This window comes from Pseudomonas yangonensis (assembly GCF_009932725.1).
Classification (GTDB): domain Bacteria; phylum Pseudomonadota; class Gammaproteobacteria; order Pseudomonadales; family Pseudomonadaceae; genus Aquipseudomonas; species Aquipseudomonas yangonensis.
Window position 1 is genome coordinate 282,550 of record NZ_BLJU01000001.1, and the last position, 56,460, is coordinate 339,009.

Annotated in this window: 52 protein-coding genes and 1 other RNA gene; 41 read left to right on the forward strand and 12 right to left on the reverse strand. The window is 63.1% G+C overall.

What is annotated here, in order from left to right:
• Positions 1–3 precede the first annotated feature (3 nt).
• The 5 genes from GYB81_RS01270 to hisC all read left to right on the forward strand — a co-directional run bounded on the left by GYB81_RS01270 (position 4) and on the right by hisC (position 4,834).
• On the forward strand, positions 4–243 hold the full coding sequence (locus GYB81_RS01270; protein WP_161864953.1) for a BolA family protein: 240 nt from the start codon (positions 4–6) through the stop codon (positions 241–243).
• Positions 244–265: 22 nt separating this feature from the next.
• Positions 266–1,531, forward strand: coding sequence for a UDP-N-acetylglucosamine 1-carboxyvinyltransferase (gene murA / locus GYB81_RS01275; RefSeq protein ID WP_161864954.1), 1,266 nt, complete (start codon positions 266–268; stop codon positions 1,529–1,531).
• A 69-nt stretch (positions 1,532–1,600) separates the two neighbouring features.
• Positions 1,601–2,236: an ATP phosphoribosyltransferase gene (hisG, locus tag GYB81_RS01280; RefSeq protein WP_161864955.1), complete on the forward strand. Its 636-nt coding sequence runs from the start codon at positions 1,601–1,603 to the stop codon at positions 2,234–2,236.
• Between the two features lie 123 nt (positions 2,237–2,359).
• Complete coding sequence (gene hisD / locus GYB81_RS01285; RefSeq protein ID WP_161864956.1) at positions 2,360–3,670, forward strand: histidinol dehydrogenase; 1,311 nt, start codon at positions 2,360–2,362, stop codon at positions 3,668–3,670.
• 111 nt (positions 3,671–3,781) lie between these two features.
• Positions 3,782–4,834, forward strand: a complete 1,053-nt coding sequence (gene hisC, locus GYB81_RS01290; RefSeq protein ID WP_161864957.1) for a histidinol-phosphate transaminase — start codon at positions 3,782–3,784, stop codon at positions 4,832–4,834.
• 71 nt (positions 4,835–4,905) lie between these two features.
• Here the strand turns inward: hisC and GYB81_RS01295 are convergent, their stop codons facing one another.
• From GYB81_RS01295 to algW, 3 genes are all read right to left on the reverse strand, one after another.
• On the reverse strand, positions 4,906–5,625 hold the full coding sequence (locus tag GYB81_RS01295; RefSeq protein ID WP_161864958.1) for a DUF4198 domain-containing protein: 720 nt from the start codon (positions 5,623–5,625) through the stop codon (positions 4,906–4,908).
• 13 nt (positions 5,626–5,638) lie between these two features.
• The gene (locus tag GYB81_RS01300; RefSeq protein ID WP_178101790.1) at positions 5,639–7,684 is read right to left on the reverse strand and encodes a TonB-dependent siderophore receptor; all 2,046 of its coding nucleotides are present in this window, start codon (positions 7,682–7,684) and stop codon (positions 5,639–5,641) included.
• 122 nt (positions 7,685–7,806) lie between these two features.
• Positions 7,807–8,949, reverse strand: coding sequence for a Do family serine endopeptidase AlgW (gene algW, locus GYB81_RS01305; protein WP_161864960.1), 1,143 nt, complete (start codon positions 8,947–8,949; stop codon positions 7,807–7,809).
• Positions 8,950–9,059: 110 nt separating this feature from the next.
• Between algW and GYB81_RS01310 the strand changes: the two genes are divergently transcribed.
• The 3 genes from GYB81_RS01310 (at position 9,060) to cysN (ending at position 12,776) form a co-directional block, all read left to right on the forward strand.
• A complete protein-coding gene (locus tag GYB81_RS01310; RefSeq protein ID WP_161864961.1) occupies positions 9,060–9,818 on the forward strand; it encodes a Nif3-like dinuclear metal center hexameric protein in 759 nt (252 codons plus the stop codon).
• A gap of 132 nt (positions 9,819–9,950) precedes the next feature.
• Entirely contained in the window at positions 9,951–10,868 is a 918-nt protein-coding gene (gene cysD / locus GYB81_RS01315; RefSeq protein WP_003242927.1) for a sulfate adenylyltransferase subunit CysD, read from the forward strand.
• Positions 10,869–10,880: 12 nt separating this feature from the next.
• Positions 10,881–12,776, forward strand: coding sequence for a sulfate adenylyltransferase subunit CysN (gene cysN / locus GYB81_RS01320; protein WP_161864962.1), 1,896 nt, complete (start codon positions 10,881–10,883; stop codon positions 12,774–12,776).
• Between the two features lie 400 nt (positions 12,777–13,176).
• On the opposite strand, the gene GYB81_RS01325 is transcribed toward cysN, so the two are convergent.
• Positions 13,177–13,608, reverse strand: a complete 432-nt coding sequence (locus GYB81_RS01325; RefSeq protein ID WP_024307001.1) for a Z-ring associated ZapG family protein — start codon at positions 13,606–13,608, stop codon at positions 13,177–13,179.
• Positions 13,609–13,873: 265 nt separating this feature from the next.
• Between GYB81_RS01325 and GYB81_RS01330 the strand changes: the two genes are divergently transcribed.
• From GYB81_RS01330 to zapE, 3 genes are all read left to right on the forward strand, one after another.
• The gene (locus GYB81_RS01330; RefSeq protein WP_161864963.1) at positions 13,874–14,503 is read left to right on the forward strand and encodes an alpha/beta hydrolase; all 630 of its coding nucleotides are present in this window, start codon (positions 13,874–13,876) and stop codon (positions 14,501–14,503) included.
• Between the two features lie 171 nt (positions 14,504–14,674).
• Positions 14,675–16,021: a tryptophan--tRNA ligase gene (locus GYB81_RS01335; RefSeq protein WP_161864964.1), complete on the forward strand. Its 1,347-nt coding sequence runs from the start codon at positions 14,675–14,677 to the stop codon at positions 16,019–16,021.
• Positions 16,022–16,119: 98 nt separating this feature from the next.
• Entirely contained in the window at positions 16,120–17,214 is a 1,095-nt protein-coding gene (zapE, locus tag GYB81_RS01340; RefSeq protein WP_161864965.1) for a cell division protein ZapE, read from the forward strand.
• A gap of 76 nt (positions 17,215–17,290) precedes the next feature.
• Here zapE and GYB81_RS01345 read toward each other — a convergent pair whose 3' ends face one another.
• Both GYB81_RS01345 and GYB81_RS01350 read right to left on the reverse strand, forming a co-directional pair.
• Positions 17,291–18,253, reverse strand: a complete 963-nt coding sequence (locus tag GYB81_RS01345) for a hypothetical protein (protein WP_161864966.1) — start codon at positions 18,251–18,253, stop codon at positions 17,291–17,293.
• A 110-nt stretch (positions 18,254–18,363) separates the two neighbouring features.
• Positions 18,364–19,293, reverse strand: coding sequence for a GlxA family transcriptional regulator (locus tag GYB81_RS01350; protein ID WP_438810693.1), 930 nt, complete (start codon positions 19,291–19,293; stop codon positions 18,364–18,366).
• Between the two features lie 209 nt (positions 19,294–19,502).
• Between GYB81_RS01350 and GYB81_RS01355 the strand changes: the two genes are divergently transcribed.
• A complete protein-coding gene (locus GYB81_RS01355; RefSeq protein ID WP_161864967.1) occupies positions 19,503–20,642 on the forward strand; it encodes an acyl-CoA dehydrogenase family protein in 1,140 nt (379 codons plus the stop codon).
• Positions 20,643–20,712: 70 nt separating this feature from the next.
• Positions 20,713–21,426 carry a deoxyribonuclease V gene (gene nfi / locus GYB81_RS01360; RefSeq protein WP_161864968.1) on the forward strand — a complete coding sequence of 238 codons (714 nt, stop codon included), beginning with the start codon at positions 20,713–20,715 and terminating at the stop codon, positions 21,424–21,426.
• Here nfi and GYB81_RS01365 read toward each other — a convergent pair.
• Positions 21,423–22,460, reverse strand: coding sequence for an NADP(H)-dependent aldo-keto reductase (locus tag GYB81_RS01365; protein ID WP_161864969.1), 1,038 nt, complete (start codon positions 22,458–22,460; stop codon positions 21,423–21,425). The genes nfi and GYB81_RS01365 overlap by 4 nt on opposite strands.
• 248 nt (positions 22,461–22,708) lie before the next feature.
• On the opposite strand from GYB81_RS01365, the gene rplM reads away from it, so the two are divergent.
• The 7 genes from rplM (at position 22,709) to GYB81_RS01400 (ending at position 27,588) form a co-directional block, all read left to right on the forward strand.
• A complete protein-coding gene (rplM, locus tag GYB81_RS01370; protein ID WP_003242947.1) occupies positions 22,709–23,137 on the forward strand; it encodes a 50S ribosomal protein L13 in 429 nt (142 codons plus the stop codon).
• A 14-nt stretch (positions 23,138–23,151) separates the two neighbouring features.
• Entirely contained in the window at positions 23,152–23,544 is a 393-nt protein-coding gene (gene rpsI / locus GYB81_RS01375) for a 30S ribosomal protein S9 (protein WP_161864970.1), read from the forward strand.
• 255 nt (positions 23,545–23,799) lie between these two features.
• Positions 23,800–24,393, forward strand: coding sequence for a ubiquinol-cytochrome c reductase iron-sulfur subunit (gene petA / locus GYB81_RS01380; protein ID WP_161864971.1), 594 nt, complete (start codon positions 23,800–23,802; stop codon positions 24,391–24,393).
• The gene (locus GYB81_RS01385; RefSeq protein ID WP_013714132.1) at positions 24,393–25,604 is read left to right on the forward strand and encodes a cytochrome b; all 1,212 of its coding nucleotides are present in this window, start codon (positions 24,393–24,395) and stop codon (positions 25,602–25,604) included. The genes petA and GYB81_RS01385 overlap by 1 nt, the downstream gene beginning before the upstream one ends.
• Positions 25,604–26,386, forward strand: coding sequence for a cytochrome c1 (locus GYB81_RS01390; RefSeq protein WP_161864972.1), 783 nt, complete (start codon positions 25,604–25,606; stop codon positions 26,384–26,386). The genes GYB81_RS01385 and GYB81_RS01390 overlap by 1 nt, the downstream gene beginning before the upstream one ends.
• A gap of 157 nt (positions 26,387–26,543) precedes the next feature.
• On the forward strand, positions 26,544–27,161 hold the full coding sequence (locus GYB81_RS01395) for a glutathione S-transferase N-terminal domain-containing protein (protein WP_161864973.1): 618 nt from the start codon (positions 26,544–26,546) through the stop codon (positions 27,159–27,161).
• A 13-nt stretch (positions 27,162–27,174) separates the two neighbouring features.
• Positions 27,175–27,588: a ClpXP protease specificity-enhancing factor gene (locus GYB81_RS01400; RefSeq protein ID WP_161864974.1), complete on the forward strand. Its 414-nt coding sequence runs from the start codon at positions 27,175–27,177 to the stop codon at positions 27,586–27,588.
• 50 nt (positions 27,589–27,638) lie between these two features.
• Here GYB81_RS01400 and GYB81_RS01405 read toward each other — a convergent pair whose 3' ends face one another.
• The 4 genes from GYB81_RS01405 to GYB81_RS01420 are packed head-to-tail and all read right to left on the reverse strand — an operon-like array spanning position 27,639 to position 30,952.
• Positions 27,639–28,172 (reverse strand): BON domain-containing protein, encoded by a 534-nt coding sequence (locus GYB81_RS01405; protein WP_161864975.1) that lies wholly within the window; start codon positions 28,170–28,172, stop codon positions 27,639–27,641.
• Positions 28,169–28,762 (reverse strand): phosphoheptose isomerase, encoded by a 594-nt coding sequence (locus GYB81_RS01410; RefSeq protein ID WP_024307016.1) that lies wholly within the window; start codon positions 28,760–28,762, stop codon positions 28,169–28,171. The genes GYB81_RS01405 and GYB81_RS01410 overlap by 4 nt, the downstream gene beginning before the upstream one ends.
• Positions 28,763–28,787: 25 nt before the next feature.
• Positions 28,788–29,147 carry a YraN family protein gene (locus GYB81_RS01415; protein WP_161864976.1) on the reverse strand — a complete coding sequence of 120 codons (360 nt, stop codon included), beginning with the start codon at positions 29,145–29,147 and terminating at the stop codon, positions 28,788–28,790.
• Entirely contained in the window at positions 29,144–30,952 is a 1,809-nt protein-coding gene (locus GYB81_RS01420) for a penicillin-binding protein activator (RefSeq protein ID WP_161864977.1), read from the reverse strand. Before GYB81_RS01420 ends, GYB81_RS01415 begins: the two co-directional genes overlap by 4 nt.
• Positions 30,953–31,041: 89 nt before the next feature.
• Between GYB81_RS01420 and rsmI the strand changes: the two genes are divergently transcribed.
• The 18 genes from rsmI to lpxC all read left to right on the forward strand — a co-directional run bounded on the left by rsmI (position 31,042) and on the right by lpxC (position 50,459).
• Positions 31,042–31,941: a 16S rRNA (cytidine(1402)-2'-O)-methyltransferase gene (gene rsmI, locus GYB81_RS01425; protein WP_161864978.1), complete on the forward strand. Its 900-nt coding sequence runs from the start codon at positions 31,042–31,044 to the stop codon at positions 31,939–31,941.
• A 138-nt stretch (positions 31,942–32,079) separates the two neighbouring features.
• Positions 32,080–32,427, forward strand: an RNA gene (gene rnpB, locus GYB81_RS01430) — RNase P RNA component class A.
• Positions 32,428–32,736: 309 nt separating this feature from the next.
• Entirely contained in the window at positions 32,737–33,192 is a 456-nt protein-coding gene (gene mraZ, locus GYB81_RS01435) for a division/cell wall cluster transcriptional repressor MraZ (protein WP_024307020.1), read from the forward strand.
• Positions 33,193–33,194: 2 nt separating this feature from the next.
• A complete protein-coding gene (rsmH, locus tag GYB81_RS01440; protein WP_161864979.1) occupies positions 33,195–34,136 on the forward strand; it encodes a 16S rRNA (cytosine(1402)-N(4))-methyltransferase RsmH in 942 nt (313 codons plus the stop codon).
• Positions 34,133–34,426: a cell division protein FtsL gene (gene ftsL / locus GYB81_RS01445; protein WP_161864980.1), complete on the forward strand. Its 294-nt coding sequence runs from the start codon at positions 34,133–34,135 to the stop codon at positions 34,424–34,426. The genes rsmH and ftsL overlap by 4 nt, the downstream gene beginning before the upstream one ends.
• Complete coding sequence (locus GYB81_RS01450; protein ID WP_161864981.1) at positions 34,423–36,150, forward strand: peptidoglycan D,D-transpeptidase FtsI family protein; 1,728 nt, start codon at positions 34,423–34,425, stop codon at positions 36,148–36,150. Before ftsL ends, GYB81_RS01450 begins: the two co-directional genes overlap by 4 nt.
• Entirely contained in the window at positions 36,150–37,613 is a 1,464-nt protein-coding gene (locus GYB81_RS01455) for a UDP-N-acetylmuramoyl-L-alanyl-D-glutamate--2,6-diaminopimelate ligase (protein ID WP_161864982.1), read from the forward strand. The genes GYB81_RS01450 and GYB81_RS01455 overlap by 1 nt, the downstream gene beginning before the upstream one ends.
• A complete protein-coding gene (locus tag GYB81_RS01460) occupies positions 37,606–38,976 on the forward strand; it encodes a UDP-N-acetylmuramoyl-tripeptide--D-alanyl-D-alanine ligase (protein WP_161864983.1) in 1,371 nt (456 codons plus the stop codon). Before GYB81_RS01455 ends, GYB81_RS01460 begins: the two co-directional genes overlap by 8 nt.
• On the forward strand, positions 38,977–40,059 hold the full coding sequence (mraY, locus tag GYB81_RS01465; RefSeq protein WP_161864984.1) for a phospho-N-acetylmuramoyl-pentapeptide-transferase: 1,083 nt from the start codon (positions 38,977–38,979) through the stop codon (positions 40,057–40,059).
• A gap of 6 nt (positions 40,060–40,065) precedes the next feature.
• Positions 40,066–41,412, forward strand: a complete 1,347-nt coding sequence (gene murD / locus GYB81_RS01470) for a UDP-N-acetylmuramoyl-L-alanine--D-glutamate ligase (RefSeq protein WP_161864985.1) — start codon at positions 40,066–40,068, stop codon at positions 41,410–41,412.
• Complete coding sequence (gene ftsW / locus GYB81_RS01475; RefSeq protein ID WP_161864986.1) at positions 41,412–42,629, forward strand: putative lipid II flippase FtsW; 1,218 nt, start codon at positions 41,412–41,414, stop codon at positions 42,627–42,629. Before murD ends, ftsW begins: the two co-directional genes overlap by 1 nt.
• Complete coding sequence (gene murG / locus GYB81_RS01480; RefSeq protein ID WP_161864987.1) at positions 42,619–43,689, forward strand: undecaprenyldiphospho-muramoylpentapeptide beta-N-acetylglucosaminyltransferase; 1,071 nt, start codon at positions 42,619–42,621, stop codon at positions 43,687–43,689. Before ftsW ends, murG begins: the two co-directional genes overlap by 11 nt.
• Before the next feature lie 34 nt (positions 43,690–43,723).
• The gene (gene murC / locus GYB81_RS01485; protein ID WP_218573850.1) at positions 43,724–45,124 is read left to right on the forward strand and encodes a UDP-N-acetylmuramate--L-alanine ligase; all 1,401 of its coding nucleotides are present in this window, start codon (positions 43,724–43,726) and stop codon (positions 45,122–45,124) included.
• A complete protein-coding gene (locus GYB81_RS01490) occupies positions 45,121–46,062 on the forward strand; it encodes a D-alanine--D-alanine ligase (RefSeq protein ID WP_161864989.1) in 942 nt (313 codons plus the stop codon). The genes murC and GYB81_RS01490 overlap by 4 nt, the downstream gene beginning before the upstream one ends.
• Positions 46,063–46,065: 3 nt before the next feature.
• Entirely contained in the window at positions 46,066–46,932 is an 867-nt protein-coding gene (locus GYB81_RS01495; RefSeq protein ID WP_161864990.1) for a cell division protein FtsQ/DivIB, read from the forward strand.
• A gap of 16 nt (positions 46,933–46,948) precedes the next feature.
• On the forward strand, positions 46,949–48,196 hold the full coding sequence (ftsA, locus tag GYB81_RS01500; RefSeq protein WP_147810556.1) for a cell division protein FtsA: 1,248 nt from the start codon (positions 46,949–46,951) through the stop codon (positions 48,194–48,196).
• A gap of 46 nt (positions 48,197–48,242) precedes the next feature.
• A complete protein-coding gene (ftsZ, locus tag GYB81_RS01505) occupies positions 48,243–49,436 on the forward strand; it encodes a cell division protein FtsZ (protein WP_161864991.1) in 1,194 nt (397 codons plus the stop codon).
• 111 nt (positions 49,437–49,547) lie between these two features.
• On the forward strand, positions 49,548–50,459 hold the full coding sequence (gene lpxC / locus GYB81_RS01510) for a UDP-3-O-acyl-N-acetylglucosamine deacetylase (protein ID WP_024307034.1): 912 nt from the start codon (positions 49,548–49,550) through the stop codon (positions 50,457–50,459).
• Between the two features lie 153 nt (positions 50,460–50,612).
• Here the strand turns inward: lpxC and GYB81_RS01515 are convergent, their stop codons facing one another.
• Positions 50,613–51,068: a DUF721 domain-containing protein gene (locus tag GYB81_RS01515; RefSeq protein ID WP_161864992.1), complete on the reverse strand. Its 456-nt coding sequence runs from the start codon at positions 51,066–51,068 to the stop codon at positions 50,613–50,615.
• A 78-nt stretch (positions 51,069–51,146) separates the two neighbouring features.
• Between GYB81_RS01515 and GYB81_RS01520 the strand changes: the two genes are divergently transcribed.
• From GYB81_RS01520 to argJ, 3 genes are all read left to right on the forward strand, one after another.
• Positions 51,147–52,067, forward strand: coding sequence for a M23 family metallopeptidase (locus tag GYB81_RS01520; protein ID WP_161864993.1), 921 nt, complete (start codon positions 51,147–51,149; stop codon positions 52,065–52,067).
• Between the two features lie 242 nt (positions 52,068–52,309).
• On the forward strand, positions 52,310–55,045 hold the full coding sequence (gene secA / locus GYB81_RS01525) for a preprotein translocase subunit SecA (RefSeq protein WP_161864994.1): 2,736 nt from the start codon (positions 52,310–52,312) through the stop codon (positions 55,043–55,045).
• A 158-nt stretch (positions 55,046–55,203) separates the two neighbouring features.
• On the forward strand, positions 55,204–56,421 hold the full coding sequence (argJ, locus tag GYB81_RS01530; protein WP_161897706.1) for a bifunctional glutamate N-acetyltransferase/amino-acid acetyltransferase ArgJ: 1,218 nt from the start codon (positions 55,204–55,206) through the stop codon (positions 56,419–56,421).
• Positions 56,422–56,460: the final 39 nt, after the last annotated feature.

Genomic DNA, 56,460 nt, shown 5'->3' on the forward strand with positions numbered 1-56,460 from the left:
AGCATGCAGGCTGCAGAAGTAAAAAGCCTCCTAGAGGAAAAACTCCCGAATACCCAGGTGGAAGTCGAAGGTGAAGGCTGCAACTTCCAGCTGAACCTGATCAGCGACGAGCTGGCCGCCCTCAGCCCGGTCAAGCGTCAGCAGCAGATCTATGCCCACCTCAATGCCTGGATCGCCAATGGCAGCATCCACGCCGTGACCATGAAATTCTTCAGCCAGGCCGAATGGGCCGCGCGTTCCTGAGCCTGCGGGCGACGAGATTCCTATGGATAAACTGATCATTACCGGCGGCGCTCGCCTCGATGGCGAAATCCGCATTTCCGGTGCGAAGAACTCTGCGCTGCCGATTCTGGCCGCCACTCTGCTGGGTGACGAGCCCGTCACCATCTGCAACCTGCCGCACCTGCACGACATCACCACCATGATCGAGCTGTTCGGCCGCATGGGCATCGAGCCGGTGATCGACGAGAAGCTGGCGGTGGAAGTCGACGCCCGCGCGATCAAGACCCTGGTCGCCCCTTACGAGCTGGTAAAAACCATGCGCGCTTCGATCCTGGTGCTCGGCCCGATGGTCGCGCGCTTTGGCGAGGCCGAAGTCGCGCTGCCGGGCGGTTGCGCCATCGGCTCGCGTCCGGTCGACCTGCACATCCGTGGCCTCGAGGCCATGGGCGCGATCATCGATGTCGAAGGTGGCTACATCAAGGCGCGGGCGCCTGAAGGTGGCTTGCGCGGCGCGCATTTCTTCTTCGACGTGGTCAGCGTGACCGGTACCGAGAACATCATGATGGCCGCGACCCTGGCCAAGGGCCGTAGCGTGCTGGAAAACGCCGCACGTGAGCCGGAGGTGGTCGACCTGGCCAACTGCCTGATCGCCATGGGGGCGAAGATCCAGGGCGCGGGTACGGACACCATCATCATCGATGGCGTCGAGCGCCTGCATGGCGCGCGCTTCAATGTCATGCCCGACCGTATCGAGACCGGCACCTATCTGGTCGCCGCTGCTGTTACCGGTGGCCGCGTCAAGGTCAAGGATGCCGACCCGTCGACTCTGGAAGCCGTACTGGCCAAGCTGCAGGAAGCCGGCGCCGAGATCACCACCGGTCCGGACTGGATCGAACTGGACATGAAGGGCAAGCGTCCGAAGGCCGTCAACCTGCGCACCGCGCCGTACCCGGCATTCCCCACCGACATGCAGGCGCAGTTCATCGCCCTCAATGCCGTGGCCGAAGGCACTGGCACCATCATCGAAACCGTTTTCGAAAACCGTTTCATGCACGTCTACGAGATGCTGCGCATGGGCGCCAACATCCTGGTCGAAGGCAACACGGCTGTTGTCACCGGCGTCGAGATGCTCAAGGGCGCGCCCGTGATGGCGACCGACCTGCGTGCTTCGGCGAGCCTGGTGCTGGCTGCGCTGGTAGCCGAAGGCGATACGTTGATCGACCGCATCTACCACATCGACCGTGGCTACGAATGCATCGAGGAAAAACTGCAGTTGCTCGGTGCCAAGATCCGCCGCGTGCCGGGCTGATCGCCTGCGTCCGTTGTCGTAAGGCCGTTCCCTGTCGGAGCGGCCGCTTCCGTTCAAGGAAACCGTTTCATGCTGACCATCGCCCTGTCCAAAGGCCGCATTCTCGATGACACCCTGCCGTTGCTGGCTGCGGCCGGTATCGAGCCGACCGAGAACCCGGACAAGAGCCGCAAACTGATCATTCCCACCACGCAGGATGACGTACGCCTGCTGATCGTGCGTGCTACCGACGTGCCGACCTATGTCGAACATGGCGCGGCTGACCTTGGCGTGGCGGGCAAGGATGTGCTGATGGAGTACGGCGGTCAGGGCATTTATGAACCGCTGGATCTGCAGATCGCCAAGTGCAAGCTGATGACCGCCGGCAAGGTCGGCGCGCCGGAGCCCAAGGGCCGCCTGCGCGTGGCCACCAAGTTCGTCAACGTCGCCAAGCGCTACTACGCCGAGCAGGGCCGTCAGGTCGACATCATCAAGCTGTACGGCTCGATGGAGCTGGCGCCACTGGTGGGCCTGGCCGACAAGATCATCGACGTGGTCGACACCGGCAACACCTTGCGTGCCAACGGCCTGGAACCGCAGGAACTGATCGCCACCATCAGCTCGCGTCTGATCGTCAATAAGGCTTCGATGAAGATGCAGCACGGCCGCATCCAGGCGCTGATCGAAACCCTGCGTGGCGCGGTCGAGGCGCGACACCAAGGCTGACTCCTTTCCGCGACTTCTGGTCGCGGCAGCCTATCCGTGTCATAGCCATTTTTCTTGGGTGCCCGCACGGTGGGCTTGCTACTCTAGCGGCGCCTGAGATTTGCTATTACACGAGGCTTTGCCATGACCGCTCCCATTGCCGTTCGCCGACTCAACGCTGCTGACCAGGATTTCGCCCGACACCTGGATCATCTGCTGAGCTGGGAGAGCGTGTCTGACGATGGCGTCAACCAACGCGTGCTGGAAATCATCCAGGCCGTGCGCCAGCGTGGCGATGCGGCCCTGGTCGAGTACACCCAGCGTTTCGATGGCCTGGAGGTCGCCTCCATGGCCGACCTGATCCTGCCGCGCGAGCGTCTGGAGCTGGCCCTGACCCGCATCAGCGCCGAGCAGCGTCAGGCCCTCGAAGTCGCCGCCGAGCGCGTGCGCAGCTACCACGAGAAGCAGAAGCAGGATTCCTGGCGCTACAGCGAAGCCGACGGCACCGTGCTGGGGCAGAAAGTCACCCCGCTGGACCGCGCCGGCCTGTACGTGCCGGGCGGCAAAGCCTCCTATCCGTCTTCGGTGTTGATGAATGCCATCCCGGCCAAGGTCGCCGGCGTGCCCGAGGTGGTCATGGTGGTACCGACCCCGCGCGGCGAGATCAACGAGATCGTCCTGGCAGCTGCCGCCATCGCCGGCGTCGACCGGGTGTTCACCATTGGTGGCGCCCAGGCCGTGGCGGCGCTGGCCTATGGCACCGAGAGCGTGCCGCCGGTGGACAAGATCGTCGGCCCGGGCAACATCTACGTGGCTACCGCCAAGCGCCACGTGTTCGGCAAGGTCGGTATCGACATGATCGCCGGGCCCTCGGAAATTCTGGTGGTATGCGATGGCCAGACCGATCCGGACTGGATCGCCATGGACCTGTTCTCCCAGGCCGAGCACGACGAGGATGCTCAGTCGATCCTGGTCAGCCCGGATGCCGCTTTCCTCGACAAGGTTGCCGAGAGCATCGCCAAGCTGCTGCCGACCATGGAGCGGGCCGAGATCATCCGCACCTCGCTGGAAGGTCGTGGCGCGCTGATCCAGGTGGCGGACATGGCCCAGGCCATCGAGGTGGCCAACCGCATCGCGCCCGAGCACCTGGAGCTGTCGGTGGCCGACCCCGAGGCCTGGCTGCCCGAGATTCGCCACGCCGGCGCCATCTTCATGGGGCGCTACACCGCGGAAGCCTTGGGCGACTACGTGGCCGGCCCGAATCACGTGCTGCCCACTTCCGGCACCGCGCGCTTTTCCTCGCCGCTGGGGGTGTACGACTTCCAGAAGCGTTCGTCGATCATCTTCTGCTCGCCGGACGGCGCGTCGGAGCTGGGCAAGAGCGCTTCGGTGCTGGCCCGCGGCGAGTCGCTGACAGCGCACGCACGCAGCGCCGAGTACCGCATCAAAGAGTGACCCGAACCGCGTAGGAACGAGTTCTGCTCGCGAGCAGCATGCGAGCAGAGCGCCAGGTGCGCTCTCGTTACTACCGAGCAATGTGAACCGAATTCGAGGAGAGAAGGGCAGATGAGCAAATTCTGGAGCCCCTTCGTCAAGGACCTGGTGCCCTATGTGCCGGGCGAGCAGCCCAAGCTGAGCAAGCTGGTCAAGCTCAACACCAACGAGAACCCCTACGGCCCGTCGCCCAAGGCTATCGCGGCGATGCAGGCCGAGGTCAACGACGACCTGCGTCTGTATCCGGACCCCAACGGCGACCGCCTGAAACAGGCAGTGGCCGACTATTACGGCGTGAGCACCGCCCAGGTGTTCGTCGGCAACGGCTCCGACGAGGTGCTCGCGCATGCCTTCCATGGTCTGTTCCAGCACGGGGCGCCACTGCTGTTCCCGGATATCAGCTACAGCTTCTATCCGGTGTACTGCGGTCTGTACGGCATCGACTTTGAACAGATTGCGCTGGATGATGAGTTCCAGATCCGCGTCGAAGACTATGCCCGGCCCAATGGCGGCATCATCTTCCCCAATCCCAATGCGCCGACCGGCTGCCTGCTGCCACTCGAGGCCGTCGAGCGTCTGCTGCAGGGCAGCCCGGATTCGGTGGTGCTGGTCGATGAGGCCTATATCGACTTCGGCGGCCAGAGCGCCATCGCTCTGGTCGACAAGTACCCGAACCTGCTGGTGACCCAGACCTTGTCCAAGTCGCGTTCGCTGGCCGGTCTGCGTGTCGGCATCGCGGTCGGTCACCCGGACCTGATCGAGGCGCTGGAGCGGATCAAGAACAGCTTCAACTCCTATCCCCTCGATCGCATGGCCATTGCCGGCGCGGCGGCGGCGTTCGAGGATCGCGAATACTTCGAGCAGACCTGCAAGCAGGTGATCGAAAGTCGTGAGCAGGTGGTCGTCGGGCTGCAGCAGCTGGGCTTCGAGGTACTGCCTTCGGCTGCCAATTTCGTCTTCGCCCGTCATCCGAACAAGGACGCTGCAACGCTGGCAGCCGGCCTGCGTGAGCAGGGTGTGATCGTGCGCCACTTCAAGCAGCAGCGTATCGCCCAGTTCCTGCGTATCACCATCGGTACGGCGGAGCAGAATCAGGCCTTGCTGGGCGCCCTGCAAAACCTGTAATCCGGGCAGTTCGAAAAAAGCCGGTACCGCTCACGCGCTACCGGCTTTTTCATACGCGCTTTCCGTGGGCGTCACTCGTGGTGCGGTTCACCGAGGAAGGTCAGCGAGGTGAACAGGCCGCGGGTCTCGATATCGGCATCGTTCTCCACCGGCAGGCTCACTTCGGCGCTGATGATATTCAGCCCCTCGTTACGCACCATGACCTGTGCACGGCCCTCGGCATCGGTTACCGCGCTGACCTGATGCGGAGCACTGCGGTAGTCACCGATCAATTCGACTCCCTTCATTGGCTTGCCATCTACCAGCACACGCACCGGCAGGGGCTTGCCAGGGCCGACCTTGAGCGGATCGACCTCTGGAACGATGACCAGTTTCAGCGCCTTGAGATCGGGCAGCTTGGCGCCTTCGGCATGGATCGCCAGGCTGTACTTGAAGGTATGCAAGGACTCGGTGGAATCAGGTACCTGGCTGCGGCCCTGGTTGATCCATTGGCCGTCCGGGGTTTTCGACCAGGCGCCGTTGTCCAGCGCGACACCGAGTACCGCGGGTTTCTTCAAGGGTTGCAGGCGGGCATGGTCGGCCAGGCGCTCGACGGTCACCGGAATCATCTTGCCGGCGGCGTCATAGGCCCAGGCACCGCTGATCTTCTCCGGCTTGAAGGCGTTGTCTTCGGCTCCGTGGCCATAGACCACTTCGATGTTGCCGCGTCGCTCCTCGGTCCACAGGCCGTGGGCGAGAACGCTACTGCTGGCGAACAGGCCGGCGAGCAGCAGGCAGGCGGGAATGCGCATGAATATCTCCAATTCACAGGTTGAGGGTCAGGCTGACGCTGAGGTTACGGGGATCGCCGGGCATTACCCAGACGTTGTTGAACGAGCGCTCGTAGTACTTGCGATCGAACAGGTTGTTGAGGTTCAGGCCCAGGTTCAGATCCTTGGTGGCCTGCCAGCGGGCCAGCAGATCGACCGTGGTGTAGGCCGGCAGCTCGAAGTTGCTGCCGGTCTGCCCGGAGCGGTCGCCGACGTAGTTGACCGCGGCACCGAGCTCCGAGCCCTGCAGCGAGCCGCCCTGGAACTGGTAGACGCCCATCAGGCTGGCGCTGTTGCGGGCGATGCCGAGCAGATCGCTGCCCTCGGGGATGCTGTTGTCCTTGGTCACCTCGGCGTCGATGTAGGCGTAAGCACCTATCACTCGTAAGGCACCGGTGAGCTGACCGCTGACCTGCAGGTCCAGGCCCTGGCTGCGGGCCTTGCCGGCGGCGATGCTGTCGCCGGGGTTGTTCGGGTCGGCGGTCAGCACGTTTTCCTTGTCGATATGGAACAGCGCCACGGTGGCGCCGAGGCGACTGTCGAACAGGTCGAGCTTGAGGCCGGTCTCGTAGCCGAGGCCTTTCTCCGGTTTGAACACCTGGCCCTGGGCACCGATGGCGTTGGGCTTGAACGACATGGAGGCGTTGGCGAACACGCCGACTTCCGGCGTCAGCTGGTAGAGCACGCCAGCGCGCGGGGTAGCGACTTCCTTGGTCTGTTCGTTGCTGACCCGCGTGCTGCGGTTCAGTGCCGTCTGCTCGAAACGCTCCAGGCGCACGCCGAGCAGGCCGCTCCAGCGCTCGCTGAAGGTGATCTGGTCCTGCAAGTTGAGGGCGTAGCTTTCCGTGTGCTCGTGAAAGTCGTTGGGATTGACGATGGGCGGCTTGGGCTGGCCATAGACCGGGTTGTAGATGTTCTGGCCGTAGCCCAGGCCGGTGACGCTCTGCGGGTACTTCTGGCTGTTACGGTAGTTCTCGTACTCCAGGCCCAGCAGCGTCTGGTGCTGCCAGCCGGCCAGGTCGAACTGGCCGTGCAGTTCGGCCTGAGTGATGCTGTCGTTCCATTCGAAACTGCGCTCGCGGTAAAAGCGTGTGACCTGATCGCCGATCAGCCGCGACGGCTCGGAGCTGTTGCCGTCCAGCGTGCCCTGGCTGTAGTGGCTGGCCAGGCGCAGCTTCCAGGCATCGCTCAGATAATGCTCGAGACTGACCTGCAGCAACTGGTTGTCGTTGCGGATCTTGCCGTCGTTGGGTTCGCCGAGGAAGGTCGAGCGCTTGACCGCCCCCATCTTGCCGTCGACGGCGGGAATGCCGCGGTCGAACACCGAATCGGTGCGCGAGAACTCACTGTCGATCATCAGCAGGGTGTCCGGCGACAGCTGCCAGCTCAGGCTCGGGTTGACGATCTGCCGCTGATTGCCGACGTGATCGCGGAAGCTGCCGTTGTCCTCCACCGCCAGGTTGACGCGCGAGAGCAGCGTGCCCTCGTCGTTCAGCGGCGTGTTGACGTCGAGGCTGCTGCGGTAGCGATCCCAGCGTCCGGCACTGGCCTTGAACTGGGTGAAGGCCTCCTGTTGTGGGCGCTTGGTGACGATATTGACCAGGCCGCCTGGATCGCCGCGGCCATACAGAGCGGCGGCCGGGCCCTTGAGCACTTCCAGGCGCTCGACGGCCGAGGCGTCCGGTGAGCTGTAGCTGCCACGGTTGATGGCGAAACCGTTGCGGTACAGCTCGCCGGTGGTGAAGCCGCGCACGCTGTAGTTGAGGAAGGTCTGGCCGCCGAAGTTGTTCTGCCGCGACACGCCGCCGGCGAAGTCCAGGGCGCGGTCGATACGGCTGCTGCCAAGATCTTCCAGCACCTGCGCGGGCACTACGCTGATGGCCTGGGGGATTTCGTCGATCGGCGTGTCGGTGCGGGTGGCGCTGGACGAGCGTTTGGCGCGGTAGCCCTGCACCGGCCCGTCGGCCTGTTCGCCGGGAGCGCTGATGATGCTGTCAGCCAACTGGGCAGGAGATTCGGCGGCAACGACGCAAGGGGTCATGAGGCTGCCGGCAAGCAGGACGGTGGTGGCGCGCAAGTGAATGCTCCAATCGATTGTTGTTTATGTAATAACGTTACAATAACCTCAATCGAGAAAAGTTCCCAGATGAAAATGCTGGATGATCAGTTTCCGTTGACGGGAGGGCGAATGCCGATTTCTGCGGTCAGCGTTAGCGGCTTGCCGTTGCGCATCACCTCGATGCGGATCTTGTCGCCCGGCTTGGTGCGCGCCACCTGGTTCATCGAGCGGCGGCCGTCGCTGGCCGGCTCCCCATCGATGCTGAGGATCAGGTCGCCCGGTTGCAGGCCGGCCTTCTGCGCCGGGCCGTCACGGTAAACGCCCGCGACCACGATGCCGGGGCGGCCATCGAGACCGAAGGACTCGGCCAGTTCCGGCGTCAGCGGCTGCACCTCGACCCCCAGGTAGCCGCGGATGACCTGGCCGTGCTCGATGATGGCGCGCATCACTTCCATGGCCAGCTTTACCGGGATGGCGAAACCGATACCCTGCGAGCCCCCGGACTTGGAAAAGATCGCGGTGTTGATGCCCACCAGGTTGCCGTGCGCATCGACCAGCGCGCCGCCGGAGTTGCCCGGGTTGATGGCCGCGTCGGTCTGGATGAAGTCTTCGTAGGTGTTGAGACCCAGCTGGTTGCGCCCGGTGGCGCTGATGATGCCCATGGTCACGGTTTGGCCGACACCGAAGGGGTTGCCGATGGCCAGGGTAACGTCGCCGATGCGAATGCTGTCGGAGCGACCCAGGGTGATGGCCTGCAGATTGGGCAGGTCGATCTTCAAGACTGCCAGGTCGGTTTCCGGGTCGTTGCCGATCACTCGGGCCAGGGTTTCGCGGCCATCCTTGAGCGCCACAACGATCTGATCGGCGCCGCTGACCACATGATTGTTGGTCAGCAGATAGCCTTCCTTGCTCATCAGTACCGCCGAGCCGAGGCTGGACTCCATGCGCTGCTGACGTGGCAGGTTGTCGCCGAAGAAGCGGCGGAACGTCGGGTCTTCGAACAGCGGATGAGCCGGTTTGCTCACCAGCTTGGTGGTGTACAGGTTGGCCACTGCCGGCGAGGCGGTATCGACAGCCTCGGCGTAGGACACCGGGCCTTCCTGCAGGCGGCTGTAGATGGGCGCCTGCACCAGCTGCACGTCCTGGCTTGGCAGCCCTACCCATTGCGGGTAGCGCTGGATCAGCAGCAGTGCGAGCAACACACCGACCAGCAGGGGCCAACCGAGAAAACGCAGTGCCTGGGGCATCGAGACAATCCTGAGGGTTGCGGGGGCCAAATGCGGCCCTTAAGGTGGCGCATTATAGTGAGGTGCTCGCCGTTTAGGCAGCGGCCCGCAACAGCTTGAGAGGAATCTTCATGGCCATTGCCCTGTCCACGCTAGTGGAAGAAGCTGACGCTTTTCTGAATGCGTCGCGCATCAGCGATTATTGCCCCAATGGCCTGCAGGTCGAGGGGCGCCCGCAGGTCAGTCGCATCGTCAGTGGCGTGACCGCCAGCCAGGCGCTGATCGAGGCCGCCATCGCCGCCGAGGCCGATGTGCTGCTGGTCCATCACGGCTATTTCTGGAAGGGCGAGAACCCCTGTGTCACCGGTATGAAGCAGCGTCGTCTGAAAGCGCTGCTGGCTCATGACATCAGCCTGCTGGCCTATCACCTGCCCTTGGACGTGCACCCCGAAGTGGGCAACAACGTGCAGCTCGCTCGTCAGCTTGGCATCGTCGTAGAGGGCCCGCTGGAGCCGGACAATCCGCGCACCGTGGGCCTCGTGGGCTCACTGGAGGAACCGATGAGCGCTGTCGATTTCGCCCGTCATGTGCAGCAGGTGCTGGGGCGCGAGCCGCTGCTGGTGGAAGGCGAAGGCCTGATCCGCCGGGTCGGCTGGTGCACGGGGGGCGGGCAGGGCTATATCGATCAGGCGATCACCGCCGGTGTCGATCTGTACCTGACCGGTGAAGCCTCGGAGCAGACGTTCCACAGCGCACAGGAGAACGGCGTGAGCTTCATCGCCGCTGGCCATCACGCCACCGAGCGCTATGGCGTGCAGGCGCTGGGTGATTATCTGGCGCGGCGTTTCGCCCTCGAACACCTGTTTATCGACTGTCCGAATCCGGTCTGATCCGGGCTTTCCTGCAGCTATAACGCTAGATCTTTTCGGTCTAACCGGCGCCCTGAGTATAAGCAGACGCTGTGGTAGAGTGCGCGCTCGTCCACGGCCCGCCGGCCCCATAACAGCAAACCGTGAGTAGCCATGCTCGACAAATTGACCCATCTGAAGCAGCTGGAGGCGGAAAGCATCCACATCATTCGTGAAGTGGCCGCCGAATTCGACAACCCGGTGATGCTCTATTCCATCGGCAAGGATTCAGCCGTGATGCTGCATCTGGCCCGCAAAGCGTTCTTCCCTGGCAAGTTGCCGTTCCCGGTCCTGCACGTCGATACGCGCTGGAAATTCCAGGAGATGTACCGCTTCCGCGAGAAGATGGTCAGCGAGATGGGACTGGAGCTGATCACCCACATCAACCCCGATGGTGTGGCGCAGGACATGAACCCCTTCACCTATGGCAGTGCCAAGCACACCGACGTGATGAAGACCGAGGGCCTCAAGCAGGCGCTGGACAAGTACGGCTTCGACGCTGCCTTCGGTGGCGCGCGCCGCGATGAAGAGAAGTCGCGTGCCAAGGAGCGCGTGTACTCTTTCCGCGACAGCAAGCACCGCTGGGACCCGAAGAACCAGCGCCCCGAGCTGTGGAACGTGTACAACGGCAAGGTCAAGAAGGGCGAGTCGATTCGCGTTTTCCCGCTGTCGAACTGGACCGAGCTGGACATCTGGCAATACATCTACCTGGAGCAGATCCCGATCGTGCCGCTGTACTTCGCCGCCGAGCGTGAAGTCGTGGAGCTCAACGGCACGCTGGTGATGATCGATGACGAGCGCATCCTCAACTATCTGACGCCCGAGCAGAAGGCCAGCATCCACAAGAAGATGGTGCGCTTCCGTACCCTGGGTTGCTACCCGCTGACCGGCGCGGTGGAGTCCACCGCGGCGACCCTGCCGGACATCATCCAGGAAATGCTCCTGACCAAGACCAGCGAACGCCAGGGCCGGGTCATCGACCACGACGCAGCCGGTTCGATGGAAGAAAAGAAACGCCAGGGCTACTTCTAAGGATTCCTCATCATGAGTCACCAGTCTGATTTGATCAGCGAGGACATCCTCGCCTACCTGGCCCAGCACGAACGCAAGGAGCTGCTGCGCTTCCTCACCTGCGGCAACGTCGACGACGGCAAGAGCACCCTGATCGGGCGCCTGCTGCACGACTCCAAGATGATTTACGAAGATCACCTGGAAGCCATCACCAAGGATTCCAAGAAGGTCGGCACCACCGGCGATGATATCGATCTGGCACTGCTGGTCGACGGCCTGCAGGCCGAGCGCGAGCAGGGCATCACCATCGACGTGGCCTACCGCTACTTCAGCACCGCCAAGCGCAAGTTCATCATCGCCGACACCCCCGGCCATGAGCAGTACACCCGCAACATGGCCACCGGCGCATCCACCTGCGACCTGGCGATCATCCTGATCGACGCCCGTTACGGTGTGCAGACCCAGACCAAGCGCCACAGCTTCATCGCCTCGCTGCTGGGTATCAAGCATATCGTCGTCGCGGTCAACAAGATGGACCTCAAGGACTTCGATCAGGGTGTGTTCGAGCAGATCAAGGCCGACTACCTGGCCTTCGCCGACAAGATCAGCCTGCGCCCGACCACCCTCGAGTTCGTGCCGATGTCGGCGCTCAAGGGCGACAACGTGGTCAACAAGTCCGAGCGCTCGCCCTGGTACACCGGGCAGTCGCTGATGGAGATTCTCGAGACCGTGGAGGTGGCGGGCGATCGCAACTTCGACGACCTGCGTTTCCCGGTGCAGCACGTCAACCGCCCCAACCTGAACTTCCGTGGTTTCGCCGGTACCCTGGCCAGCGGCATCGTGCGCAAGGGCGACGAGGTGATGGCGCTGCCTTCGGGCAAGACCAGCAAGGTCAAGTCCATCGTCACCTTCGAGGGCGAGTTGGAGCATGCCGGCCCGGGCCAGGCCATCACCCTGACCCTGGAAGACGAGATCGATGTGTCGCGCGGCGACATGCTGGTGCATGCCGATAATCGTCCGCAGGTGACCGACGGCTTCGAGGCCATGCTGGTGTGGATGGGCGAAGAGCCGATGCTGCCGGGCAAGAAATACGACATCAAACGTGCGACCAGCTATGTACCGGGCTCGATCCCGAGCATCGTGCACCGTATCGACGTGAACACCCTGGAGCAGGGTGCGGCCAGCGAGCTGAAACTCAACGAGATCGGCCGGGTCAAGATCGCCTTGGATGCGCCGATTGCGCTGGATGGCTACGAGTACAACCGCACCACCGGTGCCTTTATCGTCATCGACCGCCTGACCAATGGCACCGTCGGCGCTGGCATGATCATCGCCGACCCGGTCGCTCATGGCGGCGGTCAGCATGGTCGTCTGGCCCACGTGTCGACCGAGGAGCGTGCTTCGCGCTTTGGTCAGCAGCCGGCCACCGTGCTGTTCAGCGGCCTGTCCGGCGCCGGCAAGAGCACCCTGGCCTATGCCGTGGAGCGCAAGCTGTTCGATATGGGCCGTGCGGTATACGTGCTCGACGGGCAGAACCTGCGCCATGACCTGAACAAGGGCCTGCCGCAGGACCGCGCCGGCCGCGCCGAGAACTGGCGCCGCGCCGCGCATGTGGCGCGCCAGTTCAACGAAGCCGGGCTGATCGCCCTGGCCGCCTTCGTCGCCCCGGATGCCGAAGGTCGTGAACAGGCCAAGGCGCTGATCGGCAGTGAGCGCCTGGTCACCGTCTACGTCCAGGCTTCGCCGCAGATCTGCGCCGAGCGCGACCCGCAGGGGCTGTATGCTGCCGGTGGCGACAATATTCCCGGCGAAGGCTTCCCCTACGACGTGCCGCTGGATGCCGATCTGGTGATCGACACCCAGACGCAGTCGGTCGAGGAGGGCGTCAAGGCGGTGCTGGATCTGCTGCGTAGCCGCGGCGCGATCTAAATACGCGCATTGCAACGAGCCCCGCCTAGTAGCGGGGCTCGTCGTTTGTGGGGGTTGCCTTTTGTAGGAGCGACTTCATTCGCGATCTGGGCTCACGATGATCGCGAATGAATTCGCTCCTACCGTCCGCGTAGCTCGCATCCGCGCCCAATAAAAAGCCCCGCAATGACGGTAATGCTGGTCACTTAAGGTTGCACACGTTTGGCTCCCCTCTACCATTTATGGGAGAGGGGCTGGGGGAGAGGGCAGGAGACACCGCAAAACTGCCAGTTCCCCCCCTCTCCGAACGCGGCCCGCCCTAACCCTCTCCCCGGAGGGGCGAGGGGACTGATCGAGCTCGACCGCTCCTACCCAATAAAAAGCCCCGCACTGGCGGGGCTCGGTGTTTCTGGCTGATGGGTTACTTCTTCAACCCGTAGCTCTCGTCCAGCATGCCGGGACCGTCGCTCTTCGGCGCATAGTCCTTGGGCATTTCGTAGTTCTTCGGCGGGGTCAGGCGCTCGCGCTTCTCGCCGGCTTCGGTGCTGTTCAGGGTCGCCAGCAGACGCTGACGGGTCAGCTCGTCCAGAGCCAGGCGGTTGGCGCCGTCGGACAGATGCTCCTGCACGTCCTGGTAGCTCTGGGTGAGCTTTTTCACCAGGCTGGCGGTGGTGTTGAAGTGGGTGACCACTTCATTCTGGTAGGCCTCGAAGCGCGCCTGCATTTCATCCATCTGCCGCTGCGTACGGCCCGGTGCAGCATTGGGGGCCAGGCGGGCGAGCACAAAGCCCACGGCGATGCCGACCACCAGGGTCAGAGCGGGTATCAACCAGGCTGTAACGGTCTGTTCCACGAGTCCTTCCTCTCAAAACGGCTTTGCTTTACGTTAGCGGCTTGAGCCTGTGCTGTATACGACCAGAACCTGCTCAGAGTCTACTGTGCGTCGGCACTGCTGCGTTAAAAACAGGTTCGGAATGCTCGTGTACAACAGTACACTCCGCTTCCTCTCCTGTTTTCGCCTTGCATTGCGCGAGCGCTCGAGGCGCTGAACAGGTTCATTTGCCGCACAGGCAGTTTGCTAGACGAGTCGACCCGTTGCGGGGTCACGGAGTTCAGTGTTGCTCAGTCGCGAAACCCCTCTTTTCATCCAGGGCCCGGTGGGCCAACTCGAAGCCCTTCTGCTGGAGGTGGCGGACGCCCGAGGTGTGGCGCTGGTCTGTCATCCCAACCCCGTGCAGGGTGGCACCATGCTCAACAAGGTGGTGTCCACGTTGCAGCGTACCGCGCGTGACTGCGGATATCACACATTGCGTTTCAATTATCGCGGTGTTGGCGCCAGTGCCGGCAGCCACGATATGGGGACCGGCGAAGTGGACGACGCCGAGGCCGTTGCCGCCTGGCTGCAGGAAGAGTATCCGAATCTGCCCGTTACGCTGTTGGGCTTTTCCTTTGGCGGCTTCGTGGCAGCCGCGCTGGGTGCTCGTCTTGAAGCGCAAGGCCGAGTGCCGAGCAAGCTGTTCATGGTCGCTCCCGCCGTACACCGGCTGACGGCCGATACACCGCCCGCCAGCCAGTGCCCGCTGGTGGTGATCCAGCCTGACGCTGACGAGGTGGTCGAGCCGCAGGCGGTCTACGACTGGTCGGCCAACCTCGGGCGTGCCCATGAACTGTTGAAAGTGGCAGAATGCGGTCACTTTTTTCACGGCAAGCTGACGGATCTGAAGGATCTGCTGTTGCCTCGCCTGTAAGAACCTGTTCACGATCTCGCGAGCTAGAGCCAGGCAAGGCGAAACCAGGCGAAAAAGCGCAGTTTACTAGTCGTAAATGAGCATTTTGAGGCTGGTTTCAACGCAGCATGGCCGACGCGCAGCAGATCGTGAACAGGTTCTAAGTCTTTCAGCCATTGATAAGCGAACGTCATGACCACCCGTATCCTCACCGGTATCACCACCACCGGCACGCCGCACCTGGGCAACTATGCCGGCGCCATTCGTCCGGCCATCGCTGCCAGTCGCGATCCGCAGATGGACTCCTTCTACTTTCTCGCCGACTACCACGCACTGATCAAGTGCGACGACCCGGCGCGCATTCAGCGCTCGCGTCTGGAGATCGCCGCGACCTGGCTGGCCCTGGGCCTGGATACCGACAAGGCGACCTTCTACCGCCAGTCCGACATTCCCGAAATTCCCGAGCTGTGCTGGCTGCTGACCTGCGTCGCCGGCAAGGGCCTGCTCAACCGCGCCCACGCCTACAAGGCTTCGGTGGACAAGAACGTCGAAGCCGGTGAAGACCCGGATGCCGGCGTGACCATGGGCCTGTTCAGCTACCCGGTGCTGATGGCGGCGGACATCCTGATGTTCAACGCGCAGAAGGTGCCGGTCGGTCGTGATCAGATCCAGCACGTGGAAATGGCTCGCGACATCGGCCAGCGTTTCAACCACCTGTTCGGCAAGGGCAAGGACCTGTTCGTGCTGCCCGAGGTGGTGATCGAGGAGGAAGTGGCGACGCTGCCAGGCCTCGATGGACGCAAGATGAGCAAGAGCTACGACAACACCATCCCGCTGTTCGGCACCGCCAAGCAGCTCAAGGACGCCGTGGCGCGCATCGTCACCGACTCCAGGCTGCCGGGGGAACCCAAGGACGCCGAAGGTTCGCACCTGTTCACCTTGTACCAGGCCTTCGCCAGCCAGTCGCAACAGGCCGAGTTCCGTGCCGACCTGGAGGGCGGACTGGCCTGGGGCGAGGCGAAGAATCGCCTGTATCAGTTGCTCGAAGACACCCTGGGCGAGGCGCGCGAGCGCTACAACGCGCTGATCGCCAAGCCGGCCGATCTGGAAGACATTCTCCTCGCGGGCGCCGCCAAGGCGCGCAGGATCGCCACCCCGTTCCTCGGTGAACTGCGTGAGGCGGTCGGCCTGCGCTCGTTCCGTGAGCAGGTGCAGGTGACAGCCGGCGAGAAGAAGAAAGCCAGCAAGAGCGCGCGCTTCGTCAGCTTCCGTGATGACGACGGCAGCTTCCGCTTCCGTCTGCTGGATGCCGATGGCGAGCAACTGCTCCTGTCGAGATCCTTCGCCGATGGCAAGTCGGCGGGTATGGTCAACAAACGCCTGCAATCCGGCGAAGCGCTGGACGTGCGTGCCGAAGGTCTGGGGTTCTCGGTGTGGATCGACGGCGAGAACGTGGCCAGCAGCCCCGAATTCGCCGATGGTCAGGCCGTGGAAGCCGCCATCGCCCGCCTGCGTGAGGCATTGGCCCCGCAGGAGTGAAGTAGCCCGAATTGCATCCGGGCTACGGCCATGATTGCCAACAAACGGGGGCGTCGCTAAAGTGACGCCCCCGTTTTTACTTGCCCGGCTAACGAATCATGACCCCCTTAGAGCGTTATCAGGCCGACCTCAAGCGGCCCGACTTCTTCCATGATGCGGCCCAGGAAAATGCCGTCCGCCACCTGCAGCGTCTGTACGACGATCTGATCGCGCGCGACCAGGGCAAGTCCGGGCTGATGGGCAAGCTGTTCGGCAAGAAGCCGCAAGGGCCGGTCAAGGGCCTGTACTTCTGGGGTGGCGTCGGGCGCGGCAAGACCTATCTGGTCGACACCTTCTTCGATGCGCTGCCGTTCGAGCAGAAGATGCGCACCCACTTCCACCGCTTCATGAAGCGTGTGCACGAGGAAATGAAGACCCTCAAGGGCGAGAAGAATCCGCTGACCATCATCGGCAAGCGCTTCGCCGACGAGGCGCGGGTGATCTGCTTCGACGAGTTCTTCGTCAGCGATATCACCGATGCCATGATCCTCGCCACGCTGCTCGAAGAACTGTTCAAGAACGGTGTGTCGCTGGTCGCCACCTCCAACATCGTGCCGGACGGCCTGTACAAGGACGGCCTGCAGCGTGCGCGTTTCCTGCCGGCCATCGCCCTGCTCAAGGAGCACACCGATATCGTCAACGTCGACAGCGGCGTCGACTATCGCCTGCGTGCGCTGGAGCAGGCCGAGCTGTTCCATTTCCCGCTCGGGCCGTCCACGGAAGAGAGCCTGCGCAAGAGCTTCCAGAGTCTGCTGCCGGACTGCACCCATATGGTGGAGAACGAGGCGCTGATGATCGAGAACCGCGCGATCAATGCCGTGCGCGTGTGCGAAGACGTGGCCTGGTTCGAATTCCGCGAACTCTGCGATGGCCCGCGTAGCCAGAACGACTACATCGAGCTTGGCAAGATCTTCCACGCGGTGATCCTGGCCAACGTCGAGCAGATGGGCGTAGCCAAGGACGACATGGCGCGGCGCTTCATCAATCTGGTGGACGAGTTCTACGACCGCAACGTCAAGCTGATCATCTCTGCCGAGGTGGAGCTCAAGGATCTCTATACCGGCGGCCGTCTGAGCTTCGAGTTCCAGCGTACGCTAAGTCGTCTGCTGGAGATGCAATCGCACGAGTTCCTCTCGCGCCCACACCGGCCCTGAGGTTCAGCGATACGAAAAAGGCGACTCACAAGGTCGCCTTTTTCGTTGATGGACGGTTGGTTGCGTCCAGTGGCGTTCAGTTCTTCGCCAGCTTCTGCTGATACTGGGTCAGCAGCTTCTGCGCGTGGGCCACTTCCAGGGCCTCCATGGCGCTGATCGGCTTGATCGCCACGGCGCGCTCGAGGTGCTCGATGACCTTCTGTTCTTCATCGTCGCCATACACGTAGGTCAGTGCGTTGGCGTATTCGTAGTGGCCGATGGGCAGGTCGTCGCGAGCCTGGAAGCTGCGTTGAAAGTAGCTTTCCATCTTGTCGGCGCTAACGCCGTAAGTCATCTTGCCCACCAGCTTGCCGACCTTGCGGATCACGCCGGCTTCGTATCCGCCGTACAGCGCCAGGGCGAACGGCTGCCTGGGCTGCTTGGCGAGCAGGGCGTCCAGCTCCTGGGGAATCTGCGAGGTGTAGCCGCGCTTGAGCACCACCGGCACGGAGAGCTCCTCGCCAAGGCGCGCCTTGGCATAGACGCGGCCGAACTGGGCGACGGCATCGGCTTGCACCAGATCGCCGGCCTCGTCGGTGTAGGCGATCACTTCCTCCAGCAGGCGATGTTTCTCGGCCTGGTCCGGCACCAGGAACATGGCGTAGACGACCTGGGCGAACATCGCCGGTATCTGTCCGCCGATGCCCAGCGCCATGCCCTGTTCCTTGGCCTGGGCGAAATCACCGCGGAACATCAGGCGCCAGACTTCCTGCAGTTTCTGCGCATAGGCCTCGGCTTCTTCCGGTTTGCCGCTAAAGCCGGTGCCGGCGGCCACGGTCTTTTCCAGGGCCTGTGGATGCTGGGTGGCCATGTTCAGCACCCAGTCGGCGTCGGGGAAGGGGTAATCGCCGAAGCCGCGGGTCAGTTGCGGCCAGGCCTGGCGCAGCTTGTCGCCGCTGTAATCGTAGGCGCTCTGGTCGAGCGGGAAGGATTTCCAGTTATCGGCCGCCGCAGCGCTGAGGCTGCAGGTGGCAAGCAGGGCAATCAATAAACGGCGCATGGCGGTGAACCTGTTGTTGTTATGTTCACCGTCGATCATAGGGCGCTGCTGCGGGGCGCCAACCTAACCAAGGGTGGGCTGGCGCTTTGCCGCCCTATGGTTTGAGGTCCTCAGTTCTGCTGGTCCTTCTGCTGAAATTGCCGGCGATACTGGTTCGGCGACAGCTCGGTATGCTGGCGGAACAGGCGGGCAAAGAAGCTGGCGTCGTCGTAGCCGACCTCGTAGCTGATGGTCTTGATGCTCTTGCGCGTGGAGGAGAGCAGGCTCTTGGCGGTTTCGATGCGCAGGCGCTGCAGGTAGTGCAGGGGTTTGTCGCCGGTGGCGCCCTGGAAGCGGCGCATGAAGTTACGAATGCTCATGCCGTGCTCGCGGGCCACGTCTTCGAAGCGGAACTTGTCGGCGTAGTGCTCCTCCAGCCAATGCTGGATCTGCAGCACGGTGACGTCCTGATGCAGTTTCTGCCCGCCGAAACCGATGCGCCCCGGCGTATAGCTGCGCTGCACCTCGTAGAGAATGTCGCGTGCCACACCCTGTGCCACGCCTGCGCCGCAGTAACGCTCGATCAGGTAGATGTACAGATCGCAGGCCGAGGTGACGCCGCCAGCGCAATACAGGTTGTCGGCATCGGACAGGTGCTTGTCCTGATTGAGCAGAACCTTGGGGAAGCGCTCGGCGAACTCGCGGAAGAAGCGCCAGTAGGTGGTTGCTTCCTTGCCGTCGAGCAGGCCGGCTTCGGCCATCCAGAACACCCCGCTGGCCTCCCCGCAGATCGCGGTACCGCCGGCATGCTGGAGCCTGAGCCAGTCCAGCACCTGCGGATAACGACGGCTGAGCGCATCGAAGTCGTCCCAGAAGGCCGGCAGGATGATCACGTCGCAGGTTTCCAGGCCGCCATCGACCGGGACGCGGACGTTGCTGAAGCTTTTCACCGGGTGGCCGTCGGGGCTGACCAGCCGAATCTCGAACGGGGGTTGATCGCCAAGGCCCTGCTGCCTGGCGTAACGGATGCCGGCCATGTGGAAAAAATCCTTGGCCTGCATGAGGGTGGAAGCGAAAACGCCGTCGGTGGCGAGAATGCTGACGCGCCGCAAGGCGCCTGACTGATGATTAACCATATGTTGTTTTTATAAAGGCTAAGTGGTCACTAGGCGGCTGGATCGTCTTATTTTTTGGCGCTTGTGTCCAGTGTAAGCAAGCGTTTGCTTGGCTAAAGTCGAGCGCTGAACCCTCGATGACCACAGGTAGCGCCATGATCCCCAGAACCCTATTCAGCTCCGACCATGAACTGTTTCGTGACAGCGTGCGCAAGTTTCTCGAGCAGGAAGCGGTGCCTCATCACCATCAGTGGGAGAAGGACGGCCATATCGATCGGGCGCTGTGGAACAAGGCGGGCGAGGCCGGCATGCTCTGTTCGCATATCCCCGAAGAATACGGCGGCATGGCTGCCGACTTTCTCTATAGCACCGTGGTGATCGAGGAGATCGGTCGCCTGGGGCTGACCGGCATCGGTTTCTCGCTGCACTCGGATATCGTCGCGCCCTACATCCTGCATTACGGCAGCGAGGCGCAGAAACAGCACTACCTGCCCAAGCTGGTGAGCGGCGAGATGGTCACCGCCATCGCCATGACCGAGCCGGGTGCCGGCTCCGACCTGCAGGGCGTGAAGACCACTGCCGTGCTCGATGGCGACGAATACGTGATCAATGGCTCGAAGACCTTCATCACCAACGGCTGGCTGGCCGATCTGGTGATTGTCGTGGCCAAGACCGACCCCAAGGCCGGCGCCAAGGGCACCAGCCTGTTCCTGGTGGAGGCCAGCACGCCGGGCTTCTCCAAGGGCAAGCGCCTGGAGAAGGTGGGCATGAAAGCGCAGGACACCTCCGAGCTGTTCTTCCAGGATGTGCGCGTACCCAAGGAAAACCTGCTGGGCCAGGCCGGCATGGGCTTCGCCTACCTCATGCAGGAGCTGCCGCAGGAGCGTCTGACCGTCGGCATCGGCGCCCTGGCTTCGGCCGAGGCGGCGCTGAAGTGGACGCTGGACTACACCCGCGAGCGCAAGGCGTTCGGCAAGGCTGTGGCGGATTTCCAGAACACCCGCTTCAAGCTCGCCGAGATGGCCACCGAAATCCAGGTCGGGCGGGTATTCATCGACCGCTGCCTGGAGTTGCACCTGCAGGGCAAGCTCGATGTGCCGACTGCGGCGATGCTCAAGTACTGGACCACCGATCTGCAATGCAAGGTGCTTGATGAGTGCGTGCAGCTGCACGGCGGCTACGGCTTCATGTGGGAGTATCCGATCGCACGAGCCTGGGCCGATGCACGTGTGCAGCGCATCTATGCCGGTACCAACGAGATCATGAAGGAGATCATTTCCCGCTCGTTGGTGTAATGGGTCGTGGTTCATCGGGCGAACTCAGGCGTCGCCCGCGGCTCCAAGGCAGAAATGCCTGGAGAGCCTGATGACCCGATTGAGCGATCTGGCTGCCACCCCGTTCGCGGATTGGGACGGCAGCCCGGCGGCCGCCCGCGAACTGCAGACGCACCTGGCCCGGCAAGTACGACTGGAGGATGATTATCCGCCGCTAAGGCGCTTGGCGGGCGTGGATGTCGGCTTCGAGGAAGGCGGCGCCATCACGCGCGCTGCCGCAGTGCTGCTGGATGCCGAGACGCTGCAGCCGCTAGCCGAATGCGTGGCACGCATTCCCACCAGCATGCCCTATGTGCCGGGGCTGCTGTCCTTTCGCGAATTGCCCGCCTTGCTTCGAGCCTTGGCTGATCTGCCGCAGGAGCCGGATCTGGTCTTCGTCGACGGGCACGGTATCGCCCACCCGCGCGGCTTGGGTATTGCCGCGCACCTGGGCGTGGTCAGCGGCTTGCCGACCATTGGCGTGGCCAAGAAGATTCTTACGGGGCATCACGCCGAGCTGGATGAGGCTCGGGGTGCATGCGTCGAGCTGCTGAGCAGGAAGGGCGAGCGAATCGGCTGGGTGCTGCGCAGCAAGGATCGCGTGCGGCCGCTGATCGTCTCTCCGGGCAATCGGGTCAGTCTCGAGCGAGCGCCGGAGCTGGTCATGGCGTGCGTCAGGCGTCACCGCCTTCCCGAGCCAACCCGGCTGGCCGATCGCCTGGCCTCGCGACGCGATACCAGGAGCGATCAGCCGTCACTCTTTTAAGGGGCCGGGTTGGGTTGGCCCTTGTGAATCGCCTCGATGCCGGCGAGCACTTCCTCGGACAGCTTCAGCTCGGCGCTGGCCAGGTTGCTGTCCAGCTGCTCCAGGCTGGTGGCCCCGATGATGTTGCTGGTCACGAAGGGCTGCGCGGTGACGAAGGCCAGGGCCATTTGCGCCGGATCCAGGCCGTGTTCGCGGGCCAGGGCGACGTAGCGCGAACAGGCTGCTTCGGCCTGCGGGTTGGTGTAGCGGGCGAAGCGGCTGAACAGGCTGATACGTGCACCGGCCGGGCGGGCGCCGCCCTCGTATTTGCCGCTGAGCATGCCGAACGCCAGCGGTGAATAGGCCAGCAGACCGCACTGTTCGCGAATCGCCACCTCCGCCAGACCCACTTCGAAGCTGCGGTTGAGCAGGTTGTAGGGGTTCTGGATCGATACCGCGCGTGGCCAGCCGCGGCTCTCGGCCAGTTGCAGGAATTTCATCGTACCCCAGGGCGTTTCGTTGGACAGGCCGATGTGGCGAATCTTGCCGGCCTTGACCTGCTCGTCGAGCACTTCCAGGGTTTCTTCCAGCGGCGTGAACTCAACGTCCTTGTGCTTGTAGCCGAGCTGGCCGAAGAAGTTGGTCGGGCGCTCCGGCCAGTGCAGCTGGTACAGGTCGATCCAGTCGGTCTGCAGGCGCTTGAGGCTGGCATCCAGCGCGGCGACGATGTGCTGGCGGTTGAACTTGAGCTGGCCGTCGCGGATGTGCGTGATGCCATTGCCGGGACCGGCGATCTTGCTGGCCAGAATCCAGTCGGCGCGGTCGCCCTGCCGCTTGAAATAGCTGCCGATGATCTGCTCGGTCCTGCTGTAGGTTTCGGCGCGTGGAGGCACCGGGTACATCTCGGCGGTGTCGATGAAGTTGATGCCGCTGGCCTTGGCCCGTTTGATCTGGGCATGGCCTTCGCTCTCGCTGTTCTGCTCGCCCCAGGTCATGGTGCCCAGGCACAGTGCGCTGATTTCGAGACCGGTTCGGCCTAGCTTGCGGTATTCCATGAAGTGCTCCTTGGGTAAAAGAGTCATACAAGCAGGTTGAATTTTTTTTCGCAATCAGGATAATCCGGCACCTCTTTCTGCGGTGGAAGTGATGCGCCGCCTGCCGAAGAATCTTGCCGTATTGTGGACGCGCTGACCCGAGCCCCCGATAGCGTCCGTATGCGGCTGCCTTTGACTTGTCAAAGTACGCACTATCCAGTAAGATCCGCCGTCTATTTTTTGCTGGGCGGCCCCTGAGGCTATAAAGAATGAAAACTTTTACTGCTAAACCGGAAACAGTAAAACGCGATTGGTTCGTCGTTGATGCTGCTGGTCAGACCCTGGGTCGTCTGGCCACCGAAATCGCGAGCCGTCTGCGTGGCAAGCACAAGCCTGAGTACACCCCGCACGTTGACACCGGCGACTACATCGTCGTGATCAATGCCGAACAGGTGCGTGTAACTGGTGCCAAGGCCAGCGACAAGAAGTACTACTCCCACTCCGGTTTCCCGGGCGGCATCAAAGAGATCAACTTCGAGAAGCTGATCGCTCGTGCTCCTGAGCGCGTGATCGAGACCGCGGTCAAAGGCATGCTGCCGAAGAACCCGCTGGGTCGCGACATGTACCGTAAGCTGAAGGTGTACAAGGGTGCCGCTCACCCGCACACCGCTCAGCAGCCCCAAGAACTGAAGATTTAACGGAATAGTTCATTATGTCGGCGACTCAAAACTACGGCACTGGCCGTCGCAAGACCGCAACCGCGCGCGTTTTCCTGCGTCCGGGCACTGGTAACATCTCGATCAACAATCGCAACCTGGATACCTTCTTCGGTCGCGAAACCGCTCGCATGGTCGTGCGTCAGCCGCTGGAGCTGACCGAGACCGTCGAGAAGTTCGACATCTTCGTCACCGTTGCCGGTGGTGGTGTCAGCGGTCAGGCCGGTGCCATTCGTCACGGCATCACCCGCGCTCTGATCGAGTACGACGAAACCCTGCGCAGCCCGCTGCGTAAAGCCGGTTACGTCACTCGCGACGCCCGTGAAGTCGAGCGTAAGAAAGTCGGTCTGCGTAAAGCGCGTAAGCGTCCGCAGTACTCGAAGCGTTAATCGCGTCTACGCTTCCAAAAAGCGCCCAGTTTCCTTACGGAGCTGGGCGTTTTTTATGGGCGTGGCAAAGTGCTGCGACAACGTGCCGCATACGTGCAAGCCGCACGCGCCAAGGCTTTCGCCGTTCTCTTGCGGGGTAATTACCTTGTCAGAAAAGGGGCTTTTCTTTACCATTTGGCGAATTTTTTGCGCGGCCCGATTTTTACTTAGTAGAGGCCTGAACAACAGGCCACAAAGCTGATGGGAGACGACTGAATGAGCAATGACGGCGTGAATGCAGGCCGGCGTCGCTTCCTGGTTGCAGCCACCTCCGTGGTGGGTGCTGCAGGAGCGGTAGGTGCTGCGACTCCGTTCGTGGGGTCATGGTTCCCCAGTGCCAAGGCCAAGGCGGCCGGTGCACCGGTGAAGGTGAACGTCAGCAAGATCGAGGCAGGTCAGCAGATGGTTGCTGAGTGGCGCGGTCAGCCGGTGTTCATCGTGCGCCGTACCGAGGAGATCCTGGCCAACCTGACCAAGATCGAAGGCAGCGTCGCCGATCCCGAGTCTGCTGATTCCGTGCAGCCGGAGTACGTGGACAAGAAAAACCGCTCGATCAAACCGGAACTGCTGGTGCTGGTAGGCCTGTGCACCCACCTGGGTTGCGCGCCGTCCTTCCGCCCGGAAGTGGCTCCGGCTGATCTGGGGCCGGACTGGGTTGGCGGCTATTTCTGCCCCTGCCACGGTTCGCGCTACGACCTCGCCGGGCGCGTGTACAAGGCCCAGCCTGCGCCGCTGAATCTGCCAGTGCCGCCGCACACCTACGAGACGGATGATGTGATCATCATCGGTGTGGACCAGGAGAACGCGTAATGAGCAAGTTCATGGAATGGGTGGATGCGCGCTTCCCCGCCACCAAGATGTGGGAAGACCATCTCTCCAAGTACTACGCCCCGAAGAACTTCAACTTCTTCTACTTCTTCGGCTCGCTGGCACTGCTGGTGCTGGTCAACCAGATCGTTACCGGTATCTGGCTGACCATGAGCTTCGAACCTTCGGCTGAAGGCGCTTTCGCCTCCGTCGAATACATCATGCGTGACGTCGAGTACGGCTGGATCCTGCGTTACCTGCACTCCACCGGCGCTTCGGCGTTCTTCGTGGTGGTCTATCTGCACATGTTCCGCGGTCTGCTCTACGGCTCCTATCAGAAGCCGCGCGAGCTGGTGTGGATCTTTGGCATGCTGATCTACCTGGTGCTGATGGCGGAAGCCTTCATGGGCTACCTGCTGCCGTGGGGCCAGATGTCCTACTGGGGCGCCCAGGTGATCATCTCGCTGTTCGGTGCCATCCCGGTCATCGGCGACGACCTGACTCAGTGGATCCGTGGTGACTACCTGATTTCCGGCATCACCCTGAACCGCTTCTTCGCCCTGCACGTGATCGCGCTGCCGATCGTCCTGCTCGGCCTGGTGGTGCTGCACATCCTGGCGCTGCACGAAGTCGGCTCGAACAACCCGGACGGCGTCGACATCAAGAAGCTGAAGGACGAGAACGGCGTACCGCTGGACGGTATCGCGTTCCACCCGTACTACACCGTGAAGGACATCGTCGGCGTAGTGGTGTTCCTGTTCGTGTTCTGCTTCGTGGTGTTCTTCTTCCCGGAAATGGGCGGTTACTTCCTCGAGAAGCCGAACTTCGAAGCGGCCAACCCGTTCAAGACCCCTGAGCACATCGCGCCGGTTTGGTACTTCACCCCGTTCTACGCGATTCTGCGTGCTGTACCGGACAAGCTGCTGGGCGTCATCGCCATGGGTGCTGCCATCGCCGTGCTGTTCGTGCTGCCGTGGCTCGATCGTAGCCCGGTCAAATCGATGCGCTACAAGGGTTGGCTGAGCAAGATCTGGCTGGTGGTGTTCTGCATCTCCTTCGTCATCCTGGGCGTGCTGGGTGTGCTGGCGCCGACCCCGGGTCGTACCCTGCTGTCGCAGGTGTGCACCTTCCTGTACTTCGCGTACTTCATCCTGATGCCGTTCTACACCAGGATGGAGAAGACCAAACCGGTTCCGGAAAGGGTGACTGGCTGATGAAAAAGCTCTTTGCTGCATTTGTTTTCGCTGCGCTGCCGGCCCTCAGCTTTGCCGCCGGTGGTCATGATGTGCAATTGGACAAGGTCGACATCGATCTGACCGACAAGGCTGCCATGCAGGACGGCGCGCGTACCTTCGCCAACTACTGCATGGGCTGCCACTCGGCCCAGTACCAGCGTTACGAGCGTGTCGCCGATGACCTCGGCATCCCGCACGAAATCATGCTGGACAACCTGGTGTTCAACGACGCCAAGATCGGCGACCACATGAAGATCGGTATGAAGCCGGACGATGCCAAGGCCTGGTTCGGCGCAGCGCCGCCCGATCTGACCCTGGTCGCTCGTGTGCGTGGCAACGACTGGCTGTACACCTACCTGCGTACTTTCTATGCCGACCCGACTCGTCCGCTGGGCTCCAACAACAAGGTGTTCCCGAACGTCGGTATGCCCAACGTGCTGGTCGGTCTGCAGGGCAATCAGGTCATCGGTTGCAAGCAGGTTCAGGTCGTTACCGACGGCAAGAAGCAGTTCGACCCGCTGACCGGTGCGCCGATCACTCACGAAGCTTGCGATCAGCTCACTATCGAGCCGAACACCGGCAAGCTGAGCGAGGCCGAGTTCGACGAGAAGATCAAGAACCTGGTGACCTTCCTGGCCTACTCGGCCAACCCGGTCAAGCTGAAGTCCCAGCGCATCGGTACCTACGTGCTGCTGTACCTGGCCTTCTTCTTCGTGTTCGCCTACCTGCTCAAGCGTGAGTACTGGAAAGACGTTCACTAAGTCGTCTGCTGTAGCAAACCTGCGCGCCCTGAGGGGCGCGCAGGTTTTTCTAGCCTGCCATTTCTTACGGCTACCCTAGGGTCAGTCGTCTGCTACGAAAGAATTGCTCCGGCAATTTTTCCTGTTTCTGAATAATCAAAAAGCGAGGAGGATCGCCATGGCGGTGACCAACAGGTTGACCTGCTACTCCGACCCCGCCGACCACTATTCCCATCGCGTGCGTCTGGTGCTCGCCGAGAAAGGTGTCAGCGTCGAGATCATCGATGTCGAGCAGGGCCGCTGTCCGCCCAAGCTTGCCGAAGTCAATCCCTATGGCAGTCTGCCGACGCTGGTCGACCGTGACCTGGCGCTGTACGAGGCGTCCGTGGTGATGGAGTATCTCGACGAGCGCTATCCGCATCCGCCGTTGTTGCCGGTGTATCCGGTGGCCCGCGCCAACAGCCGTCTGCTGATGCACCGCATCCAGCGTGACTGGTGCGTGCTGGTCGACCGTATTCTCGACAAGCGCAGCAAGGAGGCCGAGCGTCAGCAGGCGCGCAAGGAGCTGCGCGAGAGTCTCACCGGTGTATCGCCACTGTTCGCGGACAAGGCATTCTTCCTCAGCGAGGAGCTGAGTCTGGTGGATTGCTGTCTACTGCCCATTCTCTGGCGTTTGCCGGTGCTGGGTATCGAGCTGCCGCGTCCGGCCAAGCCGCTGCTCGACTACATGGAGCGCCAGTTCGCCCGTCAGGCCTTTCAGGCCAGCCTTTCCGCTGCCGAGCGCGCGATGCGCTGAGAAGGAGGAGATCATGAATTCCAGTCGTCCCTATCTGGTTCGCGCACTGTACGAATGGATCGTCGATAACGATTGCACACCGCACCTGCTGGTCAATGCCGAACATCCCGGGGTGCAGGTGCCGTCTGGCTTCGCCAGCGACGGTCAAATCGTCCTCAATGCTTCGCCCAGTGCCGTGCGTCATCTGCACATGGACAATGAGGCCGTGAGCTTCGAGGGGCGTTTCGGCGGCGTGGCGCACAGTCTCTATATCCCGACCGCAGCTATCCTGGCGATCTATGCGCGGGAGAACGGCCAGGGCATGGTCTTCGACATGGAGCCGCCGGTCGCAGGTGGCCCTGAGGGGCCGGGGCCGGATGATGACGGTCCGTCTGGTGGTGAGCCGCCGCGTCCTAGCGGTAGGCCAAGCCTGAAAGTGGTCAAGTAGGAAATGACAAGGGCGCCCATGGGCGCCCTTGTCGTGTCGTCAGGTTCGAATCAGTTGGTGTATTCGAACAGGCGTACGACCCGCTGTACGCCCGATACGCCCTGTACCACGCGGGTGGCAGCATTGGCTTCTTCGCGCGTCACCAGGCCGAGCATGTAGACGATGCCGTTCTCGGTGACGACCTTCACGCGTGCGCTCGGCACGCTGCTGTCGGCCAGCATCTGCGTCTTGATCTTGGTGGTCAGCAGCGAGTCGTTACTGCGCGCCAGCAGGGACGCCGGTTGCTGCACCTGCAGTTCGTTGTAGACCTTCTTCACGCCCTGCACGCCGCGAGCGGTCTGGGCGGCGCGATCCTTGAGCTCGCTGCGCGGGGTTTGTCCGGCCAGCAGGATCACGCCGTTGTAGCTGGTGACCACGATGCGCGAGGTCGGGCTGGACAGGTCGGCATGAGCGTTACTGATGCGCGAGGCGACCTCCGGGCCGAGGAACTGGTCGTCGATCTTGTTGCCAATGCTGCGGCTACCGCAGCCTGCCAGGGTCAGGGTAACGGCCAGGGCGGCCAGAATCAGTGCGGAACGCTTCATTCTTCACTCCCAAACAATTGACTGTCGATCAGGTCGCACAAGCAGTGGATAGTCAGCAGATGGACTTCCTGGATGCGTGCGGTGACTTTGGCTGGAACACGGATCTCGACGTCTTCCGGCAGCAGTAGCGAGGCCATGCCGCCGCCATCGCGGCCGGTGAGGGCGACGACGATCATCTCGCGATCATGCGCAGCTTGAATGGCCTGGATGACATTCGCTGAGTTGCCGCTGGTGGAAATCGCCAGCAGTACGTCGCCCGGCTGTCCAAGCGCGCGGATCTGTTTCGAGAACACCTCGTTGTAGCTGTAATCGTTGGCGATCGAGGTGATGGTCGAGCTGTCGGTGGTCAGAGCGATGGCCGGCAGGCTTGGGCGCTCGCGCTCGAAGCGATTGAGCAGCTCGGAAGAGAAATGCTGGGCATCGCCGGCGGAGCCGCCGTTGCCGCAGGAAAGAATCTTGCCCTCGTTGAGCAGGGCCTGGACCATTACCAGGCTGGCGTGCTCGATATAGGGCGCCAGGACTTCCATGGCCTGTTGCTTGGTGTCGATGCTGGCTTGGAAGAGCTGGCGGATTCGGGATTGCATGTCCATCGGTTAAACCTTGAGTGTACGGCCGTCAGGCATCGAAAGCGTTCTTGATCCAGTCGAGGCGAGTGGCGCCCTCAGTGCTGATGGCGACCACGTCGAAGCGGCAGGGGTGGCGGGCCCAGCGTGAGTGTTGCTGGAGGAAGAGTTCTGCGGCGATCACCAGCTTGCCACGCTTGCGCGCATCGATGCTCTCCAGGGCGCCGCCCCAGGCGCTGTGGCGGCGGGCGCGGACTTCGACGAATACTACTGTATCGCCGTCGAGCATGACCAGATCGAGCTCGCCACGCCGACAGCTCCAGTTCTGTTCGATCAGGCGCAGGCCGTTACGTTCCAGATGCTGCCGGGCCGCCTGCTCGGCGGCTCGGCCCAGATCGTTGTGCGCGCTCAATTGATGCTGTCGGGGAGGCGCTGAACCTGGCCGCCGCGGAACTCTGCCCAGGGCAGCTGGCGTTCGATGCGCTGCGTGGCGTTCAGGCTTAGGCTGCCGGACAGGCCGTCGATGCGCGACTCAGGCAGCGCCTTGAGTTGGCCCAGGCGCGGAGCCAGGCGGTAGGCATCGACGCCCATGGCATACAGGCGGCCGAGGCTGCCGCCGGCCTGCGGCCACTGGCTCATGACTTCCTGGCGTAGCGGGGCGTGGGTATCGAGCAGCCAGGGGGTTTCGCAGAAGCGGATGCCTTCCAGATCCTGATACTGCGCCTGGCTGTGAGCGCCAGTGAACAGGTGCGAGGTGGCGTAGACCGGCACGTCACCGGCGTACTGGAACGCCAGGGTTGGCTTGATCTGCTGCGCCTGTTGCGGTGTGGCAGCCAGGAAAATGAAGTCGATGTCCTGGCGGCGCGCCGGCTGTGCATCCAGGCTGGTGCCCAGGGTGTTCTGCAGGCGGCGCGCACGGGCCTCGCTTTCGCGCAGTTGGAACAGATCAGCGATCTGGCGGGCCAGCTCAACGGGCTGGTCGACGTGCTCGGCGGCGATCAGGGTGCCGCCCTGTGCCTGCCAGCTCTGACGGAAGGCATCCAGTACGCGATCACCCCAGTCGCCGCGCGGCACCAGGGCCACGGCGCGGCGCATGCCATCGCTCCAGGCGCGGCGAGCCACTTCGCGGGCTTCGTCCTCGGCAGCCAGGCCGAACTGGAACAGTTGTGCCGGGCCTTCCCGGCCAGCGTCGCTGTAATTCAGGGCGAGGGTAGTGATGGGCAGCTGCTCGCGGTCGCTGAGCTGCTTGACCAGTGGTTTTTCCAGCGGGCCGACCACCAGCTGCACGCCGTCGGCCTGCGCCTGCTGGTAGAAGGCGTCCAGTGAGCCGATGCGGGAGCTGTCGTACAGCTTGATATCCGGTGGGTTCTGCCCGGCCTGCTGGGCTTCGTAGTGGGCGGCGAGGAAGCCGTCGCGCAGGGCGCGGGCAACGCTGGCCAGCTGGCCTTCCTGCGGCAGCAGCAGGGCGATACGGGTCAGCGGCTGGCTGGCCAGTTCACGCAGCTTGCCCAGCGCTTCGGGCAGTTGCTCGGCGGCCGGGTGTTGCGGGTTCTGCGCGACCCACTGGTCGATGGCGGCCTGCTGCTGTTCGAGCGTGGCGCTGCCTTTGGTCACTTGGGCCAGTTCCAGCCAGCCGGCCAGGTCAGTGTCGGCGCCGGCAGAGGTTTGCGCTGGCAGGGTGGACACCAGCGCCCAAATGTTCTCATGGTTGTCATGAGCAGCCTGGCCGCTCAGCAGTGGTGCGATGAACACGCGCTCGCGGGCAGCAGCCAGGGTCTGGCCATCGGCTTCGAGGGCGCGTGCGCGAACCAGCTGGGTGCGAGTCTGCTGCTCGACCGGCAGTTCGCCCAGGCGCTCGAAGCTGGGGTGTTGCAAGGCTTTCAGTGCGCTCTTGGGCTGCTTGCGGGCCATCGCCAGCTCGGCTTTCAGCGTGTTGGCGAAGATCTGTTGTGCGGGCTGCAGGCTGGCGATGTCGATCTGCTCGAGAATGCGCGTGGCGCGTGCCACGTCATTTTGCTGATAACTCTGGTCGGCTGCCGACAGGCGTAGCAGGGCGGCCTGTTCCGGTTTGCTCTCGGCGGCTTGCTGGAGCATCTGCTCGATGCTGGCTTGTGGCGTGCGTGGCAGCTGGCCCAGGTTGTTGGAGGGCGAGCTGGCACAGGCGGCGAGCAGGCCGGCCAGGAATAAAGCGGAAAGAGGACGCAGGCTAGCGATCATCGGGTCATCCTGATACTTGAGCAAATCAAGCGGCGATTGTACCCAAGCCCCGAGATCGGTGCGATGTCGCAAGGGCGGAACCGGCTAGAATGAGCGCTCATTCAATTAACGAGGTGTTTCCAGTGAGTCAGCCCGCAGTCGCAAGCGTCCAGCCAGGCAGTCTTTATGTGGTCGCCACGCCGATCGGCAATCTGGATGACATCAGTGCGCGAGCCTTGCGGATTCTGCGCGAAGTGGCGCTGATCGCGGCCGAAGACACCCGCCATTCGGCGCGCCTGCTGCAGCACTTCGGTATCGAAACGCCCTTGGCGGCCTGTCATGAGCATAACGAGCGCGACCAGGGCGGCCGCTTTCTGGCTCGGCTGCAGGCAGGGGACGATGTGGCGCTGATTTCCGATGCCGGTACGCCGCTGATTTCCGATCCCGGTTATCACCTGGTGCGCCAGGCGCGTGCAGCCGGCTTCGCAGTGGTGCCGGTGCCCGGCGCCTGTGCTTTGATCGCGGCGCTGTCGGCTGCCGGCCTGCCGTCGGATCGCTTCATCTTCGAAGGCTTTCTGCCGGCCAAGGCGGCGGGACGGCGGGCGCGTCTGGAACAGGTGCGCGAGGAGCCGCGTACATTGATTTTCTACGAGGCGCCGCACCGTATCCTCGAGTGCCTGCAGGACATGCGTGAGGTGTTCGGTGGCGAGCGTCCCGCGCTGCTCGCGCGCGAGCTGACCAAGACCTTCGAGACTCTGCAGGGGCTGCCGCTTGCCGAACTATGCGAATGGGTCGCAGCGGACAGCAACCAGCAGCGTGGCGAGTGCGTGGTGCTGGTGGCCGGCTGGCAGGCCCCGGAAGGCGAGGAGGCGGTCAGCGCCGAAGCCCTGCGCGTGCTCGATCTGCTGCTCGCGGAAATGCCCCTCAAGCGAGCGGCGGCGCTGGCGGCCGAGATCACCGGGGTGCGCAAGAACCTGCTTTACCAGACGGCGCTGACGCGCCAGCTGTAGGAGCGGCTTTAGCCGCAAATAGGGCAGGAGCGATGGTGGCCCATTCGCGGCTGAAGCCTTTCCTACGCCAATGGTCGCAGCTGCTTTTTCTTGCAGCTTGTAGCTTGGCGCTTTCCGCTTTGTTACCCTTGCCGGCGGAGAGTCGATCAGACAGTCGCTGCCTTCGCAAGAAGGGGGAGGAAAGTCCGGGCTCCATAGGGCGGAGTGCCAGGTAACGCCTGGGAGGCGTGAGCCTACGGAAAGTGCCACAGAAAATAACCGCCTAAGCGTTTCGGCGCCGGTAAGGGTGAAAAGGTGCGGTAAGAGCGCACCGCACGGCTGGTAACAGTCCGTGGCTAGGTAAACCCCACTCGGAGCAAGACCAAATAGGGTTCCATCGGCGTGGCCCGCGCTGGAACCGGGTAGGTTGCTAAAGGCGTGCAGTGATGTACGTCGTAGAGGAATGGCTGTCCTCGACAGAACCCGGCTTACAGATCGACTCTCCTCCCTCCTTCTCTCGTTTTGCGCTTCTATTCCCCGCTCTTCTGATACCAAAAAATTCTTACTCTTAACAAATCACTTTAAGTTCGGGTTTCAGCTTTCTGGATTGGCTGAGATTTATCTGTCGAAAGCCGGCTCCGGCATCCCTTTCCCCCTCGCTTTTGTTCGCTAAATACCGGTCCTGTAAGGATTTTTCCGTTCTGCAGCGCCTTGACGGTGGGGCGTAGGCGTTTCTATAGTGTGCGCAAGTGGTGAAAAGTGGCATGAAGTGGGTTTTTATGGGCACGGACAGCTAATTAAAGGGGAAGCGCAACCGTGTTTCGCGGAGCTAACGCCATCAGTCTCGACGCCAAAGGGCGCCTCGCGATGCCGAGTCGGTATCGTGACGAGCTCGTTTCGCGTTGCGCAGGCCAGCTCATCGTGACCATCGATATCAATGACCCCTGTCTGAACATCTATCCGCTGGTCGAGTGGGAGCGGATCGAGGAAAAGCTCAGCGTGCTGGCCTCCCTGGATGAGAAGAACCGGATCCTGCAGCGCCTGCTGGTAGGGAATGCGGTGGATCTCGAAATGGACGGCAGTGCGCGCATCCTGATCCCGCCGCGCCTGCGTGACCATGTGAAGCTCGACAAGCACGCGATGCTGGTCGGCCACCTGAACAAATTCCAGCTGTGGGATGAAGAAACCTGGAACGCCCAAGCTGCAAACGACCTGGCCGCCATCAAGCAGCCGGGAGCCCTTTCCGATGAATTGCGTAGCCTGATCCTGTGACCATGACCGATACCTTGCGCCATATCACCGTGCTGCTCGACGAAGCCGTCGAGGGGCTCGCCGTGCGCGCTGACGGTTGCTATATGGATGGCACCTTCGGACGGGGAGGGCACAGCCGGCTGATCCTGCAAAAACTCGGGCCAGGTGGGCGGTTATTGGGGTTCGACAAGGATCCCCTGGCAATAGCCACCGGGGAAGCATTGGCGGCCGAAGACGGCCGCTTTGTCGTTGTGCAGCGCAGTTTTGCGGAACTTGGCGACGAGGCTGTTGTCCGCGGCATTTCCGGGCAGGTCTCCGGCATCCTGCTGGACCTGGGCGTCTCGTCGCCGCAGCTGGACGACCCAGAGCGTGGCTTCAGCTTCCTCAATGACGGCCCGCTGGACATGCGCATGAACCCGGATGCTGGCGTCAGTGCCGCTGACTGGATCGCCACGGCGGCCGAAGATGAAATCGCCCGGGTGATGAAGGATTACGGCGAGGAGCGTTTCGCCAAGCGCATGGCGCGTGCCGTGGTGCAGCGTCGGGCCGAACAGCCGTTTACCCGCACTGCCGATCTGGCGAAAGTGCTGACCGATGCCAACCCCGCCTGGGAAAAGGGCAAGAATCCGGCGACCCGTGCCTTCCAGGGCATCCGCATTTACATCAATAACGAACTCGGTGATCTCGAACGCGGCCTCGAAGCAGCGCTTGAAGCGCTGGAGGTGGGCGGTCGCCTGGTGGTGATCAGCTTCCACTCGCTGGAAGACCGCATCGTCAAGCAGTTCATGAAGCGTCAGGCCAAGGGCGAGGCGGACAAGCTGCCGCGCGACCTGCCGATCATCCCGAAAGCCTTCGAGCCGCGTCTGAAATTGATCGGCAAGCCGGTCTACGCCGGTGAGGCAGAGCTCAAGGCCAACCCGCGCTCGCGCAGCGCGGTGATGCGCATCGCGGAGAAATTGCGATGAGCCGCCGGCTGATCAAATCCATGCCCAATGGCAGCTTTCTGATGCTGTTGTTGTTCGTTGCCATTCTGGTTTCTGCCGTGGCGGTGTCCTACAGCGCGCACTGGAATCGTCTGCTGCTCAACGAGCTGTACGGCGAACTGAGTGTGCGCGACAAGGCACAGGCCGAGTGGGGCCGGCTGATTCTCGAGCAAAGTACCTGGACAGCGCACAACCGCATCGAAGCGCTCGCCAGTGAACAGCTGAAAATGCACATTCCCGACCCTGCCGCCGTGCGCATGGTGCGTCCATGATCGGTCTCGAAGGCGCACTCTACCCCTGGCGTTTCCGTCTGGTGCTGGTGCTGCTGGCGCTGATGGTCGGCGCCATCGCCTGGCGTATGCTCGATCTGCAGGTGCTCGATCATGACTTTCTCAAGGCTCATGGCGATGCCCGTAGCGTTCGGCATATCCCGATTCCCGCGCACCGCGGTCTGATCACCGATCGTAATGGCGAACCGCTGGCGGTCAGTACGCCAGTCACCACCTTGTGGGCCAACGGCAAGGAGTTGCAGGCTGGTCGTGAGCAGTGGCCGGCGCTGGCTGCTGCCCTGGGGCAGGATCCGGCTAACTTCGCTGCGCGCCTGGAGCAGAACAAGGAGCGCGAGTTCATGTACCTGGTCCGCGGTCTGACCCCTGAGAAGGGTCAGAGCGTGCTGGATCTGAAGGTGCCGGGCGTTTATGCCATCGAGGAATTCCGCCGTTTCTACCCGGCGGGTGAGGTCGCCGCTCATGTTGTCGGCTTCACCGACATCGACGACCGCGGTCGCGAAGGCATGGAGCTGGCTTACGAGGATTGGCTGGCCGGTGTACCCGGCAAGCGCCAGGTGCTCAAGGATCGGCGCGGCAAGCTGATCAAGGATGTGCAGGTTGCGCAGAACGCCAAGGCTGGCAAGGCCTTGGCGTTGTCCATTGATCTGCGCCTGCAGTATCTGGCCCATCGCGAACTGCGCAACGCGCTGCTGGAAAACGAGGCCAAGGCCGGCAGTCTGGTCATGGTCGACGTGAAGACCGGTGAGGTGCTGGCGATGGTCAATCATCCCACCTACAACCCGAACAATCGCCGCAACCTGACCCCGGCTGCCATGCGTAACCGCGCCATGATCGATGTGTTCGAACCCGGTTCGACCATCAAGCCGCTGTCGATGGCCGCTGCCCTGGAGTCCGGTCGCTGGAAGCCCAGCGACATCGTCCAGGTCGGCAACGGCACCCTGCAGATCGGTCGTTACAGCATCCGCGACGTTTCCCGTACGCAAGGTCCGGCGCTGGATCTGACCGGCATCCTGATCAACTCCAGTAACGTCGGCATGAGCAAGATCGCCTTCGACGTGGGCGGAGAGAACATCCATCAGGTGCTGAGCAACCTGGGCTTCGGCCGTGACACCGGCCTGGGGTTCCCGGGTGAGCGGGTCGGCAATCTGCCCAATCACCGTCAGTGGCGTCAGGCGGAAACGGCCACGTTGTCCTACGGCTACGGTCTGTCGGTGACCGCCGTGCAGCTGGCGCATGCCTATGCGGCATTGGCCAACGGTGGCGGCATGACGCCGCTGTCGATGATTCGCGTGGACAGCAAGCCGAGCGCGTTGCAGGTCGTGCCGCCTGAGGTGGCCAAGACCCTGCAGGGCATGTTGCAGCAGGTGGTCGAGGCGCCGCGTGGTGTGTTCCGCGCTCAGGTACCGGGCTACCACGTCGCTGGCAAGAGCGGCACGGCGCGCAAGACCAACGCCGGGGCCAAGGGCTATCAGACCAATTCCTATCGTTCCCTGTTCGCGGGCTTCGCGCCGGCGCAGGATCCGCGTATCGCGCTGGTCGTGGTGATCGATGAGCCCGGCAAGGGCGCCTACTACGGTGGCCTTATCTCCGCGCCGGTGTTCAGTCGGGTGATGGCCGGCTCGCTGCGTCTGATGAACATCGCGCCGGACAATCTGCCGCCGCCCGAGCAGAAGGTGGCCGCCGCTGGCCAGGGAGGGCGCAACTGATGCCCATGCCGCTCAATCAACTGCTGCCCGCTGCCGAAAGCGGCGTGCTGATTCGTGAACTGACTCTGGACAGCCGCAAGGTGCGTCCGGGTGATCTGTTCCTGGCCGTGCCGGGTACCCAGCAGGATGGTCGCGTGCATATCGCCGATGCCATTGCTCGTGGTGCCGCCGCCGTCGCCTTCGAGGCCGAGGGCGCCGCGGCCATGCACGCCGACAGTGCCGTCCTGGTTCCGGTGAAAGGCCTGGCCAGGCAGCTTTCGGCTATCGCCGGGCGCTTCTATGGTGAGCCGAGCCGTACCCTGTACCTGGTCGGCGTCACTGGCACCAACGGCAAGACCAGCGTCAGCCAGTTGCTGGCTCAGGCGCTGGATCTGCTCGGCCAGCCGTGCGGCATCGTTGGCACGCTGGGTAATGGTTTCCATGGCGCGCTGGAGCAGGGCAAGCACACCACGCCCGATCCGGTCGGCGTGCAGGCGACCCTGGCGTCTCTCAAGCAGGCCGGTGCGCGTGCCGTGGCCATGGAAGTCTCTTCCCATGGTCTGGACCAGGGCCGTGTCGCCGCGCTGGAGTTCGACGTGGCGGTGTTCACCAACCTGTCGCGTGATCACCTCGATTACCACGGCAGCATGGAGGCCTATGGCGCCGCCAAGGCCAGGCTGTTCGCCTGGCCGAATCTGCGTTGCCGGGTGATCAACCTGGATGACGCCTTCGGCCGTGAGCTGGCGGCGCAGGCGCACGAGTCACGCCTGATCGGCTACAGCCTCAGCGATGCCGGCGCCTTCCTTTATTGCAGCGAAGCGCACTTCGACGATCACGGCGTGCGTGCACGTCTGATCACGCCGCGTGGTGAGGGCGTGCTGCGCAGCAACCTGCTCGGTCGCTTCAATCTGAGCAATCTGCTGGCGGTGGTCGGCGCGCTGTTGGGCCTGGACTACGGCCTGGATGAAATTCTCAAGGTGCTGCCGCAGCTGCAGGGGCCGGCTGGCCGCATGCAGCGTCTGGGCGGCGGCGACAAGCCGCTGGTGGTGGTCGATTACGCGCACACCCCGGATGCCCTGGAAAAAGTGCTGGAAGCCATGCGTCCGCATGTCGAGGGGCGTCTGCTGTGCCTGTTCGGCTGTGGCGGTGATCGTGATCGCGGCAAGCGTCCGCTGATGGCCGCGGTGGCCGAGCGTCTGGCCGACGTGGTGTGGGTGACCGATGACAATCCACGCACCGAAGACCCTGCGCAGATCGTTGCAGATATTCGTGCCGGCTTCGTTTCGCCGGAGCAGGTGCAGTTCATTCACGGTCGTGGCGATGCCATCGCACGCTTGATCGCTCAGGCCGAGGCCGCCGACGTGCTGGTGCTGGCCGGCAAGGGGCACGAGGATCATCAGGAGATCATGGGCGTGCGTCAGCCGTTCTCCGATCTGATCGAAGCGAACGAGGCCCTGTCGGCCTGGGAGGCCGCTCATGCTTAAGCCCTGGCTGCTCAGCGAAGTTGCTGGTGACTTGAACGCACGGGTGATCGGCACCGATGTCGCTTTCTCTGCGGTAGGCACCGACAGCCGGACCATCGCTGCCGGGCAACTGTTCGTGGCGCTGGCCGGGCCGCGTTTCGACGGCCATGACTACCTGGCCGACGTCGTCGCCAAGGGCGCCGTTGCTGCACTGGTCGAACGTGAAGTGGAGGGAGCGCCGCTGCCGCAGTTGCTGGTGGCTGATACCCGCATGGCGCTCGGCCAACTCGGTGCGCTCAACCGCCAGGCCTTCACCGGCCCGCTGGCTGCCGTGACCGGCTCCAGTGGCAAGACCAGCGTCAAGGAGATGCTCGCGTCCATTCTGCGTGCCGGTCTGAACGGCGCGGTGCTGGCCACCCGCGGCAACCTCAACAACGATCTTGGCGCACCGCTGACCCTGTTGGAGTTAGCACCGGAACATCGCGCCGGGGTGATCGAGCTGGGTGCCAACCATGTCGGCGAGATCGCCTACACCGTCAGCCTGACCCGGCCGCAGGTGGCGATCATCACCAATGCCGGCAACGCCCATGTCGGTGAGTTCGGCGGCCCGGAAAAGATCGTCGAAGCCAAGGGCGAGATTCTCGAAGGTCTGTCGAGCGACGGCGTGGCCGTCCTCAATCTGGATGACAAGGCCTTCGTCACCTGGCAGCGCCGTGCTGCAGGCCGCCAGGTCCTCAGCTTTGCCCTGCGCGATACCCGCGCCGATTTCCATGGCAGCGACCTGGCACGTGACGAGCGCGGCTGTCAGGGCTTCACGCTGCGCAGTCCGCTTGGCAGCGCGCGCGTTCAGCTCAATCTGCTGGGCGAACACAACGTGGCCAATGCACTGGCTGCCTGCGCCGCGGCTCATGCCCTCGGCATGCCGTTGGTCGCCATGGCCCAGGGCCTGGAAAACCTGCAGCCGGTCAAGGGCCGCGCCGTAGCGCAGCTGGCGCCAAACGGCGTTCGGGTTATCGATGACAGTTACAACGCCAACCCCGTGTCTATGTGTGCGGCGGTGGATATACTCGCCGGCTTCTCCGGTCGCACCGTTCTGGTGCTGGGAGACATGGGCGAGCTGGGCGAGTGGGCCGAACAGGGCCATCGCGATGTCGGCCGCCATGCCGCCGGCAAGGTCGATGCGCTGTTCGCTGTTGGCCCGCTGATGCGTTTCGCTGTCGAGGAATTTGGCTCAAAAGGCCGCCACTTCGTCGAACAGGCCGAGCTGATCGAGGCGCTTCGCACCGAGCAGGCGGGCAGCACACTACTAATAAAAGGTTCACGTAGCGCAGCCATGGACAAGGTCGTGGCGGCGCTGTGTGGCGTATCTGGGGAGAGTCACTAAATGCTGCTGCTGCTGGCAGAGTACCTGCAACAGTTCCACAAGGGCTTCGCGGTCTTTCAGTACCTGACCCTGCGCGGCATCCTTGGCGTGCTTACCGCCCTGGCGCTGTCGCTATGGCTCGGCCCGTGGATGATCCGCACCCTGCAGGTGCGTCAGATCGGCCAGGCCGTGCGCAACGATGGCCCGCAGTCGCATCTGTCGAAGAAAGGCACGCCGACCATGGGTGGCGCGCTGATCCTCACGGCCATTGCCGTCAGCACCCTGCTCTGGGCGGACCTGTCCAACCGCTACGTGTGGGTGGTGCTGGCCGTTACCCTGGCGTTCGGCGCCATCGGCTGGGTCGATGACTACCGCAAGGTGATCGAGAAGAACTCGCGCGGCCTGCCGAGTCGCTGGAAGTACTTCTGGCAGTCGGTGTTCGGCCTCGGCGCTGCCTTCTTCCTTTATATGACCGCGCAGAATCCGGTAGAAACCACGCTGATCCTGCCGCTGCTGAAAGATGTCAGCATTCCGCTGGGCATCGGTTTCGTGGTGCTGACCTACTTCGTCATCGTTGGCTCGAGCAACGCGGTGAACCTTACCGACGGGCTCGACGGCCTGGCCATTCTGCCCACCGTGATGGTCGGCGGCGCCCTGGGTATCTTCTGCTACCTGTCGGGCAACGTGAATTTCGCCGAGTACCTGCTGATCCCCTATGTGCCGGGCTCGGGCGAGCTGATCGTGTTCTGCGCAGCTCTGGTTGGCGCCGGTCTGGGCTTTCTGTGGTTCAACACCTATCCGGCGCAAGTGTTCATGGGCGACGTCGGTGCGCTGGCCCTCGGCGCCGCACTGGGCACCATCGCCGTGATCGTCCGCCAGGAAGTGGTGCTGTTCATCATGGGCGGCGTGTTCGTGATGGAAACCCTGTCGGTGATCATCCAGGTCGCCAGCTTCAAGCTGACCGGCAAGCGCGTGTTCCGCATGGCGCCGATCCACCACCATTTCGAACTCAAGGGCTGGCCTGAGCCACGCGTGATCGTCCGTTTCTGGATCATCACCGTGATTCTCGTGCTGATCGGCCTGGCCACCCTGAAACTGAGGTAATTGAGCGTGACTCTGATCGCTTCCGACCAGTTCCGCATCGTTGTCGGCCTCGGCAAGAGTGGCATGTCCCTGGTGCGCTTCCTGGCGCAGCAGGGCGTGCGCTTTGCCGTGGCCGACACGCGCGCGAATCCGCCGGAGCTGGAAGCGCTCAAGCGCGACTACCCGCAGGTGGAAGTGCGTTGCGGTGAGCTGGACGTGGATTTCCTCTGCCGCGCCTCGGAGCTGTACGTGAGCCCGGGCCTTGCGGTCTCGACTCCAGCGCTGGCTGAAGCCGCCGCCCGCGGCGTGAAGCTGTCCGGCGACATCGACCTGTTCGCCCGACACGCCAAGGCGCCCATCGTCGCCATCACCGGCTCCAACGCCAAGAGTACGGTCACCACCCTGGTGGGCGAGATGGCGGCTGCCGCCTGCAAGCGCGTGGCCGTGGGCGGTAACCTCGGCACGCCGGCACTGGATCTGCTGGCCGACGATGTCGAACTGTACGTGCTGGAGCTGTCCAGCTTCCAGCTGGAAACCACCGATCAGCTCAATGCCGAAGTGGCCACCTGCCTGAACATCAGCGAAGACCACATGGATCGCTACAGCGGTCTGCCGGCCTATCACCTGGCCAAGCACCGGATCTTCCGTGGCGCCCGTCAGGTGGTGATCAATCGTGACGACGCGCTATCGCGCCCGCTGATCGCCGATCAGGTAACCAGCTGGGAGTTCGGCCTGGGCAAACCCGACTTCAAGCGCTTCGGCTTGCTCGAAGAAAACGGCGAGAAGTCCCTGGCGTTTCGCTTCGAGGCACTGTTGCCGGTGAGCGAACTGAAGATCCGCGGCGCGCACAACCAATCCAACGCCCTGGCGGCGCTGGCCCTCGGCCATGCCGTCGGCCTGCCGATGGAGGCCATGCTCGCCACGTTGCGTCAGTTCGCCGGTTTGCCACACCGCTGCCAGTGGGTCGGTGAGCGCGCCGGGGTGAATTACTACGACGACTCCAAGGCTACCAACGTCGGTGCCGCGCTGGCGGCCATCGAAGGCCTCGGTGCGGATATCGCCGGCAAGCTGGTGCTGATCGCCGGTGGCGACGGCAAGGGTGCCGACTTCTCCGCGCTGAAGAACCCGGTCGCACGCTTCTGCCGTGCCGTGGTGCTGCTCGGCCGTGATGCCGAACTGATCGCCACCGCGCTGGGCGATGCCGCGCCGCTGGAGCGGGTGACAACCCTGGAAGAAGCGGTACAGCGCTGCAGCGAACTGGTCGAGGCTGGCGATGCGGTGCTGCTGTCGCCGGCCTGTGCCAGCCTGGACATGTTCAAGAACTTCGAAGAGCGCGGGCGCCTGTTCGCCCAGGCAGTGGGAGGGCTCGTCTGATGCTGGCCTTTCTGCGCGTGCGCCCCTCGCCGCTGCTCGGTCGCGGCTTCGACGTCGACTTCCCGATGCTGGCTGGCTGCCTCGGCTTGCTCGGCCTGGGCCTGGTGATGATCACCTCGGCTTCGTCGGAAGTGGCGGCGGCGCTGTCCGGCAACCCGCTGTACCACATGATTCGCCACTTGGTTTATCTGGTGATCGGTCTCGGCGCTGCCGGCATCGTGCTGATGATCCCGATGAGCTTCTGGCAGCGTTATGGCTGGATGCTCCTGCTGGCGGCGTTCGGCCTGCTGGTGTTGGTGCTGATCCCCGGTATCGGCCGTGAGGTCAACGGTGCGCGGCGCTGGATCGGCTTCGGCGCCTTCAACGTGCAGCCCTCGGAAATCGCCAAGGTCTTCGTGGTGGTCTACCTGGCCGGCTATCTGGTGCGTCGCCAGGAAGAAGTGCGCGAAAGCTGGATGGGCTTCTTCAAGCCGTTCGTGGTGCTGCTGCCGATGGCCGGCCTGCTGCTGCTGGAACCGGACTTCGGCGCCACCGTGGTGATGATGGGCTCGGCCATGGCCATGCTGTTTCTTGGCGGCGTCGGCATGCTGCGCTTCGGCCTGATGGTGGCCCTGGCAGTCGGCGCCGTTTTCGTCCTGGTGCAAACCCAGGAATATCGCCTGCAGCGTCTGATTACCTTTACCGACCCCTGGGCGGACCAGTATGGCTCGGGCTATCAGCTGACTCAGGCACTGATCGCCTTCGGTCGCGGCGAGTGGTTCGGTGTCGGCCTGGGCAACAGCATCCAGAAGCAGTTCTACCTGCCGGAAGCGCACACCGACTTCGTCTTCTCGGTACTGGCCGAGGAACTGGGCCTGGTCGGCGCGCTGGCGACCCTGGCGCTGTTCGTCTTCGTCTGCGTGCGCGGCCTGTACATCGGCCTGTGGGCGGAGAAGGCCAAGCAGTTCTTCTCCGCCTATGTGGCCTATGGCCTGTCCTTCCTGTGGATCGGCCAGTTCCTGATCAACATCGGCGTGAACACCGGTCTGCTGCCGACCAAGGGCCTGACCCTGCCGTTTCTCAGCTACGGCGGTTCGTCGCTGGTGATCTGCTGCGTCAGCCTGGCGGTTCTGCTGCGAATCGAGTGGGAACGGCGCAACGTCCTGGGCAACGAGGATATCGAGTTCAGCGAAGAGGATTTCGCCGAGCCGAACAAGGAGGTCGCCCATGCGCGGTAACGTGCTGATCATGGCCGGCGGCACCGGTGGCCACGTGTTCCCCGCGCTGGCCTGCGCGCGCGAGTTCCAGACTCGCGGCTACAGCGTGCACTGGCTGGGGACGCCGCGTGGCATCGAGAACGAGCTGGTGCCGCAAGCCGGTTTGCCGCTGCACCTGATCAACGTCAGCGGTCTGCGTGGCAAGAGCAAGCTGTCGCTGCTCAAGGCGCCATTCCAGCTGCTGCGCTCGCTGCTGCAGGCGCGCCGCATCATGCGCGAATTGCAGCCGGTGTGCGTGCTGGGCATGGGCGGTTATGTCACAGGTCCGGGCGGCCTGGCTGCGCGTATGGCTGGCGTACCGCTGGTGATCCACGAGCAGAACGCCGTGGCCGGTACCGCCAACCGCCTGCTGTCGCGTATCGCCACACGCATCTGCGAAGCCTTCCCGAATACCTTCGGCGCATCCGACAAACGGCGCACCACCGGTAATCCGGTGCGTGAGGAGCTGTTCCTGGAAACGCCGCGCGAGCCGCTGGTCGGTCGCAAGCCGAAATTGCTGGTCCTCGGCGGTAGCCTGGGGGCCGAGCCTTTGAACAAATTGTTGCCGGCTGCGCTAGGGAAAATTGCTGCTGACCTGCGTCCGCAGGTGTTCCACCAGGCCGGTAAACAACATGCCGAGATCACTGCGGAGCGTTATCGCGATGCTGCGGTCGAAGCCGAGGTCGCGCCCTTCATCAAGGACATGGCTCGCGCCTACGGCTGGGCCGATCTGGTGGTTTGCCGCGCTGGCGCGCTGACCGTCAGCGAGCTGGCCGCCGCGGGTCTGCCGTCGTTTCTGGTGCCGCTGCCGCACGCCATCGACGACCACCAGAGCCGCAATGCCGAATACCTGGCGAAGGAGGGCGCTGCAGTCCTTCTTGCGCAACATGCCACTGACGCGGACACGCTTGCCGCGCAGCTCACCGAGGTTCTGATGCACCTGGAAAAACTCAATGTCATGGGCGCCACCGCGCGTCGCCTGGCCAAGCCCGACGCCACCCGCACGGTGGTCGACATCTGCCAGGAGGTGATGCGTGGCTAAGTCGCCTGCCGCCGTCAAGGCCGAAGTACGGCGCATGCGCCGTATCCGCCGCATTCACTTCGTCGGTATCGGCGGTGTGGGCATGTGCGGGATCGCCGAAGTGCTGCTGAACCTGGGTTACGAAGTGTCCGGCTCCGACCTCAAGGCCTCGGCCGTGACCGAGCGTCTGGAAAACTTCGGCGCCACCATCTTCATCGGGCATCGCGCAGAGAATGCCCAGCAGGCTGACGTGCTGGTGGTTTCCAGCGCCGTCAACACCAGCAACCCGGAAGTCGCCACCGCACTGGAGCGCCGTATTCCTGTGGTGCCGCGTGCCGAGATGCTCGCCGAACTGATGCGCTACCGCCACGGTATCGCGGTGGCCGGCACCCATGGCAAGACCACCACCACCAGCCTGCTGGCCTCGGTGTTCGCCGCCGGCGGTCTGGACCCGACCTTCGTCATCGGTGGCCGCCTGAACGCCGCCGGTACCAATGCCCAGCTCGGCTCCAGCCGCTTCCTGATCGCCGAGGCCGACGAGAGCGACGCCAGCTTCCTGCATCTGCAGCCGATGGTCTCGGTGGTCACCAATATCGACGCCGACCACATGAGCACCTATGGCGGCGACTTCAACAAGCTGAAGAAGACCTTCATCGAGTTCCTGCACAACCTGCCGTTCTACGGTCTGGCCGTGCTTTGTGTGGACGATCCAGTGGTGCGCGAGTTGCTGCCGCAGGTTGGTCGTCCCACCGTGACCTACGGCTTCTCCGACGATGCCGACGTGCGTGCGATCAACGTGCGTCAGGAAGGCATGCGCACCTATTTCACCGTGCTGCGTCCGGACTGCGAGCCGCTCGACGTGTCGGTGAACATGCCGGGCAATCACAACGTTCTGAACGCGCTGGCAACCATTGCCATCGCCACTGACGAAGGCATCGACGATGCCGCCATCGTCAGCGGCCTGTCCGGCTTCCAGGGCGTCGGCCGGCGCTTCCAGGTCTACGGCGAACTGCCGGTGGACGGCGGCAGCGTGATGCTGGTGGACGACTACGGTCATCACCCGCGTGAAGTGGCCGCGGTGATCAAGGCCGTACGTGGCGGTTGGCCGGAGCGCCGTCTGGTGATGGTCTATCAACCGCACCGTTACAGCCGTACCCGCGATCTGTACGACGACTTCGTGCAGGTGCTCGGCGAAGCCAATGTGCTGCTGCTGGTGGAGGTCTATCCGGCCGGCGAGGAGCCGATCCCCGGTGCCGACAGCCGGCAGCTGTGCCACAGCATCCGCCAGCGCGGTCAGCTCGATCCGATCTATGTCGAGCGTGGCGCCGACCTGGCGCCGCTGCTCAAGCCGCTGCTGCGTGCCGGCGACATCCTGCTGTGTCAGGGCGCTGGTGATATCGGCGCGGTAGCACCGCAATTGATCAAGCACCCACTGTTCGTGGGGGAGTCGAAATGAGTTTGCACAGTACCCTCGATCCCAAGGCTTTCGGCCGCGTCGCCGTGCTGTTCGGCGGCAAGAGCGCCGAGCGCGAGGTGTCGCTGAAATCCGGTAATGCGGTGCTCAGCGCCCTGCAGGCAGCCGGCGTGGACGCCTTTGGCATCGACGTGGGGGATGATTTCCTGGCTCGTCTGAACAGCGAGAAGATCGACCGCGCCTTCATCGTGCTGCACGGTCGCGGTGGCGAGGACGGCTCCATGCAGGGCCTGCTCGAGTGCGCCGGCATTCCCTACACCGGCAGCGGCATCCTCGCCTCGGCGCTGGCCATGGACAAGCTGCGTACCAAACAGGTCTGGCACAGCCTCGGCCTGCCGACGCCGCGTCACGCCGTGCTCACTTCGCAGGCCGACTGCGAAGCGGCGGCTGCCGAACTGGGCTTCCCGCTGATCGTCAAGCCGGCCCATGAAGGCTCCAGCATCGGCATGGCCAAGGTCGAGAGCGTCGAGGCGCTGGTCGCTGCCTGGCAGGACGCTGCCCGCTACGACAGTCAGGTGCTGGTCGAACAGTGGATCGCCGGTCCCGAGTACACCATTGCCGTGTTGCGTGGCGAGGTGCTGCCGCCAATTGGTCTCGGTACCCCGCACACCTTCTACGACTACGACGCCAAGTACCTGGCCGATGACACCCAGTACCGCATTCCCTGTGGCCTGTCCGCCGACAAGGAAGCCGAGTTGAAGGCGCTGACCGCGCGTGCCTGCGAGGCCGTTGGCACTCAGGGCTGGGCGCGCGCCGATGTGATGCAGGACGCCAGCGGCCAGTTCTGGTTGCTGGAAGTGAACACCGTGCCGGGCATGACCGATCACAGCCTGGTGCCGATGGCCGCGCGCGCCGCCGGTCTGGATTTCCAGCAACTGGTGCTGGCGATTCTGGCCGACAGCGTCGAGGCGAGGGGTTAAGTCATGACAGTGGCTTTGCGTCACCAGGACACGCTAAGGGCTCCGTTGCGCGGCAAGCCCGCGCCGCGTGGCGCCAGCCGTCTGGTGGCCAAGGAGCCGATGCGTCTGCGTCTGCCCAAGGCGGATTTCTCCTGGGTCGGGCGTCTGCTCTGGCCGTTGCTGCTGGTCGGTCTGGGCTTTGGTGCCTATGAAGGTGCGCAGCGTCTGCTGCCTTACGCCGACCGCCCGATCGCGCGCATCAGCGTGCAGGGGGATCTGGCCTACGTCAGCCAGCAGGCGGTGCAGCGCCGTATCGCGCCGTTCATCGAGGCAAGCTTCTTCAGTGCCGATCTGCGCGGCATGCGCGAAGAGCTGGAGCGCATGCCGTGGATCGCTCATGCCGAAGTGCGTCGCGTCTGGCCGGATCAGATCGACGTGCGCCTGGAAGAACAACTGCCCATCGCCCGTTGGGGTGACGAGGCGCTGCTCAACAACCAGGGCCAGGCTTTCGCGCCGCAGGAGTTGGACAACTACCAGCACTTGCCGCAGCTGTCCGGCCCGAAGCGGGCGCAACCGAAGGTGATGCAGCAGTATCAGATGCTCAGCCAGCTGCTGCGGCCGATGGGCTTCACCGTAGTCGGGTTGCAACTGCGTGAGCGCGGCAGCTGGTTCCTCTCGGCCACCGAGAACGCCAGTGGCCAGCGTATCGACATCCTGCTGGGGCGTGATCACGTGGTGGAGAAAATGCGTCGGTTCGCCGCGATCTACGAGCGGGAACTGAAGGAACAGAGCGCGAACATCGCGCGCATCGACCTGCGTTATGCCAACGGTCTGGCCGTGGCCTGGCGTGAGCCGGTGGAGCCGGCCGCGGCCGAGCAGAAAGTGAATTGAGAAGAGGCGGGATTAAATGAGTAGCGCGCAGAGCGGCAAGATGATCGTTGGCCTGGACATCGGCACCTCCAAGGTGGTGGCGCTGGTGGGCGAGGTGACGGCCGACGGCCAGCTGGAAATCGTCGGCATCGGTACCCATCCGTCGCGCGGTCTGAAGAAGGGTGTGGTGGTCAATATCGAATCCACCGTGGCCTCGATCCAGCGCGCGGTCGAAGAAGCGCAGCTGATGGCTGGCTGCCGCATTCACTCGGCCTTCGTCGGCGTGGCCGGCAATCACATCCGCAGCCTCAACAGCCACGGCATTGTCGCCATCCGCGACCGTGAAGTCAGCCCGGCCGATATCGAACGCGTGCTCGACGCTGCCCAGGCCGTCGCCATTCCGGCGGACCAGCGCGTGCTGCACACCCTGGCGCAGGATTACGTGATCGACAATCAGGAAGGCGTGCGCGAGCCGCTGGGCATGTCCGGCGTGCGCCTGGAGGCAAAGGTGCACGTGGTGACCTGCGCCGTTAATGCCGCGCAGAACATCGAGAAGTGCGTGCGCCGCTGCGGCCTGGAAGTCGACGACATCATCCTCGAGCAGCTCGCATCCGCTTATTCGGTGCTGACCGAAGACGAGAAGGAGCTGGGCGTGTGCCTGGTGGACATCGGCGGTGGTACCACCGATATCGCCATCTTCACCGAAGGCGCGATTCGTCACACCGCGGTGATCCCGATTGCCGGTGATCAGGTGACCAACGACATCGCCATGGCCTTGCGTACGCCGACCCAGTACGCCGAGGAGATCAAGATCCGCTACGCCTGCGCCCTGGCCAAGCTGGCCGGTGCCGGCGAAACCATCAAGGTGCCGAGCGTGGGCGATCGTCCGCCGCGCGATCTGTCGCGTCAGTCTCTGGCCGAGGTTGTCGAGCCGCGTTACGACGAGCTGTTCACCCTGGTTCAGGCCGAGCTGCGCCGCAGTGGCTACGAGGATCTGATTCCCGCCGGCATCGTCATGACCGGCGGCACGGCGAAGATGGAAGGCGCGGTGGAACTGGCCGAGGAAATCTTCCACATGCCGGTGCGCCTCGGCGTACCGCACAGCGTCAAGGGCATGGCGGACGTCGTGCGCAATCCGATTTATTCCACTGGTGTGGGCCTGCTGATGTACGGGCTGCAGAAGCAGAACGACGGCATTTCCATGTCGGTGGGCAGTCCTTATCAGGACGAGAGCAAAACCCCGGTACTCGAACGCATCAAGCGTTGGGTGCAAGGCAATTTCTAAATTTTTGCAGTAGGCGTTACACAACTAGAAAGGAAGGAGAGGGATCATGTTCGAACTAGTAGACAACATTCCACAAAGCGCGGTGATCAAGGTCATCGGTGTCGGTGGTGGCGGCGGTAACGCGGTCAATCACATGGCGGTCAGCAACATCGAGGGCGTCGAGTTCATCTGCGCCAACACCGATGCGCAGGCGCTGAAGAACATCGGTGCGCGCACCGTGCTGCAGCTCGGCCCGGGCGTGACCAAGGGCCTGGGCGCTGGCGCCAATCCGGAAGTCGGTCGTCAGGCCGCGCTGGAAGATCGTGAGCGCATCGCCGAAGTGCTGGCCGGCACCGACATGGTGTTCATCACCACCGGCATGGGTGGTGGTACCGGTACTGGTGCTGCGCCGGTGATCGCCGAGGTGGCCAAGGAGCTGGGCATTCTTACCGTGGCCGTGGTCACCCGCCCGTTCCCGTTCGAGGGCAAGAAGCGCATGGTCATCGCCGATGAAGGCATCCGCGCGCTGGCCGAGAGCGTCGATTCGCTGATCACCATCCCCAACGAAAAACTGCTGACCATCCTCGGCAAGGACGCCAGCCTGCTGTCCGCCTTCGCCAAGGCTGACGACGTGCTGGCCGGTGCCGTGCGCGGTATCTCCGACATCATCAAGCGTCCGGGCATGATCAACGTCGACTTTGCCGACGTGAAGACCGTGATGAGCGAGATGGGTATGGCGATGATGGGCACCGGCTGCGCCAGCGGTCCGAACCGTGCGCGTGAAGCCACCGAAGCGGCCATCCGCAACCCGCTGCTGGAAGACGTCAACCTGCAGGGCGCCCGCGGCATCCTGGTGAACATCACTGCCGGTCCGGATCTGTCTCTGGGCGAATACTCCGATGTCGGTAACATCATCGAGCAGTTCGCCTCCGAGCATGCGACCGTCAAGGTCGGTACCGTGATCGACGCCGACATGCGTGACGAGCTGCACGTCACCGTGGTCGCCACCGGTCTTGGCGCGCGCATGGAAAAACCGGTCAAGGTGGTCGACAACACCGTGCAGGTCGCAGTCAGCCAGCCGGTTGCCCAGCAGCCTGCCGCGCAGCCGCGCAGCGAGCAGTCGGTCAACTACAAGGACTACGAGCGTCCGACCGTGCAGCGTCAGAGCCACAGCGGCGCGGCCACCGCAGCCAAGCTCAATACCCAGGACGATCTCGATTACCTGGATATTCCGGCTTTCCTGCGTCGCCAGGCTGATTGATGGAATTTATCAGGAGTATATGGGTGATTGGTGTTCAGCAAAGGTCGGTTCTGCTATCATTCCCGACCATTGTTGAAAACAGTTCGCAACTAGCGATATAGCGGCCAAGCCATGATCAGACAACGCACCCTGAAGAACATCATCCGTGCCACCGGCGTTGGCCTGCATTCGGGGGAAAAGGTTTACCTGACCCTGAAGCCGGCTCCGGTGGATACCGGTATCGTGTTTCGTCGTACCGATCTCGACCCGATCGTGGAAATCCGCGCATTGGCCGGGAATGTCGGTGAAACCACCATGTCGACCACGTTGATCAATGGTGATGTCAAGGTGGACACGGTAGAGCATCTGCTTTCGGCCATGGCAGGCCTGGGCATCGATAACGCCTACGTCGAACTCTCCGCGTCCGAAGTACCGATCATGGATGGCAGTGCCGGTCCCTTTGTATTCCTGATTCAATCCGCTGGCCTGCAGGAGCAGGAAGCGCCGAAGAAGTTCATCCGCATCCTGCGTGAGGTAACCGTGGAGGAGGGCGACAAGCGCGCCACCTTCGTACCTTTCGACGGTTTCAAGGTGAGCTTCGAGATCGACTTCGATCACCCCGTGTTCCGCAATCGCACGCAGAGCGCCAGTGTGGATTTCTCCAGCACGTCTTTCGTCAAGGAAGTCAGCCGGGCCCGCACCTTCGGCTTCATGCGTGACATCGAGTTCCTGCGTTCGCAGAACCTGGCGCTCGGTGGCAGTGTGGAAAACGCCATCGTGGTCGACGAGTATCGCGTGCTCAACGAAGACGGCCTGCGTTACGAGGACGAGTTCGTCAAACACAAGATTCTCGATGCCATCGGCGACCTTTACCTGCTGGGTAACAGCCTGATCGGCGAGTTCAAGGGCTTCAAGTCTGGTCACGCACTGAACAATCGTTTGCTGCGCACCTTGATCGAGCAGACCGACGCCTGGGAAATGGTGACATTCGAAGACGCCAAGCTCGCGCCGATCTCTTACATGCGCCCGGTTGCGGCCGTGTAAACCTACTCTCTTTCCAGTTTTATTTGAGGCCACCTTCGGGTGGCCTTTTTTTTGTGCTGCCGTTTGGCAGAGAAAGGGGGCAAAAGAAAAAATGGCGCCATGTACTTGGCGAATGCGGCGAAATGAAGCACGCCGACGAACGGGGGAAGGGCGTTATTCGTCCTTCTGCGTATGACTGGCCAGACGCTCCAATGCGGCGCGCAGCCTGGGGTCGCTGATGCCTTCGGCGGTTTCCTGGATGCTCTGTGCGGCGCTATTGGACAAGTAAAGGGTGCGACCGGTTCCACGATTCTGGCCGACTTGAGGTTGCACCTTGAACAGGATTTTCGTTAAGGTCGCGAATTCTTCGAGTGCCTGCAGTTGTCGTTGCAGTCTTCTTTGCTGATAACGCAGGCGTGTTGCCCAGTGGCCATCGGTCACGATCAATAACAGACAGCCGTCGCGCCAGGACGCTACATGACAGTGTTCCCTGGCAGCCGGTTGTAGCTGGCTTTCGACAAGACGCTGCAGCTGGGTAAGGCGTTGCGCCTGACCGAACAGCGCTTTCAGGGGCTTGGCTTCGCGCAGCAGCGTAGCGGGTGCCTGGGCCGGCAAGGGACGAAACGTCATGGCAGGAGGCCTTTGGTTGCAGAGCCGTCATGGTAGCAGAGCGTGCTGCCGGCCTGTGTTCTGCGAAATGGGGAAGCCATGCATATCATTCTGCTCAATAGCCGCCACGGTTCGGCGCGAACGATCAATCTGGACCTGCGCTGGCTACTGCTGTCAGCCTTCCTGTTGCTGGCCATGAGCCTCGCTGCTGGTGCCGCGCTGGGGGCCAAGTGGCTGACGGCCGAACCTGTGATAGATGCCACGTTGGCCGAAGCGCTCGATCAGCAGCGCGAGCAGGTCGGCGCTGTGCGTCAGGATGCCCAGCGTCAGCTCGACGCGTTCGCCGTGCATGTCGCTGACCTGCAGGCGCGCCTGACCCGGCTCGATGCTCTGGGTGAGCGTCTTACCGAACTGGCTGAGCTGGACGCCGGCGAGTTCGACTTCTCCCTGAGCGTCGGCCAGGGTGGGGCGGAAGATGCGCTGGGCGCTTCGGCTTATACACCGCCACCATTCATGAACGCGCTGGACGAGCTGGCACTGCGCGTCGAAAGCCGCGAACAGCAGCTGGAAGTGTTGGAGCAACTGCTCGGCGAGCGCCGCCTGAGCGAGGCCGAGACGCTGTCCGGGCGGCCGGTTTTGCAAGGTTATGTGTCATCACCTTTCGGGCGTCGCGTGCACCCGCTGACGGGGCGCGCAAGCATGCACAAGGGCATGGACTTCGCAGCCAAGCCCGGTAGCGATGTGGTCTCGGTGGCGGCGGGTGTGGTCACCTTCTCGGGCAAGAAAAGCGGTTATGGCAATACCGTGGAAATCAGCCACGCCGATGGTTACGTCACGCTCTACGCGCACAACCAGAGCAACACCGTGCAGATCGGTGATCTGGTGCAGCGCGGCCAGACCATCGCCAAGGTCGGTCGCACGGGGCGCTCCACTGGTTATCACGTCCATTTCGAGGTCAGCAAGGATGGCCGTCAGGTCAACCCTGCGCTGTACATCGCGCGCGCCAACGGCGTGGAGTGAGCATGCCGCTTTCGCGCCGCCCTTGAATTGCCAGCATACGACCCTCATATAACGTTTCACGCCACGCCCTTGGCTCGCCGGGGATGCGTGGCCTGCGCCATCACGCGGCAGCAATGGGCTGACAACGTCACTTTCCTCCCTGGGTTTTCCGGGTAGAATGCCCCCTTCGCCCGCAGCCATGCAGGCTGCCAGGTCGCGATTTTGCGCCGACCTCCATCCATTCGCCGGAAGATCCTGTCGATATGTTTGCGCCTCTGTTTAAAAAACTTTTCGGAAGCAAGAATGAGCGTGAAGTCAAACGCATGCTCAAGGCGGTGCAGTCCGTCAACGTCCTCGAAGAGCAGATGATCGCCCTCTCGGACGAGCAGCTGCGTGGCAAGACCGAAGAGTTCAAGGGCCGTCTGGCCAAGGGCGAAACCCTCGACAAGCTGCTCCCCGAAGCCTTCGCCGTGGCCCGTGAGGCCGGCAAGCGGGTGATGGGCATGCGCCACTTCGATGTGCAGCTGATCGGTGGCATGACCCTGCACGAAGGCAAGATCGCCGAGATGCGTACCGGTGAGGGCAAGACCCTCGTAGGGACCCTGGCGGTCTACCTCAATGCACTGTCCGGCAAGGGCGTGCACGTGGTCACCGTCAACGAATACCTGGCGCGCCGCGATGCCAACTGGATGCGTCCGCTGTACGAATTCCTCGGCCTGTCGGTCGGCATCGTCACCCCCTTCCAGCCGCCGGAAGAGAAGCGCGCCGCCTACGCCGCCGACATCACCTACGGCACCAACAACGAGTTCGGTTTCGACTACCTGCGCGACAACATGGCGTTCAGCCTGGAAGACAAGTTCCAGCGCGAGCTGAATTTCGCCGTGATCGACGAGGTCGACTCCATCCTCATCGACGAAGCCCGTACTCCGCTGATCATTTCCGGTCAGGCCGAAGACAGCTCCAAGCTGTACATCGAGATCAACAAGCTGATCCCGCGCCTCAAGCAGCACATCGAGGAAGAGGAAGGCGTGGTGACTCAGGAAGGTCACTACAAGGTCGACGAGAAGACGCGTCAGGTCGAGCTCAACGAAGCCGGCCATCAGTACGTCGAGGAGATGCTCACCGCCGCCGGCCTGCTGGCCGAGGGCGAGAGCCTCTACTCGGCGCACAACCTCGGCCTGCTCACCCACGTGTATGCCGGCCTGCGTGCGCACAAGCTGTTCAATCGCAATGTCGAATACATCGTGCAGAACGGCCAGGTGATCCTGATCGACGAACACACCGGGCGTACCATGCCGGGCCGTCGCCTGTCCGAAGGCCTGCACCAGGCCATCGAGGCCAAGGAAGGGGTGAATATCCAGGCCGAGAGCCAGACGCTGGCCTCGACCACCTTCCAGAACTACTTCCGCCTGTACAACAAGCTGTCCGGCATGACCGGTACCGCCGACACCGAGGCCTTCGAGTTCCGCCAGATCTACGGTCTGGACGTGATGGTGATTCCGACCAACAAGCCGATCGCGCGTAAGGACTTCAACGACCTGGTCTATCTGACCCAGGAAGAGAAGTACCAGGCGATCATCGCCGACATCAAGGAATGCCAGGCCCAGGGCCGGCCGATTCTTGTCGGTACCGCCACCATCGAAACCTCCGAGTACGTCAGCCAGTTGCTGAACAAGGAAGGTATCGAGCACAAGGTGCTCAACGCCAAGTTCCACGACAAGGAAGCCGAGATCATTGCCCAGGCCGGTCGTCCGGGGGCGCTGACCATCGCCACCAACATGGCCGGTCGTGGTACCGACATCCTCCTCGGTGGCAACTGGGAAGTGGAAGTTGCCGCGCTGGAAAACCCGACTGACGAGCAGATCGCGCAGATCAAGGCCGAGTGGCAGAAGCGTCACCAGCAGGTTATCGAAGCCGGCGGCCTGCACGTGATCGCCTCCGAGCGTCACGAATCGCGCCGTATCGACAACCAGCTGCGTGGCCGTGCCGGCCGTCAGGGTGATCCGGGTTCCAGTCGCTTCTACCTGTCGCTGGAAGACAACCTGATGCGCATCTTCGCCTCGGATCGGGTGAAGAACTTCATGAAGGCTCTGGGCATGCAGTCCGGCGAGGCCATCGAGCACCGCATGGTCACCAATGCCATCGAGAAAGCCCAGCGCAAGGTCGAAGGCCGCAACTTCGACATGCGCAAGCAACTGCTCGAATTCGACGACGTGGCCAACGAGCAGCGCAAGGTGATCTACCACATGCGCAACAGCCTGCTGGCTGCCGAGAACGTTGGCGACACCATCGCCGAGTTCCGCGAGGAAGTGCTGACCGCCGCCGTCAACAACCACATTCCGCCGCAGTCGATGCCGGAACAGTGGGACGTCGCCGGTCTGGAGTCCACCCTGCAGAGCGATTTCGGCCTCAAGTTGCCGATCCAGCAGTGGCTGGACGAAGACGACAAGCTGTACGAGGAAACCCTGCGCGAGCGCATCCTCGCCGAACTGCTGGCGGCCTACAACGAGAAGGAAACCCAGGCCAGTGCCGAGGCCCTGCGCACCTTCGAGAAGCAGATTCTGCTGCGCGTGCTGGACGATCTGTGGAAAGACCACCTGTCGACCATGGATCATCTGCGTCACGGTATCCACTTGCGTGGTTACGCGCAGAAGAACCCCAAGCAGGAATACAAGCGCGAGTCCTTCGCCCTGTTCCAGGAACTGCTTGAGTCGATCAAACGCGACACCATCCGTGTACTCAGCCATGTTCAGGTGCGTCGCGAAGATCCGGCCGAAGAGGAAGCCCGTCTGCGTCGCGAAGCCGAAGCCCTGGCCGAGCGCATGCAGTTCCAGCACGCCGATGCCTCGGCGCTGGAGGCCGAGCAGAGCAGCAGCGAAGAAGGCGACGTTGCGGTGGCCGCGGCGCCGGTGCGCAGCGAGCCGAAGGTGGGGCGCAACGAGCCATGCCCTTGTGGTTCGGGCAAGAAATACAAGCATTGCCACGGTCAGATCGGCTGATCATGGCAGTCGAGCGCTGCTAGGGCGCTTGCAGTAAGGAGGGCTTCGGCTATGCTGCCTGCGCCCTCGTTGACGCCGCGACGGCTGTGCCGCTCGCGGCGTTTTACCATCTCTCAGACCGCCTGGCGGTCGGCAACGTCTTACAAGGAGCTCACCTTATGGCTGTTGGTCTTGGCCCGCTGTCTACCCTGCACCCGGTTCCTGGTTTCGAGCTGGGCATCGCCTCGGCCGGCATCAAGCGCCCCGGGCGCAAGGATGTGGTGGTAATGCGTTGCGCCGAAGGCTCGCGCATCGCCGGGGTGACCACCACCAACGCCTTCTGCGCCGCGCCGGTGTTGATCACCCGTGAGCGCCTGGGTGGCGAGGTGCGTTACCTGCTGACCAATACCGGTAATGCCAATGCCGGTACCGGTGCCGATGGCCTGGCTCGCGCGCGCCGCGCCTGTGCGCGTCTGGGCGAGCTGACCGGCGTTGCCGAAAGCGCCGTGCTGCCATTCTCCACCGGCGTGATCGGCGAGCCGCTGCCGGTGGAGAAGATCGAATCCGCGTTGCAGGCCGCGCTGGATGATCTCAAGACTGACAACTGGGAAGCTGCTGCCACCGGCATCATGACCACCGACACCCTGCCCAAGGGTGCCAGCCGCCAGTTCCAGCACGATGGCGTGACCATCACCGTTACCGGCATCTCCAAGGGCGCCGGCATGATTCGCCCGAACATGGCTACCATGCTCGGCTACATCGCCACCGACGCCAAGGTCGCCCAGGGCGTGCTGCAGGATCTGGTGCGCGACGCGGCGAACAAGTCGTTCAACCGCATCACCATCGACGGCGACACCTCCACCAACGACTGCTGCATGCTGATCGCCACCGGCCAGGCCGCTCTGCCCGAGATCAGCGAGGCTTCCGGTGAGCTGTTCACCAAGCTCAAGCAGGCGGTGTTCGACGTATTCATGGAAGTGGCGCAGGCCATCGTGCGTGACGGCGAAGGTGCGACCAAGTTCGTCACCGTGCAGGTCAACGGCGGCGGCACCCATCAGGAGTGCCTGGACGTGGCCTATGCCGTGGCCCACTCGCCGCTGATCAAGACCGCGCTGTTCGCCTCCGACCCCAACTGGGGGCGCATCCTGGCTGCTGTGGGCTATGCCGGCGTGCCGCAGCTGGACGTGAGCAAGATCGACGTGTTCCTCGGCGAGGTCTGCATCGCCAGCAAGGGCTGCCGTGCCGCCACCTACACCGAAGAGCAGGGTGCAGCGGTGATGGTGCGTGAGGAGATCACCATACGCATCGAGCTGGGTCGTGGCACCTGCAGCGAGACCATCTGGACCACCGACCTGTCCCACGAGTACGTCAAGATCAACGCCGAATACCGCACCTGAGTAACCTTAGGCTTTGTACTATTCCCGCGCCTCATGCCC

Coding starts and splice junctions, on each gene's coding strand:
- GYB81_RS01270 (WP_161864953.1), top strand. CDS start 4: ATGCAGGCTGCAGAAGTAAAAAGCCTCCTAGAGGAAAAACTCCCGAAT.
- murA (WP_161864954.1), top strand. CDS start 266: ATGGATAAACTGATCATTACCGGCGGCGCTCGCCTCGATGGCGAAATC.
- hisG (WP_161864955.1), top strand. CDS start 1,601: ATGCTGACCATCGCCCTGTCCAAAGGCCGCATTCTCGATGACACCCTG.
- hisD (WP_161864956.1), top strand. CDS start 2,360: ATGACCGCTCCCATTGCCGTTCGCCGACTCAACGCTGCTGACCAGGAT.
- hisC (WP_161864957.1), top strand. CDS start 3,782: ATGAGCAAATTCTGGAGCCCCTTCGTCAAGGACCTGGTGCCCTATGTG.
- GYB81_RS01295 (WP_161864958.1), bottom strand. CDS start 5,625: ATGCGCATTCCCGCCTGCCTGCTGCTCGCCGGCCTGTTCGCCAGCAGT.
- GYB81_RS01300 (WP_178101790.1), bottom strand. CDS start 7,684: ATGACCCCTTGCGTCGTTGCCGCCGAATCTCCTGCCCAGTTGGCTGAC.
- algW (WP_161864960.1), bottom strand. CDS start 8,949: ATGCCCCAGGCACTGCGTTTTCTCGGTTGGCCCCTGCTGGTCGGTGTG.
- GYB81_RS01310 (WP_161864961.1), top strand. CDS start 9,060: ATGGCCATTGCCCTGTCCACGCTAGTGGAAGAAGCTGACGCTTTTCTG.
- cysD (WP_003242927.1), top strand. CDS start 9,951: ATGCTCGACAAATTGACCCATCTGAAGCAGCTGGAGGCGGAAAGCATC.
- cysN (WP_161864962.1), top strand. CDS start 10,881: ATGAGTCACCAGTCTGATTTGATCAGCGAGGACATCCTCGCCTACCTG.
- GYB81_RS01335 (WP_161864964.1), top strand. CDS start 14,675: ATGACCACCCGTATCCTCACCGGTATCACCACCACCGGCACGCCGCAC.
- zapE (WP_161864965.1), top strand. CDS start 16,120: ATGACCCCCTTAGAGCGTTATCAGGCCGACCTCAAGCGGCCCGACTTC.
- GYB81_RS01345 (WP_161864966.1), bottom strand. CDS start 18,253: ATGCGCCGTTTATTGATTGCCCTGCTTGCCACCTGCAGCCTCAGCGCT.
- GYB81_RS01350 (WP_438810693.1), bottom strand. CDS start 19,293: ATGCAGGCCAAGGATTTTTTCCACATGGCCGGCATCCGTTACGCCAGG.
- GYB81_RS01355 (WP_161864967.1), top strand. CDS start 19,503: ATGATCCCCAGAACCCTATTCAGCTCCGACCATGAACTGTTTCGTGAC.
- nfi (WP_161864968.1), top strand. CDS start 20,713: ATGACCCGATTGAGCGATCTGGCTGCCACCCCGTTCGCGGATTGGGAC.
- GYB81_RS01365 (WP_161864969.1), bottom strand. CDS start 22,460: ATGGAATACCGCAAGCTAGGCCGAACCGGTCTCGAAATCAGCGCACTG.
- rplM (WP_003242947.1), top strand. CDS start 22,709: ATGAAAACTTTTACTGCTAAACCGGAAACAGTAAAACGCGATTGGTTC.
- rpsI (WP_161864970.1), top strand. CDS start 23,152: ATGTCGGCGACTCAAAACTACGGCACTGGCCGTCGCAAGACCGCAACC.
- petA (WP_161864971.1), top strand. CDS start 23,800: ATGAGCAATGACGGCGTGAATGCAGGCCGGCGTCGCTTCCTGGTTGCA.
- GYB81_RS01385 (WP_013714132.1), top strand. CDS start 24,393: ATGAGCAAGTTCATGGAATGGGTGGATGCGCGCTTCCCCGCCACCAAG.
- GYB81_RS01390 (WP_161864972.1), top strand. CDS start 25,604: ATGAAAAAGCTCTTTGCTGCATTTGTTTTCGCTGCGCTGCCGGCCCTC.
- GYB81_RS01395 (WP_161864973.1), top strand. CDS start 26,544: ATGGCGGTGACCAACAGGTTGACCTGCTACTCCGACCCCGCCGACCAC.
- GYB81_RS01400 (WP_161864974.1), top strand. CDS start 27,175: ATGAATTCCAGTCGTCCCTATCTGGTTCGCGCACTGTACGAATGGATC.
- GYB81_RS01405 (WP_161864975.1), bottom strand. CDS start 28,172: ATGAAGCGTTCCGCACTGATTCTGGCCGCCCTGGCCGTTACCCTGACC.
- GYB81_RS01410 (WP_024307016.1), bottom strand. CDS start 28,762: ATGGACATGCAATCCCGAATCCGCCAGCTCTTCCAAGCCAGCATCGAC.
- GYB81_RS01420 (WP_161864977.1), bottom strand. CDS start 30,952: ATGATCGCTAGCCTGCGTCCTCTTTCCGCTTTATTCCTGGCCGGCCTG.
- rsmI (WP_161864978.1), top strand. CDS start 31,042: ATGAGCGCTCATTCAATTAACGAGGTGTTTCCAGTGAGTCAGCCCGCA.
- rsmH (WP_161864979.1), top strand. CDS start 33,195: ATGACCGATACCTTGCGCCATATCACCGTGCTGCTCGACGAAGCCGTC.
- ftsL (WP_161864980.1), top strand. CDS start 34,133: ATGAGCCGCCGGCTGATCAAATCCATGCCCAATGGCAGCTTTCTGATG.
- GYB81_RS01450 (WP_161864981.1), top strand. CDS start 34,423: ATGATCGGTCTCGAAGGCGCACTCTACCCCTGGCGTTTCCGTCTGGTG.
- GYB81_RS01455 (WP_161864982.1), top strand. CDS start 36,150: ATGCCCATGCCGCTCAATCAACTGCTGCCCGCTGCCGAAAGCGGCGTG.
- GYB81_RS01460 (WP_161864983.1), top strand. CDS start 37,606: ATGCTTAAGCCCTGGCTGCTCAGCGAAGTTGCTGGTGACTTGAACGCA.
- mraY (WP_161864984.1), top strand. CDS start 38,977: ATGCTGCTGCTGCTGGCAGAGTACCTGCAACAGTTCCACAAGGGCTTC.
- ftsW (WP_161864986.1), top strand. CDS start 41,412: ATGCTGGCCTTTCTGCGCGTGCGCCCCTCGCCGCTGCTCGGTCGCGGC.
- murG (WP_161864987.1), top strand. CDS start 42,619: ATGCGCGGTAACGTGCTGATCATGGCCGGCGGCACCGGTGGCCACGTG.
- murC (WP_218573850.1), top strand. CDS start 43,724: ATGCGCCGTATCCGCCGCATTCACTTCGTCGGTATCGGCGGTGTGGGC.
- GYB81_RS01490 (WP_161864989.1), top strand. CDS start 45,121: ATGAGTTTGCACAGTACCCTCGATCCCAAGGCTTTCGGCCGCGTCGCC.
- GYB81_RS01495 (WP_161864990.1), top strand. CDS start 46,066: ATGACAGTGGCTTTGCGTCACCAGGACACGCTAAGGGCTCCGTTGCGC.
- ftsA (WP_147810556.1), top strand. CDS start 46,949: ATGAGTAGCGCGCAGAGCGGCAAGATGATCGTTGGCCTGGACATCGGC.
- ftsZ (WP_161864991.1), top strand. CDS start 48,243: ATGTTCGAACTAGTAGACAACATTCCACAAAGCGCGGTGATCAAGGTC.
- lpxC (WP_024307034.1), top strand. CDS start 49,548: ATGATCAGACAACGCACCCTGAAGAACATCATCCGTGCCACCGGCGTT.
- GYB81_RS01515 (WP_161864992.1), bottom strand. CDS start 51,068: ATGACGTTTCGTCCCTTGCCGGCCCAGGCACCCGCTACGCTGCTGCGC.
- GYB81_RS01520 (WP_161864993.1), top strand. CDS start 51,147: ATGCATATCATTCTGCTCAATAGCCGCCACGGTTCGGCGCGAACGATC.
- secA (WP_161864994.1), top strand. CDS start 52,310: ATGTTTGCGCCTCTGTTTAAAAAACTTTTCGGAAGCAAGAATGAGCGT.
- argJ (WP_161897706.1), top strand. CDS start 55,204: ATGGCTGTTGGTCTTGGCCCGCTGTCTACCCTGCACCCGGTTCCTGGT.